48 protein-coding genes and 9 pseudogenes (2 of these 57 cut by a window edge) are annotated in these 57,214 nt (G+C 70.2%); 24 read left to right on the top strand and 33 right to left on the bottom strand.

Translation table 11 applies throughout. The features are described from left to right. The 3 genes from KIV56_RS19280 to KIV56_RS19270 all read right to left on the bottom strand — a co-directional run. Positions 1-47 carry the 5' end (the start) of an ABC transporter permease gene (locus KIV56_RS19280; RefSeq protein ID WP_281534685.1) on the bottom strand. The gene continues 766 nt to the left of window position 1, outside the view, so only the first 47 of its 813 coding nucleotides appear in the window; its start codon is at positions 45-47; its stop codon lies off the left edge, out of view. Next, positions 47-868, bottom strand: coding sequence for an ABC transporter ATP-binding protein (locus KIV56_RS19275; RefSeq protein ID WP_281534684.1), 822 nt, complete (start codon positions 866-868; stop codon positions 47-49). Before KIV56_RS19275 ends, KIV56_RS19280 begins: the two co-directional genes overlap by 1 nt. Before the next feature lie 136 nt (positions 869-1,004). Next, on the bottom strand, positions 1,005-2,108 hold the full coding sequence (locus KIV56_RS19270) for an ABC transporter substrate-binding protein (RefSeq protein WP_281534683.1): 1,104 nt from the start codon (positions 2,106-2,108) through the stop codon (positions 1,005-1,007). 299 nt (positions 2,109-2,407) lie between these two features. Between KIV56_RS19270 and add the strand changes: the two genes are divergently transcribed. The 4 genes and pseudogenes from add to KIV56_RS19250 all read left to right on the top strand — a co-directional run bounded on the left by add (position 2,408) and on the right by KIV56_RS19250 (position 7,490). Beyond that, positions 2,408-3,373 (top strand): adenosine deaminase, encoded by a 966-nt coding sequence (add, locus tag KIV56_RS19265; protein ID WP_281534682.1) that lies wholly within the window; start codon positions 2,408-2,410, stop codon positions 3,371-3,373. A 214-nt stretch (positions 3,374-3,587) separates the two neighbouring features. Continuing rightward, positions 3,588-5,035 (top strand): annotated as a pseudogene (gene allB / locus KIV56_RS19260) (allantoinase AllB). 41 nt (positions 5,036-5,076) lie between these two features. Continuing rightward, positions 5,077-5,982: a factor-independent urate hydroxylase gene (gene pucL, locus KIV56_RS19255; protein WP_281534681.1), complete on the top strand. Its 906-nt coding sequence runs from the start codon at positions 5,077-5,079 to the stop codon at positions 5,980-5,982. Positions 5,983-6,023: 41 nt separating this feature from the next. Further along, positions 6,024-7,490, top strand: a complete 1,467-nt coding sequence (locus tag KIV56_RS19250; RefSeq protein WP_281534680.1) for an amidohydrolase family protein — start codon at positions 6,024-6,026, stop codon at positions 7,488-7,490. Positions 7,491-7,632: 142 nt separating this feature from the next. Here the strand turns inward: KIV56_RS19250 and KIV56_RS19245 are convergent, their stop codons facing one another. Both KIV56_RS19245 and uraD read right to left on the bottom strand, forming a co-directional pair. Continuing rightward, complete coding sequence (locus tag KIV56_RS19245; protein ID WP_281534679.1) at positions 7,633-8,010, bottom strand: hypothetical protein; 378 nt, start codon at positions 8,008-8,010, stop codon at positions 7,633-7,635. Positions 8,011-8,306: 296 nt separating this feature from the next. Further along, positions 8,307-9,302: a 2-oxo-4-hydroxy-4-carboxy-5-ureidoimidazoline decarboxylase gene (uraD, locus tag KIV56_RS20740; RefSeq protein ID WP_432432579.1), complete on the bottom strand. Its 996-nt coding sequence runs from the start codon at positions 9,300-9,302 to the stop codon at positions 8,307-8,309. Positions 9,303-9,366: 64 nt separating this feature from the next. On the opposite strand from uraD, the gene KIV56_RS19230 reads away from it, so the two are divergent. Continuing rightward, positions 9,367-10,014: a nucleotidyltransferase family protein gene (locus KIV56_RS19230; RefSeq protein ID WP_281534678.1), complete on the top strand. Its 648-nt coding sequence runs from the start codon at positions 9,367-9,369 to the stop codon at positions 10,012-10,014. A 90-nt stretch (positions 10,015-10,104) separates the two neighbouring features. Here the strand turns inward: KIV56_RS19230 and KIV56_RS19225 are convergent, their stop codons facing one another. The 4 genes from KIV56_RS19225 to KIV56_RS20040 form a co-directional block, all read right to left on the bottom strand. Continuing rightward, on the bottom strand, positions 10,105-11,430 hold the full coding sequence (locus tag KIV56_RS19225) for an allantoate amidohydrolase (protein WP_281534677.1): 1,326 nt from the start codon (positions 11,428-11,430) through the stop codon (positions 10,105-10,107). Beyond that, a complete protein-coding gene (locus tag KIV56_RS19220) occupies positions 11,427-12,767 on the bottom strand; it encodes a pyridoxal-phosphate-dependent aminotransferase family protein (RefSeq protein ID WP_432432578.1) in 1,341 nt (446 codons plus the stop codon). Before KIV56_RS19220 ends, KIV56_RS19225 begins: the two co-directional genes overlap by 4 nt. Before the next feature lie 77 nt (positions 12,768-12,844). Then, positions 12,845-14,572, bottom strand: coding sequence for an AtzH-like domain-containing protein (locus KIV56_RS19215; protein ID WP_281534676.1), 1,728 nt, complete (start codon positions 14,570-14,572; stop codon positions 12,845-12,847). Continuing rightward, positions 14,565-15,197 carry an acetamidase/formamidase family protein gene (locus KIV56_RS20040; RefSeq protein WP_348648430.1) on the bottom strand — a complete coding sequence of 211 codons (633 nt, stop codon included), beginning with the start codon at positions 15,195-15,197 and terminating at the stop codon, positions 14,565-14,567. The genes KIV56_RS19215 and KIV56_RS20040 overlap by 8 nt, the downstream gene beginning before the upstream one ends. 50 nt (positions 15,198-15,247) lie before the next feature. On the opposite strand from KIV56_RS20040, the gene KIV56_RS20035 reads away from it, so the two are divergent. The 4 genes and pseudogenes from KIV56_RS20035 (at position 15,248) to KIV56_RS19195 (ending at position 17,441) form a co-directional block, all read left to right on the top strand. After that, positions 15,248-15,565, top strand: a complete 318-nt coding sequence (locus KIV56_RS20035; RefSeq protein ID WP_348648429.1) for a hypothetical protein — start codon at positions 15,248-15,250, stop codon at positions 15,563-15,565. 284 nt (positions 15,566-15,849) lie between these two features. After that, complete coding sequence (locus KIV56_RS19205) at positions 15,850-16,557, top strand: YoaK family protein (protein WP_281534675.1); 708 nt, start codon at positions 15,850-15,852, stop codon at positions 16,555-16,557. A gap of 50 nt (positions 16,558-16,607) precedes the next feature. Beyond that, positions 16,608-16,877, top strand: a pseudogene (clpS, locus tag KIV56_RS19200) (ATP-dependent Clp protease adapter ClpS); the annotation flags it as partial. 15 nt (positions 16,878-16,892) lie between these two features. Continuing rightward, positions 16,893-17,441, top strand: a complete 549-nt coding sequence (locus KIV56_RS19195; RefSeq protein ID WP_281536228.1) for a DUF2017 family protein — start codon at positions 16,893-16,895, stop codon at positions 17,439-17,441. 232 nt (positions 17,442-17,673) lie between these two features. Here the strand turns inward: KIV56_RS19195 and KIV56_RS19190 are convergent, their stop codons facing one another. Next, the gene (locus KIV56_RS19190; protein ID WP_281534674.1) at positions 17,674-19,011 is read right to left on the bottom strand and encodes a glycosyltransferase; all 1,338 of its coding nucleotides are present in this window, start codon (positions 19,009-19,011) and stop codon (positions 17,674-17,676) included. Then, entirely contained in the window at positions 19,008-21,398 is a 2,391-nt protein-coding gene (locus KIV56_RS19185; RefSeq protein WP_281534673.1) for a glycosyltransferase, read from the bottom strand. Before KIV56_RS19185 ends, KIV56_RS19190 begins: the two co-directional genes overlap by 4 nt. Before the next feature lie 224 nt (positions 21,399-21,622). Between KIV56_RS19185 and KIV56_RS19180 the strand changes: the two are divergent. After that, positions 21,623-23,939: pseudogene (locus tag KIV56_RS19180) on the top strand (FdhF/YdeP family oxidoreductase). On the opposite strand, the gene KIV56_RS19175 reads toward KIV56_RS19180, so the two are convergent. The 5 genes and pseudogenes from KIV56_RS19175 to fdhA all read right to left on the bottom strand — a co-directional run bounded on the left by KIV56_RS19175 (position 23,936) and on the right by fdhA (position 28,217). Then, positions 23,936-24,400 (bottom strand): MarR family winged helix-turn-helix transcriptional regulator, encoded by a 465-nt coding sequence (locus tag KIV56_RS19175; RefSeq protein WP_281536227.1) that lies wholly within the window; start codon positions 24,398-24,400, stop codon positions 23,936-23,938. The pseudogene KIV56_RS19180 and the gene KIV56_RS19175 overlap by 4 nt on opposite strands. Then, positions 24,400-24,849 (bottom strand): SRPBCC family protein, encoded by a 450-nt coding sequence (locus tag KIV56_RS19170; protein WP_281534672.1) that lies wholly within the window; start codon positions 24,847-24,849, stop codon positions 24,400-24,402. The genes KIV56_RS19175 and KIV56_RS19170 overlap by 1 nt, the downstream gene beginning before the upstream one ends. Positions 24,850-24,907: 58 nt before the next feature. Next, a complete protein-coding gene (gene fdhD / locus KIV56_RS19165) occupies positions 24,908-25,837 on the bottom strand; it encodes a formate dehydrogenase accessory sulfurtransferase FdhD (RefSeq protein WP_281534671.1) in 930 nt (309 codons plus the stop codon). Positions 25,838-25,846: 9 nt separating this feature from the next. After that, positions 25,847-26,893, bottom strand: coding sequence for a GTP 3',8-cyclase MoaA (moaA, locus tag KIV56_RS19160; protein WP_281534670.1), 1,047 nt, complete (start codon positions 26,891-26,893; stop codon positions 25,847-25,849). Positions 26,894-27,002: 109 nt separating this feature from the next. Further along, positions 27,003-28,217: pseudogene (gene fdhA / locus KIV56_RS19155) on the bottom strand (formaldehyde dehydrogenase, glutathione-independent). Positions 28,218-28,397: 180 nt separating this feature from the next. Between fdhA and KIV56_RS20735 the strand changes: the two are divergent. The 7 genes and pseudogenes from KIV56_RS20735 to KIV56_RS19120 all read left to right on the top strand — a co-directional run. Further along, positions 28,398-29,601 (top strand): annotated as a pseudogene (locus KIV56_RS20735) (ThiF family adenylyltransferase); the annotation flags it as partial. Between the two features lie 108 nt (positions 29,602-29,709). Continuing rightward, positions 29,710-31,116 (top strand): molybdopterin molybdotransferase MoeA, encoded by a 1,407-nt coding sequence (locus KIV56_RS20730; protein ID WP_281536226.1) that lies wholly within the window; start codon positions 29,710-29,712, stop codon positions 31,114-31,116. 104 nt (positions 31,117-31,220) lie between these two features. Next, the gene (moaC, locus tag KIV56_RS19140) at positions 31,221-31,730 is read left to right on the top strand and encodes a cyclic pyranopterin monophosphate synthase MoaC (protein ID WP_281536225.1); all 510 of its coding nucleotides are present in this window, start codon (positions 31,221-31,223) and stop codon (positions 31,728-31,730) included. Between the two features lie 152 nt (positions 31,731-31,882). Continuing rightward, positions 31,883-32,734 carry a molybdenum cofactor guanylyltransferase gene (locus tag KIV56_RS19135; protein WP_281534669.1) on the top strand — a complete coding sequence of 284 codons (852 nt, stop codon included), beginning with the start codon at positions 31,883-31,885 and terminating at the stop codon, positions 32,732-32,734. Further along, complete coding sequence (locus KIV56_RS19130) at positions 32,731-33,018, top strand: DUF6457 domain-containing protein (RefSeq protein WP_281534668.1); 288 nt, start codon at positions 32,731-32,733, stop codon at positions 33,016-33,018. The genes KIV56_RS19135 and KIV56_RS19130 overlap by 4 nt, the downstream gene beginning before the upstream one ends. Beyond that, positions 33,018-33,257: a MoaD/ThiS family protein gene (locus tag KIV56_RS19125; protein WP_281534667.1), complete on the top strand. Its 240-nt coding sequence runs from the start codon at positions 33,018-33,020 to the stop codon at positions 33,255-33,257. The genes KIV56_RS19130 and KIV56_RS19125 overlap by 1 nt, the downstream gene beginning before the upstream one ends. A gap of 146 nt (positions 33,258-33,403) precedes the next feature. Next, positions 33,404-35,188 carry an HNH endonuclease signature motif containing protein gene (locus KIV56_RS19120; protein ID WP_281534666.1) on the top strand — a complete coding sequence of 595 codons (1,785 nt, stop codon included), beginning with the start codon at positions 33,404-33,406 and terminating at the stop codon, positions 35,186-35,188. A gap of 210 nt (positions 35,189-35,398) precedes the next feature. Here the strand turns inward: KIV56_RS19120 and KIV56_RS19115 are convergent, their stop codons facing one another. Then, complete coding sequence (locus KIV56_RS19115; protein WP_281534665.1) at positions 35,399-35,839, bottom strand: molybdenum cofactor biosynthesis protein MoaE; 441 nt, start codon at positions 35,837-35,839, stop codon at positions 35,399-35,401. Positions 35,840-36,039: 200 nt separating this feature from the next. On the opposite strand from KIV56_RS19115, the gene KIV56_RS19110 reads away from it, so the two are divergent. Beyond that, on the top strand, positions 36,040-37,548 hold the full coding sequence (locus KIV56_RS19110; RefSeq protein WP_281534664.1) for a leucyl aminopeptidase family protein: 1,509 nt from the start codon (positions 36,040-36,042) through the stop codon (positions 37,546-37,548). 177 nt (positions 37,549-37,725) lie between these two features. Here KIV56_RS19110 and KIV56_RS19105 read toward each other — a convergent pair. From KIV56_RS19105 to KIV56_RS19065, 9 genes and pseudogenes are all read right to left on the bottom strand, one after another. After that, a pseudogene (locus tag KIV56_RS19105) lies at positions 37,726-38,757 on the bottom strand (acetyl-CoA C-acyltransferase); the annotation flags it as partial. A 65-nt stretch (positions 38,758-38,822) separates the two neighbouring features. Further along, positions 38,823-39,500 carry a 3-oxoacid CoA-transferase subunit B gene (locus KIV56_RS19100; protein ID WP_281534663.1) on the bottom strand — a complete coding sequence of 226 codons (678 nt, stop codon included), beginning with the start codon at positions 39,498-39,500 and terminating at the stop codon, positions 38,823-38,825. 1 nt (position 39,501) lies between these two features. Next, complete coding sequence (locus KIV56_RS19095; protein ID WP_281534662.1) at positions 39,502-40,332, bottom strand: CoA transferase subunit A; 831 nt, start codon at positions 40,330-40,332, stop codon at positions 39,502-39,504. 21 nt (positions 40,333-40,353) lie between these two features. Further along, positions 40,354-40,725, bottom strand: coding sequence for a carboxymuconolactone decarboxylase family protein (locus tag KIV56_RS19090; RefSeq protein WP_348648427.1), 372 nt, complete (start codon positions 40,723-40,725; stop codon positions 40,354-40,356). Further along, the gene (locus KIV56_RS19085) at positions 40,649-41,332 is read right to left on the bottom strand and encodes an alpha/beta fold hydrolase (protein WP_281536223.1); all 684 of its coding nucleotides are present in this window, start codon (positions 41,330-41,332) and stop codon (positions 40,649-40,651) included. Before KIV56_RS19085 ends, KIV56_RS19090 begins: the two co-directional genes overlap by 77 nt. Before the next feature lie 369 nt (positions 41,333-41,701). After that, the gene (locus KIV56_RS19080) at positions 41,702-43,216 is read right to left on the bottom strand and encodes a lyase family protein (protein WP_281534661.1); all 1,515 of its coding nucleotides are present in this window, start codon (positions 43,214-43,216) and stop codon (positions 41,702-41,704) included. A gap of 37 nt (positions 43,217-43,253) precedes the next feature. Next, positions 43,254-43,559, bottom strand: a complete 306-nt coding sequence (locus KIV56_RS20025; RefSeq protein WP_348648426.1) for a hypothetical protein — start codon at positions 43,557-43,559, stop codon at positions 43,254-43,256. 270 nt (positions 43,560-43,829) lie between these two features. Further along, positions 43,830-44,610, bottom strand: a pseudogene (gene pcaH / locus KIV56_RS19070) (protocatechuate 3,4-dioxygenase subunit beta). A 28-nt stretch (positions 44,611-44,638) separates the two neighbouring features. Beyond that, positions 44,639-45,821 (bottom strand): annotated as a pseudogene (locus KIV56_RS19065) (4-hydroxybenzoate 3-monooxygenase). A 262-nt stretch (positions 45,822-46,083) separates the two neighbouring features. Between KIV56_RS19065 and KIV56_RS19060 the strand changes: the two are divergent. Both KIV56_RS19060 and KIV56_RS19055 read left to right on the top strand, forming a co-directional pair. Beyond that, positions 46,084-46,491 (top strand): hypothetical protein, encoded by a 408-nt coding sequence (locus KIV56_RS19060; RefSeq protein WP_281534659.1) that lies wholly within the window; start codon positions 46,084-46,086, stop codon positions 46,489-46,491. 125 nt (positions 46,492-46,616) lie between these two features. Further along, on the top strand, positions 46,617-47,165 hold the full coding sequence (locus KIV56_RS19055; RefSeq protein WP_281534658.1) for a hypothetical protein: 549 nt from the start codon (positions 46,617-46,619) through the stop codon (positions 47,163-47,165). 72 nt (positions 47,166-47,237) lie between these two features. On the opposite strand, the gene KIV56_RS19050 is transcribed toward KIV56_RS19055, so the two are convergent. The 4 genes from KIV56_RS19050 to KIV56_RS19035 form a co-directional block, all read right to left on the bottom strand. Further along, the gene (locus tag KIV56_RS19050) at positions 47,238-47,894 is read right to left on the bottom strand and encodes a response regulator transcription factor (RefSeq protein WP_281534657.1); all 657 of its coding nucleotides are present in this window, start codon (positions 47,892-47,894) and stop codon (positions 47,238-47,240) included. Beyond that, positions 47,891-48,805, bottom strand: a complete 915-nt coding sequence (locus KIV56_RS19045; RefSeq protein ID WP_281534656.1) for a sensor histidine kinase — start codon at positions 48,803-48,805, stop codon at positions 47,891-47,893. Before KIV56_RS19045 ends, KIV56_RS19050 begins: the two co-directional genes overlap by 4 nt. Continuing rightward, positions 48,720-49,364, bottom strand: a complete 645-nt coding sequence (locus KIV56_RS19040; RefSeq protein ID WP_281534655.1) for a hypothetical protein — start codon at positions 49,362-49,364, stop codon at positions 48,720-48,722. The genes KIV56_RS19045 and KIV56_RS19040 overlap by 86 nt, the downstream gene beginning before the upstream one ends. 106 nt (positions 49,365-49,470) lie before the next feature. Continuing rightward, positions 49,471-50,280 carry an IclR family transcriptional regulator gene (locus tag KIV56_RS19035; RefSeq protein ID WP_281534654.1) on the bottom strand — a complete coding sequence of 270 codons (810 nt, stop codon included), beginning with the start codon at positions 50,278-50,280 and terminating at the stop codon, positions 49,471-49,473. Between the two features lie 194 nt (positions 50,281-50,474). Between KIV56_RS19035 and KIV56_RS19030 the strand changes: the two genes are divergently transcribed. From KIV56_RS19030 to KIV56_RS19020, 4 genes and pseudogenes are all read left to right on the top strand, one after another. Beyond that, on the top strand, positions 50,475-50,747 hold the full coding sequence (locus KIV56_RS19030; RefSeq protein WP_281534653.1) for a hypothetical protein: 273 nt from the start codon (positions 50,475-50,477) through the stop codon (positions 50,745-50,747). Next, positions 50,744-51,232, top strand: a pseudogene (locus tag KIV56_RS20725) (PHP domain-containing protein); the annotation flags it as partial. The gene KIV56_RS19030 and the pseudogene KIV56_RS20725, both read left to right, overlap by 4 nt. A 313-nt stretch (positions 51,233-51,545) precedes the next feature. Continuing rightward, positions 51,546-53,927 carry a hypothetical protein gene (locus KIV56_RS19025; RefSeq protein WP_281536222.1) on the top strand — a complete coding sequence of 794 codons (2,382 nt, stop codon included), beginning with the start codon at positions 51,546-51,548 and terminating at the stop codon, positions 53,925-53,927. Beyond that, positions 53,887-54,240: a hypothetical protein gene (locus KIV56_RS19020; protein WP_281534652.1), complete on the top strand. Its 354-nt coding sequence runs from the start codon at positions 53,887-53,889 to the stop codon at positions 54,238-54,240. Before KIV56_RS19025 ends, KIV56_RS19020 begins: the two co-directional genes overlap by 41 nt. Before the next feature lie 157 nt (positions 54,241-54,397). Here the strand turns inward: KIV56_RS19020 and KIV56_RS19015 are convergent, their stop codons facing one another. The 3 genes from KIV56_RS19015 to KIV56_RS19005 all read right to left on the bottom strand — a co-directional run. Further along, entirely contained in the window at positions 54,398-54,769 is a 372-nt protein-coding gene (locus KIV56_RS19015) for a hypothetical protein (RefSeq protein WP_281534651.1), read from the bottom strand. Positions 54,770-55,047: 278 nt separating this feature from the next. After that, complete coding sequence (locus KIV56_RS19010) at positions 55,048-55,623, bottom strand: hypothetical protein (protein WP_281534650.1); 576 nt, start codon at positions 55,621-55,623, stop codon at positions 55,048-55,050. A 372-nt stretch (positions 55,624-55,995) separates the two neighbouring features. Beyond that, on the bottom strand, positions 55,996-57,214 hold the 3' portion of the coding sequence (locus tag KIV56_RS19005) for a transglycosylase domain-containing protein (protein ID WP_281534649.1). It continues 992 nt past the right edge of the window; only the last 1,219 of its 2,211 coding nucleotides appear in the window; the start codon falls outside the window, past its right edge; the stop codon is at positions 55,996-55,998.

Raw genomic sequence — 57,214 nt, 5'->3', positions numbered from 1 at the left:
CCGGTCGCCCAGGCCGGGAGCGTGCGGAACGTGGCGAAGCCGCGCATCAGTCCGTCTCCGCCACGGAGAGGGCGTCGGGGCTGAAGAGCAGTTCGGAGGCGCGGTCATGCAGGGCGTGGAATTCGTGGGAGCGCATCATGTCCGGATGCCGCGGGCGGGGCAGGTCGATGTCGATGACCTCCTTGATGCGGCCGGGACGGGGGCTCATCACCGCGACCTGGTCGGAGAGGAAGATCGCCTCCGAGATGCCGTGGGTGACCATCATCGTGGTCGCTGGCTTCTCGGTCCAGATCCTGAGGAGTTCGATGTTGAGGCGCTGGCGGGTCATGTCGTCGAGGGCGCCGAAGGGTTCGTCGAGCAGCAGCACCGAGGGCTTGAGCACGAGGGACCGGGCGATCGAGACGCGCTGGCGCATCCCGCCGGAGAGCTGGGCCGGCTTGGCGTGCTCGAAGGCGGTGAGGCCGACAAGCTTGATCAGTTCGGAGACGTAGTCCTCGTCGACGGGCATCCGTGCGACCTCGAACGGGAGCTTGATGTTGCCGCGCACACTGCGCCACGGGAGCAGGGCCGCGTCCTGGAACGCGATGCCGAGCTCGTGGCCGCTGCGGAGTTCGGCCGGGCTCTTGCCGTCGACCATCGCGGTGCCGCTCGTGGCCTCTTCGAGGCCGGCGAGGATCCGCAGGATCGTGGACTTGCCGCAGCCGGACGGGCCGAGCAGGGACAGGAAGCTGCCCTTGTCGGTGTGCAGGGTGGCGTCTTCGAGCGCGGAGACTTCTTTCCGGCCCACGGTGAAGACCTTGTGGAGCCCGGAAATGTGGAGACCGGTGCCCAGAGCGTTGCTCTGGACACCGGCATCGGTCGTACTCACAGGGTGTATTCCTTTACTGGGCGTCGTCGGCCGCTTTCGGGGCGGCCGCGTTTCGATGTGCCTGCGTACTGCGGGTGCTGCGTACTGCTGGTGATGCGTACTACTGGTGATGCGTTGTGACCGGGAGGGGGAAGACCTACTTGGCGTAGTTGACCAGGTCGGGGTTCTCCGCGTAGACCTCGGACAGCAGGCTCATGTCGAAGAGCTTGTCGGCCGTGATGGTGACACCGGCGGCAGCGAGCGTCTTGATGCTCTCCGACTGCAGCTTATCGCTGATGGTGAACAGGCCGTTCTTGGCGGTGTCGTCGCTGACGATGAGGTCGGTCGACTGGATCGTGGCCTGCTTGGTCTCCTTCGCGATGGTGAGGCCGAGGTCTGCGCCGTACTTGTCGATCGTGAGCTTGGCGGCGGCGGCGGGGTCCTTGATGGCGGCGGCCCAGCCCTTGATCTCGGCGATCAGGAGGCCCTTGAGCTTCGCGCGGTCACCCGAGATCTCCTTGTCGGAGGCCGTGAAGGTCTCCGCGACGAACGGGAGACCGTTGTCGGCGAGCGGCAGGTTGACCGGGCCGAGGCCCTTGAGGTCGGCGTCGATGCCCTCGTTGGTGAGGTAGGAGAACCAGCCGTCGACCTCGCCGTTGAAGAGCGGGGTCGGGTCGTACTCGACCGGGACGGTGGTCAGCGAGGTCGGGTCGATGTTGTTGACCTTGAGGAATGCGTCCCAGAGGCTCTGGTTGCTCGCCTGCACGCCGATCTTCTTGCCCTTGAGGTCGGCGAGCGTCTTGATGTTGCCCACCTTCGCGAGGGAGAGGATGGAGAACGGGTTCTTCTGGTACGTGGCGCCGATGATCTTGATCGGGGCGCCCTCGTTCGCGATGACGGTTCCGGTGGAGATCGCGTTTCCGATGCCGAGGTCGACGGTGCCGGAGATGACGCCCGCTTCAGCGGATGCCGGGCCGGCGATGAGGTCGACGGAATCGAAGCCGGCCTTGGTGAAGTCGCCGTTGGAGTCGGCGAGGAACTCGCCCATGAACTCGGTGTTCTTGATCCAGGACAGCTGGATGCTCGCGGTGCCGAAGGATGCCGGGCCGGCGGAGGCCGAGGAGGCGGGCGTTGAGCTCTCGTCGCGCAGGAAGTCAACGCGATGGTTACGGCCGCGGCGGCGGCGACGCCCCTGCAGGATACGACGGGCGGGACGCCCTGCCGGTGAACGGTGTGCTGTTAAACCTTGGGTCCGGGTCATGAAGCTGTTCCTCTCGATGGTGCTCGTGGGGTGCCGTTGGGGGTGCCGTCAGGGAAAACGGCTGCTGTGATACCGTGCGGCATACGCGCGGGTTCCCTGAATTTAGACCCCGCAGATGACGCTGCGACCTCGACAGTGTTTCCGTCGTGTTGCAGCATTCTGGGTGCCCGTTGCGGGAGGAAAAGTGCATCTGCCGCGTGATACGGTCACGGCGTCCGCCCGAAAAGGAGCCCCGATGCCGTCCGTTACTGAGCCTACTGCCGCGTTTGTGTCCGGATTGCCCAAAGCAGAGCCTGCATGTGCACCTCGAAGGCACCCTCGAACCCGACCTCAAACTCGCCCTCGCCACCCGCAACGGGATCGATATCGGGCAGTCGACGGTCGAGGAGGTGCGCGCGAGTTACGCCTTCGATTCCCTCGCGAGCTTCCTCGCGGTGTACTACCCCGCAATGAACGTGCTGATCACCGAGCAGGACTTCTACGACCTCGCCACTGCGTACTTCCGCCGCGCCTCCGCCGACGGGGTGCGCCACGTCGAGGCGTTCTTCGACCCGCAGGCGCACACGTCCCGCGGTGTGCCCTTCGAAACCGTGATCACGGGGCTGCACCGTGCTGCAGCGGATGCCGCCGGTTACGGCCTCTCGGCCGAGCTGATCCTCTGTTTCCTGCGTGACGCATCCGCTGAGAGCGCCCACGAGACCCTGTCGGCCGCGCTGCCCTACCGGGACCTGATCGTCGGGGTCGGGCTCGACTCCGACGAGCGCGGCAATCCCCCGGCGAAGTTCGCCGAGGTGTTCCAGCTCGCCCGCGAGGCCGGCCTCAGGCTCACGATGCACTGCGACATCGACCAGGTCGGCAGCATCGAGAACATCCGCCAGGTGCTCGGGGAGGTCAGGGTCGACCGGATCGACCACGGCACGAACATCCTCGAAGACCCGGCACTCGTCGCCCTCGTGCGGGAGCGCCGGATCGGCCTGACCTGCTGCCCGGTCTCCAACAGTTTCGTCACGGCGGACATGAAGGCGCGGGAGATCGTCGAGCTGCTCGGCCTCGGCGTGCTCGTCACCCTCAACTCCGACGACCCGGCCTACTTCGGCGCCTACGTCGCAGACACCTACACGGCGTTCGCCCGGCAGGCCGGCGTCGGCAGGGACGAGCTCGTCCAGCTGGCCCGCAATTCCTTCGAGGCGAGCTGGCTGTCCGACGCCGACCGGCAGGGATACCTCTCCGAGATCGACGACTACCTCGCGGCGAACCCGGCCTAGTCGGAGACCGGGCCGGGGCCGGGGTATTCGTCGACCCCGGTCCCGGAACGGCCAGACGCCGGGGCGCCCGCGGGGGTCGTATTACGGGCAACCGACCGGCGTGTGACGATCGCGTTTCGAGAGTCCCGATTGGCGTCCCGAGGCCCTGATTAGGGTGTTTGCTAGACCATCTGGTCGGCCTCACGGCCGTGGATTCCAGCAGGCAGGAGGACCGATGCGCGAACGAGTCGACCGGGTGATCCGGGCGGACGCCGTGCTCACCCCCTGCCGGATTCGCGCCGGGGGCGGTGACGATCACGGGCGGGATCGTCACCGCGATCCTGCCGGTCGACGAACCCGTCGAGACGCGACCGATCGCAGAGTCCGGCCTGCACGACGGCGGGGCCACGGACATCCGTTTGCGGAAGGGCCTGGTTCTTCTGCCCGGCCTCGTCGACACCCACGTGCACGTCAACGAGCCCGGCCGCACGGACTGGGAGGGCTTCGCGAGCGCCACCCGCGCCGCGATGTTCGGCGGGGTCACCACCGTGATCGACATGCCGCTCAACAGCATCCCGCCGACGACGACGGTGCGCGGCCTCGAGCTGAAGCGTGCGGCCGCCGGGCCGCAGTCGAGCGTGAACGTCGGGTTCTGGGGCGGGGCGATCCCCGGCAACCTCGGCACACTGCACGAACTGCACGCGGCCGGCGTGTTCGGGTTCAAGGCCTTCCTTTCCCCTTCCGGCGTCGATGAGTTCCCGGCCCTCTCCTCAGCGGAGCTCCTGGCGGCCGGCGCCGAGATCGCCGCGTTCGGCGGCCTGCTGCTCGTGCACGCCGAAGACCCCGCCGAGCTCGACGCGGCCCCGCCCGCCCACGGGCGCTCATACGCCGGCTTCCTCGCGAGCCGTCCGCCGCAGGCCGAAGCGAGTGCGATCGACCGGGTGATCGACGCCGTGCGCCGTACCGGCGTGCGCGCACACATCCTGCACCTCTCGGCGGCCGCCGCACTGCCGCGACTGCGGGCGGCACGGGCCGAGGGACTCCCGATCACGGTCGAGACCTGTCCGCACTACCTGTCCTTCGCTGCGGAGCAGATCCCCGACGGGGCGACCGCCTTCAAGTGCTGCCCGCCCATCCGGGACGCCGCCAATCGCGAGCCTGCTCTGGGAGGCCCTCCTCGACGGCACGATCGACCTCGTGGCTTCAGACCACTCGCCCGCGACCGGCGAGCTCAAGCTCGGCCACGGCGGCGACTTCGGCCTCGCCTGGGGCGGCATCTCCGGCCTCGAACTGAGCCTGCCCGCGGTCTGGACGGCCGCCCGCGCCTCCGGGATCGGCCTCGAGCGCGTGCTCGGCTGGATGTCCGCCGCGACGGCACGCTTCGCGGGCCTGCCCGGCAAGGGGACGATCCGGCCGGGGGCGGATGCCGACCTCGTCTCCTTCGCGCCGGAGGAGTCGTTCACCGTCGACGTCGGTGCCCTGCAGCACAAGAACCCGGTGAGCGCGTTCGACGGCGCGACGCTCAGGGGCCGGGTGCACAGCACCTGGCTCGCCGGCACGCTCGTGCACGACACCGGGCCGGCAGAGGCCGGAGCATCCGGGGTCACGTCGCCCGCGGCATCCGCCCCACCGGAAGACCCGCCCCGAGGCGCCCTGCTCCGCCGCCCGGCACCGACGCTCTGATTCCCCACCCCTTGCCCACCCTCCAGAAGGAGCACCACCCGATGTCGATCGTTCTCGGACCCAACCGGTATGGCAAAGCGGAAAACCGGGTTGTGCGCATCTACCGCGACTCGCCCCGGCACGAGATCCACGACATCAGCGTGTCGACCGCGCTGCGCGGAGACTTCGCGCGGGCGCACCTCGCGGGCGACCAGCTGAACGTTCTGCCGACGGATACCCAGAAGCAGACCGCATACTCCTTCGCGAAAGAGAAGGGGCTGCTCTCGATCGAGAGCTACGGCCTCGACCTCGCCTCCCACTTCGTCGACACGGTCGAGCCCGTGCACACCGCCCGGGTCGAGATCGAGGAGTTCGCCTGGCAACGGGTGCTCGTCGACGGCAGCGAGCACAACCACACCTGGGTGCGGCGTGGCCAGGAGGTGCGCACCGCGGCGATCACGGTCGAGGGCATGGGCGCGGACCGGCGCACCTGGGTGATCGGCGGGCTCAAGGACCTCGTGATCCTCAAGTCGACGGGCTCCGAGTTCGCCGGTTTCATGCAGGACCCGTACACGCTCCTGCAGCCGACCTCCGACCGGGTGATGGCGACCTCGCTCACCGCCGGCTGGCGTTTTTCGACGACGGATGTCGACTGGGAAGCCACCTACGCCGGCATCAAACAGGTGCTCGTCAGCCAGTTCGCGACCGTGCACTCCCTCGCCCTGCAGCAGACCCTCTACGAGATGGGCCGGGCCGTGCTCGAGGCGTTCCCCGTTGTCGCCGAGGTGCGCCTGTCCGCCCCGAACAAGCATCATTTCCTCTACGACCTCTCCCCCTTCGGCGTGGCCAACAACAACGAGGTCTACCACGCGGCCGACCGCCCGTACGGCCTGATCCAGGCGACCGTGCTGCACGACGACGCCGCGGATGCAGGTACCGCCTGGGACTCCTACACCGGGCTCGTCTAGGTGGTCAGGTTCGTTGCGGGTCCGCCCGTACGATGGCTGTGATGAGCACCTCCGCGCCGGCGTCTGCGGCCACCCCAGCCCCGTCATCCGTTCCCACGCCGACCGTCCACGTCTATCGCGGCCACGTCTTCCACATCGCGGGATCCCCGGTCGTCGCCGACGCCCGGGAGCACCTCGTGTCCCTGCCCGACGGCGCCCTCGTCACCGGTGCGGACGGCAGGATCGCCTGGGTCGGGCCGTTCGCCGAGCTCCCGGCCGGCTTCCGCGACCACCCGGTGACCGACAACCGCGGCGGCTTCATCCTGCCCGGCTTCGTCGACACCCACCTGCACTACCCGCAGACCTACTCGACCGACGCCTACGGCGGCGGGCAGCTGCTCGAGTGGCTCGACAACTGCGTGTTTCCCGCCGAGACCCGGCTGCGGGACCCCGAGTTCGCGGCGCGCATCGCCCGGGACTTCACCCGGCGCCGGGTCGCGGCCGGCACCACGAGCGCCCTCGTTTTCGGGTCAGCCTTCCCGCACGCCCAGGACGCCCTCTTCGCCGAGAGCCAGGCCGCCGGGCTCCGCCTGGTCAGTGGTCGCGGGGTGCAGACCGTCGGGTCGGGCCCTGCCGGCGCTCTCCTGACCGGTGAGGCCGAGGCCCTCGACCTGATCGGGGCCGAGATCGACCGCTGGCACGCCGTCGACACCGGCGACCCCGCGACGGCGCTGCTGCAGGTCGCGGTCGTGCCCCGGTTCAGTCTCTCGGTGACGCCGACGACCCTCGCCGGCCTCGGCGAGCTCTACGACGACGCGCGCGAGCGCGGCGTGTACTTCCACTCGCACCTCAACGAGAACAACCGGCCCGGCACCGGCGAGATCGACGCCGTGAAGGCGGTGTACGGGGTCGACACCTACCTCGACACCTACGACGGGCTGTTTCTGCCGGGGTCGAAGCGGGGCGGGTCGAGCCTGCTCGGGCGGCGCAGCATCCTCGCCCACGCGGTGCACTGCGAGGATGCCGAGCTCGCCCGCCTCGCGGAGTCCGGCACCTCGGTCGCGCACTGCCCGACCTCGCAGCAGTTCCTCGGCTCCGGCACGATGCCGTGGCTGCGGACGACCTCTTTCGGCGTGAACGTCGCAATCGGCTCGGACATCGGCGCCGGCGACGAGTGGCTGATCTCCCGCGTGCTCAACGACTGCTTCAAGGTGCACCTGTCGGAGCCGGGCGACGCCGGGCTCTCGCTCGACCCGGCCGCGCTGCTCTTCACCGGCACGCTCGCGGGCGCCCGCGCCCTCGACATGGAGGCCCGGTTCGGCAACTTCGACGTGGGCAAGGACGCCGACTTCCTGCTCATCGAACCGGACCGCTGGGAACCGCTTGCGACCGTGCTGAACCGAGGCATCCGGGCGGACGACGAGCGGATGGCCACGGACCAGACCCTCTTCGCCCTGCTGCTCGCGCTCCGCCAGCCCGCGATCACGGGAGTGTTCGTGCAAGGCCGCCGCGTGCTCGCCCCCGAGTAGCGCGGCCTCGCCCGCCGGCTCCGTCCCGGCCGCAGGCAACTGTCGCCGTTGCGGACAACTGTTCCCCGTGCGCCGGCAACAGTTGTCCGCATCGGCAACAGTTGATGCCGGCGGTGGCCGGGCCACACGCGGATGCCGTGGGTCAGGGCTCGGGGTGCTCCTTCTCGAGGGCATTCGCGAGCGCGATCGAGAACGCGGCAGCGAGGACTACGAAGCGGAGAGTCAGCGACATGTCTTGGTGGCCGGTCACGAGCATCCCGATCACATCGAAGCCCGAGAGCGTCAGCGCGACCATACCAACGCCGGCGAACGCGCGGCTCGCCAGGCTCCGGTCGTTGGCGTCCCGATACTCGAAATTACTGATCCGCAGCTGTTCGGATGCCCGGGGACTGCGGGCGTACCTGGCCACTCCGACCCAGATCACGGCGAAGCCGAGCAGCACTGCGGCTCCGACCAGATTGCCGAGCACCGCCGCCACGACGGTCGCGATGAGGAATGCCACGCTGATCAGTGAATTCACAGGCGATATTGGCAGGCGATCTCGGATCGTCGACACGAATGGCTCCTCAACGATGGTGCGGGTCGGACGCCCATTGGCGGGCGATGGCGAGAGCGAGCGGCAGAGCTGGGTAACTCACGCAGTATGGCACGCGCTCGGTTGCCGCAGCCGGACAACTGTGGCCGCTCCGGACATCTGTTGCCCGTGTGCCGGCACCAGTTGTCCGCATCGGCCACAGTTCCCGCGCGCGATCGCGTCGGTGACCGTTGCCGGGTGCGTCTGCTGCGCGGGCGGATGCCGCGAGCCGGCCGCCCTGGTCAGCTGCCGCGGTATGTCGAGTAGGCGAAGGGGCTGAGCAACAGCGGCACGTGGTAGTGCGCGGCCGGGTCGGTCAGGTCGATCGTCACCGAGACTTCGGGGTACAGGGTCGGCTGGCCGGTGCCGGCGAAGTAGCGCCCGGTGTCGAAGGTGAGGCGGTACCGGCCCGCGGGGAGATCGGCCGGGCCGAGCGCGGAGACCCGGCCGTCGGCATCCGTGCCGGCGCTCGCGAGCACGTGCCAGCCGGACTCAAGTCGCTGCTCGAGCTCGACGGGAACGTCGGCGGCGGGCCGGCCGGACACGGCGTCGAGCACGTGGGTCGTGATGCGGCTTCGGGGAGTCGCGATCGGGGCGTCTGTCGCGGCGACCGAAACGGCCGCTGGAGTTGTCGTGTTGCCGGCGGCCGCCGTCGCGGCGACGACGTCGGCGACGACGCTCGCGACAAGGCCTTCGGAGTCAGGCGAGTCGGGGGCCCCTGCCCGGGTGGCCCGCTCGGCGGCGAGACGCTCCGCGACGGTTCCGGCGAGTGTGGCCAGCCGGAGCAGGGCGATGTCGCGCAGTTCGGTGCCGACGATCTTCAACTCGGCGGCGTCGTCGAGCGCGAGGCGCCGGTGCAGTTCGGCGAGGATCTCGGTGCGCGACCGGCCGGCGGCGCGGATGAGGAAGACCCGGCCGAAGCGTTCCTCGTACGCCCGGTTGCCTTCGGCAATCGCCGCGGCGAGGGTGGAGTCTGCGGCGTCGGCGGAGGACTGCTCGCTGCGGGAGAACCGCGCGGCCTGCGAGTCTCCCCGCGGGGTCTCGCCGATCCGCGGGTGCGCGGACAGCGCTTCGTCGATCTCGCTACGGCTGAGCGGTGTCGCGGCCGTACGGGCGGCGGCGAGCAGGGCGGCCGCCGACTCGAACGGCGACTGCGAGGCGACCTCATCGACCCAGCGGGGTACGGCCAGGCAGGTCAGGAGCGCCTCGCGAAGCTCAGGTGTCGACATCCTCTTCATGGCAGTTCTCCTCGTCCTGCTCCAGCCTAGAGTGCCCGTGGCGACAGCGCATACGATGGCGGGCATGGTGAATACAGACGCAGCGCGCGACCGGGCGGATGCGGGGAAAGCCCCGGTCGCGGGGCTTGTGCTGGCCGCGGGGGCCGGTTCCCGGTTCGGGCAGCCGAAGGCGCTCGTGCTCGGGGCCGACGGTGTGCCGTGGCTCGTGCGGACGGTCGGCGTGCTCCGCGCGGCTGGTTGCTCACCCGTCATCGTCGTGCTCGGAGCCGAGGGTGCCGCGGCCGCAGCGCTGCTCGCCGAGGCGGGCCCGACCGACCCGACGACGGTCGTCGCGTATGCCGCCGACTGGGCCGAGGGGCTCTCGGCCTCCCTCCGCACGGGGCTCGAGGCGGCGCTCGGCGTCGCCGGTGACCCCGTCGCCGTCGCGGTCGTTCCCGTCGACGTCCCCGACCTCGACGCCGCGACGGTGGCGCGGGTGCTCGACGCTGACGCTGGCGTGACCCCGGACAGCCTGAGGCAGGCCGTTTTCGCCGGCCGGCCGGGGCATCCGGTGCTGATCGGGCGCACGCACTGGGAACCGCTGCGGGCGCAACTCACGGGCGACACCGGGGCGCGTCCCTATCTGCTCGCGCACGGCGTGCTCCCGGTCGAATGCGGCGACCTCACGACGGGCGCCGACGTCGACACCCTCCCCGGCGTGCCCGAGTCATAACTCCTGCAAATTCCGGGCCCGCCGACACGAACGCCCGGAAACACGGGTCACCGCAGGGCCTGTTGCGCGAGCCCTCAGAATGTGAAGGAGTTATGCCGATGAGACGGCCGGGTAGCCTGCGGCGAGGGCTCGGACGGCGGCTTCGAGAGCGTCAACGGCGAGAGCGACGTCGGCCGCGGTCACCGACTCGTCCGGGTGGTGGCTGATCCCGCCGGCACAGCGTACAAAGAGCATGCCGACGTCGGTGATCGCGGCGATCGCCATCGCGTCGTGACCGGCGATCGAGGGCAGCTCGCGCGGGGCCGGCTCGGTCGGTTCCTCCGCGCCGGAGTCCGACCCGACCTCGCCTTGCCGTGCCGCGACCGCTTCGGTCGAGCGGATGCCGGCCGCAATCGCCGCACGCAACCGCGGTGCGCAGGCCACGGCGGCCGCCTCGTGCACCTGGTTGCTGTCGAGGTGGAGGACGCGGGTGGCGCAGATGTCGGTGAGGGCGGCCTCGATCAGGGTCCAGCCCCGATCGCGGTCGGCGTCGTCCGGCGCGCGCAGGTCGAGGCTGAACTCGACCTTCCCTGGGATGACGTTGACGGCGTCCGGAAACACCTTCAGGTGTCCGACGGTCGCGGTGAGGCCCTCGGTGCGGGCGATGCGCTCGATCGTCGTGATGCACTCGGCAGCACCGGCGAGGGCGTCGCGGCGACGGGACCACGGGGTCCCGGAGTGCCCGGCGGCCCCGGTGACCGTCAACAGGAAGCGGCGGGCACCGGCGATTCCAGTGACGACGCCGAGGGCACGGTTCTCCTCCTCGAGCACGGGTCCCTGTTCGATATGGGCCTCGAGGTAGCCGACGAGCTCCTGGGGCGCGCGGGCGGCGTCGCCGACCTTGGCAGGGTCGAGGCCGAAGGCGAGGAATGCCTCGCGCAGGCTCACGCCGCCCTCGTCACGGAGGTCCCACCAGGACTCGAGCCAGGTGCCGGCCACGGCCCGGCTGCCGAGCAGGGTGGTGCCGAAGCGGGTGCCCTCCTCGTCGCCGAATGCCGCGATCTCGAGGGCGAACGGCAGCGGGCGTCCAGAGGCGGCGATCCGCCCGGCGACGGTGATGGCCACGAGCACACCGAGGATGCCGTCGTAGCGTCCCGCCGCGCGCACAGTGTCGAGGTGCGAGCCGAGCAGCAGGGCCGGGAGCCCGCGGGTGCGGCCGGAGAGCCGTGCGCACTGGTTCCCGGCGGCATCCTGCCAGGTGGTGAGACCCGCTGCGGTCATCCAGCCGGCGACCCGGTAGTTGACGGCGGCGTGCTCCGCCGAGAGGTAGGTCCGCTCGATCCCCTCAGTGAGGGACGAGTGCCGGGCGAGCGCGTCGCACCGGGCCAGGATCACGGCCGCGTCGGCATCCGACACGCTCGGCACCGCGGTCGTCATGAGAGCACCACGGCATCGTCGGTCGCGGCAGCGACGCGATCCGCGTCGACAGCGGCAGTCCCGGCAGGCGGCTCGGCAGCGGCGTCACGGTCGGCGTCGGCGTACAGGTCCCAGGCCGCGCCGACTCCCCCGCCGCCGGTGACGGATGCCCCCGCGCGCCGCAGCACCTGTTCGAGCGCCGCGAGGGTGGTCAGCACGGTGTCCTTGCGGGCGTTGTAGCCCATCACGCCGATCCGCCAGACCTTGCCGTGCAGCGGACCGAAGGAGGTGCCGATCTCGATGCCGAAGTCGTCGAGGAGCGTGCCGCGCACCGCGTCGCCGTTGACGCCGTCGGGAATCAAGACCGCGACGACGTTGTTCATCCGGTGGGCCGGGTCGCCGAAGACGGAGAGTCCCAGCCCGTGCACTCCCGCGAGCATCGCCGAGCCGTGCAGCCGGTGCCGGGCGACGGCGTTCTCCATGCCCTCGTCGACGAGGAGGCGCGCGCACTCCCTGGCGCCGTACAGGGCGGTCGTGGCCTCGGTGTGGTGGTTGAGCCTGCGGGGACCCCAGTAGTCGAAGAGCATCGCGAGGTCGAAATAGTTCGAGCGGATCCGGTTGGACAGCACCGCGTCCCCGGGCTCGCGGATGCCAGCCTCGATGCTCCGGCGGGATTCGATCACCTCGACGGCGCGGGCCGAGAAGGTGGCCGGCGCGGAACCGGACGGCCCGGCGAGGCACTTCTGCAGGCCGGCGGTCACGGCGTCGAGACCCCAGGCATCCGCTTCGAAGGTGTTGCCGGCGAGCGAGGCTGTCACGTCGGTGTAGAAGAGCACGCCGTGCCGGGCGCAGATGTCGCCGAGCTCGTCGAGCGGCTGGGCGAGGGTCGTCGAGGTGTCGCCGTGGACGATCGCAAGCAGCGTCGGCCGGGTCTCGATGATCGCCTGTTCGATCGCGGCCGGTGTGAAGACGGTGCCCCACGGCACCTCTCGAACGTGGACCTCTGCGCCGACCCGTTCGGCGATCTCGCGGAGCAGGTGCCCGAAACGCCCGAAGATGGGCACGAGCACCCGGTCGCCCGGCTGGATCAGCGAGACGAGGGCGGCTTCGATCCCGGCGCGCGCGGTGCCGTCGATCACGAGGGTCTGTTGATTGCCGGTGCGGAATACGTCGCGGTACAGGCCCATCGTTTCGGTCATATACCCGGTCATCGCCGGATCGTACTGGCCGACGAGTTGGGCGGACATGGCGCGCAGCACCCGTGGGTCCGCGTTGATCGGCCCCGGCCCCATCAGCAGGCGCTGCGGCGGGTTGATCGGAAGGCTCGGAACGGTTGTCGACTGCAGCGGATACGTCACACGACCAGCTTAGGCACGCAGCGTTTCGGTGGTGTTACTCCTGCCCCATCCACGAGTTAGTCAGGGATTCCGTTGGCTCAGCCCTCGAGCCCCTCCGCGAGCCCTGCGGCCAGGTCGAGGAGGGCGAGGTCGGAGTAACGCGGTCCGACGAGGCTGAGCCCCAGCGGCGCGCCGCCGACGACGAGTCCGGGCATGGACACCGACGGGTAGCCGCCGATTCCGGCCAGGCAGGTCATCGAGAGCGTCGCGGCACGGACCCGTTCGATCTGGGCGCCCGATGCGCTCCTCGCGGGCGCGGTCGACGAAGCCGCGGGGAGCAACAGGATCCGGCCGTCGAGCGCGGCGTCGAGCCGGTCCCTGGCCTCGGCGAGATCGCCCCGGTGACCGGCCTCCTCGTCAGCGTCGATGAGTGAGGCGAAGGCGAACCGGGACCGCACATCGGGGCCGAGTGTGCCCGGATGGGCGTCGACCCAGTCCCCGTGGCTGCGCCAGGCCTCGGCGGCCTGCACGGTGCGGAAGGTCTCGAAGAGGTCGGCGAGGGGGTCGATCGTGATGATGTCGACCGGTTCCGGCAGGTATCCGCCGCGCTCGAGGCGGTCGATCGCCTCGACGAAAGCGGCCTGCACGTCCTCTTCCGCCGCGAACACCAGCTGCCCGCAGACGACGAACCGCGCGGCAACGGGCAGTTGCCGCTCAGGGTCGAGCGAGGTGGCCGCCGCCGACACGAGCAGTCCCGACGTCCTGGCGAGCCAGCCGACGGTGTCGAACGAGGGCGCGAGCGGGAGAACACCCCCGAGGCTCACCGACCCGTGGCTCGTCCTCAGCCCCCAGAGGCCCTGGTAGGAGGCGGGAACCCGGATCGACCCTGCGGTGTCGGTCGCGAGGCCGAGGTCCGCCTGCCCGAGGGCGACCGCTGCGGCAGGGCCGCTCGACGAGCCGCCCGGCAGCCCGCCGGGGACCCGCGGATTCGGCGGGGTCCCCGAGTGCACGTTGGTCCCGGCGATGCTGTACGCGAATTCGTCGGTCTGGGCGATGCCGATCACGCTCGCACCGGCCCCGAGGAGTGCCGTCACCGCCGGGGCGCTCTCGGTCGCAGCGGTGCCGCTTCGCAGATAGTCGGGGTTGCCGGCTCCGACTGCGAATCCGGCCACCTCGAAGAGGTCCTTGACCGCGACCCGCACGCCCGAGAGTGCTCCACCGCTCGCGCCGGCGAGCAGCGGCGTTCCGACGACCCGCCAGATGCTCGGGTCGACCGCGGGTGCGGATGCCGCGACCTGCGCGGCCTCGATCTGCCAGCCGGCCGCGGTTCGGCTCCAGAGTTGCGTCACGACTCCGGCCCCGCCGGCCACGGGCGCGTTCTCCGCGACGATCAGGGCGTGCTCTGTCCCGATGGCCCGCACGTGCAGCGAGCGGATGCCGCGGCGCACGACCCCGGGGCGGGAGGCGCGGAATCCGGCGATCGCCTCGCTCCCGACGAGCAGCCCGGTCGCATCGCCGCGGAGCGTGTGCGGCCCGGGCACGAAGAACCCGGCGAGCGCCTCGTGGTCATTGGCAGCGAGCGCGTCCTCGTAGGCCTCGAAGGCGGCGAGCAGTCCGTCCGGAAGCTCCCCCGTGATGGAGGTGGGCCGAAGCGGCGGCGCGGCAGCCGGGAGCGCGGTGTCTGCAAGCGCTACGGCCGGAAATGCGGCGTCCGCGGGCGTCACGGCCGGGAGTGCGGCGTCCGCAGGCGTGGCTGCGGGGACAGCGGCCGGGACGAGCGAACCAGTCTCCGGGGCGGTGAGCGGCCGGGTCGTCTGCTCAGGCACCGAAGTCCGCCGTCCGGATGCGGGCGTGCACGCCCGTGACCCTGTCGACGACCTGGGAGATGTTGAAGTCGGTCGCCGCACTCAGGTAGGCGTACGCGAGGGTCGGGTCCATGCCGTATCGCGCCCCGAGCAGGGCGATCGCGGCGCGCACACAGGCGCGCATCGCTTCGTCGAGGTCGGGGTCGAGCCCGGTCGGCACGAGGAACTCGCCCGTCTCGGCGAGCGGACCGGTCAGGTCGCCGAAGAGCGCCGCCGCCTCGTCCGCCGGAATGACGTCGAAGCGGATGCGCACCCGCAGGCTGGCCTCGAGTGCGGTCAGCGCCACCTCGCCGTCGCCCTGCGCGAAGTGCGGATCGCCCACGTAGGCGAGCGCGCCCGGCACCTGGACGGGCAGGTACAGCGCGCTGCCGACGGTGAGCAGGCTGATGTCGAGGTTGCCGCCGTGCGCGCCGGGCGGGACGGAGTGCGGCCGGGTGTCCCCCGCGACGCCGACGCCCATGATGCCGAGGAACGGGTCGAGCGGGAAGCGCACGACCCGGTCGCCGCCGGGAACCAGCGGGAGGGTGCCGAAGAGCGCCCCGGCAGCCGTCCCGAAGTCGGGATCGGTGTCGACCTCGGTGAACACGGAGACCGTTCCCGGTCCGACGGGGTACTCGCCGGGCCGGGCCCCCGGCCGTGGCGACTCGAGATGACGCCGTAGGGCACCCGGGGAGTCGCCTCGAGCAGGGTCATCCGGAGCAGGTCGCCCGGGAGAGCCCCACGCACCTCGATCGGTCCGGTCACGACGTGTGGGCCGTCCGCCTCAGCATCCCGCGGGTAGTCGCTCGCGGCGAGCGCGACGGCGTCCGTCAGGACATCGCCCGCTGCGACGCCGTGGCCGCCGAAGAAGGCGAGCGGGTCCCTGCCCTGGTCCTCGAGCAGTCCCTCGTGGCTGAGAGTGTCGATCGTGACGACGTCACCCGATCCGATCGAGAGCACCGCGGTATCCGCTGAACAGGGCAGGCGCCCCCAGAGCACGGTCTCCGGGGTGGCCGGCAGGTAGTGCCCGGGCGCGATGCTCCCCATGCCGGGCTGTAGTACGACGTACGACATGGGAGCCTTCCAGGTGCGCGGAAACAAGACGTGGTGCTTCACACTATTGGTGCCTCGCGCTCGAGGCTATCTCCCGTTTGCGTGCCATTCGGCCAGCCGGTACGTTTCAGGTCACTGTTGACACGATCGACATGAGTTTTACCTCCAGGAAACATACGCAGCAGTCACCGTCCCGAAGGATCACCGTGCTCGAGAAGCTCCGCCGCCATCCCGCGAACCTGCACCTCGGCCTCATGCTCGCGCTGACGTTCTCGACCGGTCTGGCGGATGCCGTCGGGTACCTCGGCCTCGACAAGGTGTTCACCGGCAACATGACGGGAAACGTCGTCATCCTCGGAATGGCCCTCGCCGGCGCGAGCAACCTGCCCGTGCTCGGCCCGCTGCTCGCCCTGTTCACCTTCATGCTCGGCGCCGCCATCGGCGGACGGGTGCTGCGGCCCGTCGCGATCGGCTGGACGACCCACGCGACGGTGCTGTTCGCGGTGCAGGGTGCGATCATGGCCGGACTGGCGGTGGCCCTGTTCCTCGGCGGCGGGCATCCGCCGCAGCCCTTCGACCTGGCGATCACGAGCCTCCTCGCGGCGATGATGGGACTCCAGGCCGGCGTCGCCCGGCACATCGGGGTCAAGGACGTCACGACGGTGGTCGTGACCTCGACGATCACGGGACTGGCCGCCGACTCGCGGCTCGGCGGCGGCAAGGGCCAGCCGTGGTTCCGCCGGGTGGCCGCGATCCTGCTGATCTGCGCGGGCGCCTTCGTGGGAGCCCTCCTTCTCACGGTGCACATCGGCTGGGGCGTCGCCCTGTCTGCCGTGATCACGCTCGTCGTCGCGGCGCTCGGGCACGCGGCCGGGCGCCCGCACCACGCGCTCGAAAACAGACCGGGTGTATGAGTTTCCGGCCACGGTGGCGGGAAGGACCCCCGGCATGTCAGGCTTAACCGGTGCCGAAGACTTTTGAAAAATCGGACCTGCGTGAAGCCGTCTCCCTCGACCGCCCCTGGGTCACCATTGTGTGGGACGACCCGGTCAACCTGATGTCCTATGTGTCCTACGTGTTCCGCAGCTACTTCGGGGTCGCCGCAGAGGAAGCCGAACGCCTGATGCTGCGGGTGCACAACTCCGGCAAGGCGGTCGTCGCAACCGGGAACCGCGAGTCGATGGAACGCCACGTCGAGGCGATGCACGACTTCGGGCTCTGGGCCACCCTCTCCCCGCGGGGACTCCTGATGCTCTTCACCCGGGACCCGGCCGGAACGGTGTCCGCGAGCTTCGAATCCGTCGAGCTCGGGCTGCTCAGGCTCGCCGCGAGCCAGCTGATCGAGCTCCTGCTCGCCGCGGAGACACACGCCCTCGGGACCAGCGCCGACCCGGCCCTCCGCCGCCTGCTTCCCGACGCCTACCCTGACGACGCCGAGGCGTCCGCCGAATTCCGCCGTTTCACCTCGGGAGACCTCCTCGACCGCAAACTGGGCAACGCCCGCGTGGTGCTCGCGACGCTCGGCGAGGAGCCGCTCGACGAGATCGCCGACGAGCCCCTCGAACCCCTCCTGGACGACCGCTTCGAGGTCGCGCCGACGCCGATCGCGCTCGACGCCGTCGGCGTGCAGTCGTGGCTGCGCACGCTCACCGACCTGAGGCTCACCCTCGCCGAGCGCCTCCAGATGTCCCCGGACGGCGAACAGCACCTCGACGCCGACGAGGCTCCGCTACTCAGCAGCATCTACGAGTGGCTCGGCATGGTGCAGGAGTCCCTCGTCTACGCCATCGACCGCTGAGCCCCAGCCGCAGACCCGGGCGCTGAGTCCCGGGGGCAGCATCCCGGGGGCAGCATCCGCACTCTCGCGCAAAGTCGGAGATTTTCGCGACACGCTGGTGTCCAGCCAGCGGATGCGGCGAGTCGCGAAATTCTCCGACGTTACGCGCGTCACCAGTCGCCTGTCGCCCCGAAGCCGCGAGCACAGGGGCGGGAGCACAGGGGCGGGAGTCCGACGTGCGAAAGCGGCGCGATCAGCCCGCTGCCGGGATCGCCGCGAGCGCCGTCAGCGCCTCGTAGGCCCGGCGCGGGCCTGCACCGCCCCGCAGCGAGGTGCTGAGCGCGTCGAGCCGCGCCCGGTCTGCTGCCGCGAGCGCGAGCACCGACCGGAGCGCGTCGAGGAGTTCCGCCGCCGACGCCGTGTTGGGTGCGAGCGAGAGCCCGAACCCGGCCGCCTCGACGGCTTCTGCCCCGGCGAACTGGTCGGTCGAGAACGGGAGCACGAGCAGCGGCACCCCGGCGGTCATCGCCTCGGTCACGCTGTTGTTGCCGCCGTGCGTCACGGCGACCGCCGCGGCATCGAGCAGGGCCACCTGCGGCAGGAAGCCGCGCACGAGCCAGGAGTCCGGGATCTCCCCCAGGTCAGCGGGATCGGTCGACCCCGTCGCGAGGGCGACCCTGACGGAGAGCCCGCGGAGGGCATCCGTGACGCGGGCGAGCACGTCGCCGCGCACCGACAGGAAGCTCCCGAAGCTCACGTAGACGAGCGGGCGGTCGTCGGAGGCCGCGCGTGACGCGGCGAGCCAGGCCTCGACCTCGGGATCGCGGGCCTCGGCGCGCACCGCCGACCCGAGGAACACGTGCTCCTGAAGCAGCGCCGTCCGGGCGGGCGCGTGCAGTTCGGCCGGATAGTTGAGCATCAGCACGTCGCCGGATTCGGTGAAGGCGTCGCGGCTCGGCTCGGCCGCCGGGTCGAGTTCGAGGAGGGCGGCGTTCCACTGGGCGGTGAAGGTGTCGCGCACCGCCTCGCAGGTGCTGAGCAGCCCGGCGAGGTCGTCGGGCTCCGGCGAGAACGCGTCGGGCCAGGCGGACGGGAAGCCGTAGACCTCCTCGCCGACCGGCAGGGCGGTCGGGTGCCCGAGCACGACGTCGGCGTGGCGGATGCCGGCGCTCACCAAGGCGAGGCGGGCGCTGAAGGCGAGGTGGTCGACGATGATCTGGTCCGGGCGCACCTCGGCGACGATGCGCTGCACCTCGCGGGCGATCTCGACCGGGTTCCAGAGCAGGTCGTTGCTGCGTGCCTCGGCCTGGAACTGCAGGGTCTGCACGAGTCCGAGCCTCGTCGCGGCGAAGAAACCCCGGAGGGCGTCGTCCTCACCGCTCGGCTGCTGTTCCGCCCGGATCGTTCCGGGGTTCGAGCCTCGGCCGAGCTGCAGGTTCACCCGCTCGAAGCCGAACTCGGCGACGATTCCGGCCGTCGCGGGGCCGCTCGCGACGACGACCCGTTCCCCGGCGGCCTGCCAGGCCGTGCCGAGGGTCGCGAGCGGGAACAGGTGCGAGGCGTAGTCGGGGCTGATGATGAGCAGGGTCATGAGGCGCTCAGCGTCCAGGTCGAGGCGAGTCCCCGGCCGTAGCCGTTCGCCGCCTCCGCCCGGAGGCGCTCGTGCGCTTCGGCGACGTCGCGGTAGACCCCGGAGAGGGTCGTGGCCATCGCCTGGATCGTGAAGGATCCGGAGACCATGGCCATGGCGCGCTCGGCGAACTCGGGGCCGAAGGGCCCGGCTGCGAGCTCGAGGGCCTCACGCACTCCCCCGGCGAGATCGGCCGGATTCCCGGTGTCGACCAGGAACCCGGTCACGCCCTGCTCGACGTAGGTGGCCGGTCCCCCGCCGTTCGGAGCGACCACGGTGAGGCCCGCGGCCATCGCCTCGAGGAGCGCGATGCCGAACTCCTCCTTCATGCTCGCGCAGACGTACACGCCATTGGCCGCGGCGAGGCCGGTGCGGCCGAGGCGAGTGGCGGCGAGCCAGCGGGCGACGGTGTCGTTCGAGCGGTGGCCGGCAATCAGGAGACCGGCGTGGGCGGCCTCGCCGAGCGGGACAGCGGCGTGGATCCTTCCGAGCTGTTCGGCCTCGTCGGGAGTGGGGTTCGCGAGGTCGCCTCCGACGATCAGGAGGTTGCAGGCGGCACGGAGCGCAGGGTCGGCCGCCCAGGCTTCGACGAGGGTCGCCATGCCCTTGACACGATGCAGCCGCCCGACCGTGATCGCGAGCGGCAGTGCGCGGCGCTCGGGCGGGAGGGTTGCGAGGAGATCGTCGAGCTGGCCGAGGGCGACGGCGCCCTCGACGCTCATCTGCGCGGGGGCCACGGACGCGGGCACGGCGGCGGCGTCGGGCAGGGGTTCGGCATACGCCGCGGCCACGGCGGCCTCCGCCGGAGTGCCGTCGCTCGCCCTGGCGTCGACGAGCGACGCCTCGATCACGGCGATGTCGATGCCCTCTGCCACGATCGAGTGCCGTTCCGGGTGCTGCGTCACGTCGATGCCGACGAGCTCACGCAGGTCACGCTCGAGGTCGGGACGGGGGAAGAGAACCGTGTGGGCGGCATCCGCTGCGAGGCGCTGCACGAGCCGGACCCGGAACCAGAAGTGTTCGCCCGCATCGACCGTGCCGAACGTGGCGCGGGTGAGGGCGCCGGCGGACTCGAGCGAGCGGATGAGGCTGTGCGGGTCTGGCGCGACGGTGAACACGACCGGGATGTCGAGTTCCCTCGCGACCGTCGACGCGGCGAGGGTGCCGACGTCCGCCATCCGCAGGTGGATCGCGTCGACCGGGCCCGCGGCGCGGAGCACCCGGCGGATGCCGCGCTGGGTCGCGATCCGGCGCGACCAGGCGTCTGCGGAGGCGACGGGCTCGCCGAGGAACGGGACCGTCGCGAAGGCGTGGCCGGACAGTGTCGACGCCACCTCGGGCAGGCAGTCGAGTGCGGAGGCGAAGCCGCCGCGGGAGAGGGTGAGTACCCGGCCGACATCGCCGGCAGCACTGTCGGCATCGCTGGCGGCGTGGCCAGCGACGAGTGCGTCCCCGAGCCGGACGAGAAGGGTCGCGATGCCGCCGTTGTCGCCGGAGCCGACCCGGGTCAGCGCTCCGTCGATGTCGGCGTGCAGGAACAGCTGGGCGACGGTCGTTCCGCTGCTCCACGGTGCCCGCGGGTAGCTCGGCACGGTCAGGTCGATCACGGCGAGCCTGGCGACCTCGGCGAGGACCCCGCTTCCGGCGGCCAGGCCGGTGACGATCCGGAGGCCGGTGTCCCCGGAACCGACCCCGGAGCCGATCCCTGTTCCGATTCCCGTGCCGGCGCCCGAGAGGGAGCCGGGGGCGGCATCGGCGAGGCCCCGGTCGCCGATCGCGGCGATCGCCGCAGCCCGCACCTCGGTCGCCTCGGCCGGGTCGACGGCGATCTGGAAGAGCATGCGTTCCGGGATGCGCCCCGAGATCTGGCCGATGGTTTCGACCAGTCGGGAACGGGCGCCCGGCTCGGTGACTCCGAGCAGAGCGCCCTCGACAGCGAGGGCGACGGGACCCGCGACGGCCGCGCTCCATTGTTCGAGGGTGCGCTGGGCGATCATCCCGGCGAAACCGCCGTCGATGACCATCCCGAGGAGAGGCGCGACCGCGTCGAAGCGCGGCAGGCGGGCGCTGAAGGCCCAGGCGGCGTGCTCGCGGAGGAAAAGCTGCTCATGCCCGAGGAGGGAGACGAGGACCTCGTCGGCGGTCTCGTCGAAGACCTGGGCGAGGGCGTGCACGGCGGCGATCGCGGTGACCTGGTCTGCGGGATCGACGGCGGCGTCGGCGAGCAGGCGAACGGCTCGGCTGCCGCCGTCCCGGCTCGCGGCGACCGTGAGGTCGTCGGCGGCCATGATCGTGGCGAGGATCGAGTCCGCGTTCCGGAGTGAATCCAGTGTGCTCTGTGTTCCCATGGTCGAACTCCCTGTCTGCCGGGGATGCCGCGGCTGGTGTCGGCCGATGGGCCGAGAATGACCCGGTGGGTCGGGACAAAAGCCCCGTCATGATTCAACGCCACTTTTCTGGTTGCCGCGCCCGTCAGGGCTGGGAATCACCCGAGAGGACGCCGCATGGTTCACAGACCCTCCGGCGGCGGCCGTTGTGCCGGTGCGCAGTCAAAAGGAGCATCATGGATTTCATGACACGTCACGCCCCGATCCAGGACATCAACGAAGACTCCCTCGTCGTGAAGAAGCCGAAGACCAGCGCGGCGGGCCTCGAAGCCGTCGTCGTCGCGCTCGAGCGCGGCGTCGCCCAGGCCGGGATCGGCCGCACCACCCGGGCCCTGCTCCGACTCAACCAGCGCGACGGGACCGACTGCCCCGGTTGCGCCTGGCCGGAATCGCAGGGTCACCGCAAGACCGCCGAATTCTGCGAGAACGGCGCGAAGGCCGTCGCGGAGGAGAGCACCGTACGCCAGGTGACGCCCGCATTCTGGGCGGAGCACTCCATCGCCGAACTCGCGACCAAGACCGAGTACTGGCTCGGCAACCAGGGCCGCATCACGCACCCCGTCGTCATCCGCCCCGGCGACACGCACTACTCGCAGATCTCCTGGAACGACGCGTTCGAGCTGATCGGCGAGCAGATCCGCGCGACGACCCCCGACCGCACCGTCTTCTACACGTCTGGCCGCACCGCGAACGAGTCCGCGTTCCTCTACCAGCTGTTCGCCCGCTCGATCGGCACGAACAACCTGCCGGACTGCTCGAACATGTGCCACGAGTCCTCCGGCTCGGCGATGAACGCGACGATCGGCATCGGCAAAGGCACCGTCTCCCTCGAGGACATCCACCACGCCGAACTCATCCTCGTCGTCGGCCAGAACCCCGGCACCAACCACCCCAGGATGCTGTCCGCACTCAAGGAGTGCAAGGACAACGGCGGGAAGGTGGTCGCGGTCAACCCCCTGCCCGAGGCCGGGCTGTTCAACTTCAGGGACCCGCAGTCCGTCTCCGGCCTGATCGGTGACGGCACCGCGCTCGCCGACGAATACCTGCAGATCAAGGTCGGCGGGGACCTCGCCCTGTTCCAGGCCCTCGGCCACCTGCTCCTCGAGGAGGAGAAGCGGGTGCCCGGCTCCGTCGTCGACCAGGCCTTCGTCGACGCCAACACGCAGGGACTGGAGGAGTACCGGGCAGCGCGCGGCGAGATCGACTGGGAGGAAACCGAGAAGGCGACCGGGCTCTCCCGGCTGCAGATCGCCGTCGTCGCGAGCATGCTCGTGGCGTCGAAGGCCACGATCATCTGCTGGGCGCTCGGACTGACCCAGCAGCCGCACTCGGTCAACACGCTCAAGGAGATCATCAACCTGCTCCTGCTGCAGGGCAACTTCGGCAAGCCGGGCGCCGGCGCCTGCCCGGTACGCGGGCACTCGAATGTTCAGGGCGACCGCACGATGGGCGTCTGGGAGAAGCCGAAGGAGGCCTTCCTCGCAGCGGTCGACACCGAGTTCGGCATCGTGTCGCCCCGCGAGCACGGCCTCGACTCCGTGGCGACGGTCGAGGCCTTCGAGAACGAGGACGTCGACGTGTTCGTGTCTCTCGGCGGCAACTTCGCCCTCGCCTGCTCGGACACCGCCAAGCTCGAGGCCGCGATGCAGCGGGTCGGGCTCACGGTGCACATCTCCACGAAGCCGAACCGCTCGCACGTGATGCACGGACGCACCTCGCTGATCCTGCCGACCCTCGGTCGCACCGACACCGACGACAAGCACCCCGGCGGCCGCCAGGTGCTGTCCGTCGAGGACTCGATGTCGGTCGTGCGCACGACGCAGGGTCGCCTCGACCCGGTGTCGGAGCATCTGCTCGCCGAACCGGTCATCGTCGCCCGGATGGCGAGCGCGACCCTCGGCGCCGACCACCCGGTCGACTGGAAGGCGATGAGCGAGGACTACGACCTCATCCGCGACCACATCTCCCGCGTCGTGCCCGGGTTCACCGACTTCAACCGGAGGCTGAAGACGAAGAACGGGTTCGTACTGCCGAACCCGCCCCGCGACACCCGCAGCTTCGCGACCGACATCGGCCGCGCGCGGTTCACGGTCAGCCCCCTCGAGTACCTGACCCCGCCGGCCGGGCACCTCATCCTGCAGACCATCCGCAGCCACGACCAGTACAACACCACGTTCTACGGCCTCGACGACCGCTACCGCGGCATCTCGAACGGGCGCAGGGTCATCCTGATCAACAAGGACGACGTCGTCGAGCTCGGCTTCCACGACCGCGACCTCGTCGACGTCATCAGCACCTTCCCGCGGTGAGGAACGCCGCGCGGATGAGTTCCGGCTCGTGGTCTACCCGACCCCGCGCGGCTGCGCAGCTGCGTACTTCCCCGAGGCGAACGCGCTCATGCACCGCGAACTCGTCGCCCGCGAGTCGAACACCCCCGGCTACAAGGCCATGGCCGTGCGTTTCACCGCCCACGAGCCCGCCCCGGTCCCGACGAAAGGTTAGGACGCGGGGCCGAGCACCACGCGGAGCATGCCGGTGAAGGCCGCTCGCTCGGCGCCGAGCGGGGCGAAGAAGCGTCGGTCGACCGCTTCGACGGCCGCGTTCGCGCGGGCGGCAAGCTCGGCTCCCGCCGGTGTCGCCCGGAGGGCCTTTGCCCGGGCATCCGTCGGGTGACCCCGCCGTTCCACGAGGTTCTTCCGTTCCAGGGTGCGCAACACCTGGGACGTCATCATCGGGTCCGTGCCGGCGTGGCGCGAGAGCTCGCGCTGGGTGGTCGGCCCGTCGGCGTCGAGCCACGCGAGCGAGGCGAGCAAGACGAACTGCACGTGTGTCAGGTCGAACGGCCGGAGTGCGGCCCGCTGGGCCGCCTGCCAGGCGTTGGTGACGCGCCACAGCATCAGTCCGGTGCTGTCCTCCGCGGACGCGAACTCGCTTTCGAGCCCGTTCTCCTCGGCGTCCGGCATCAACGCGCAGGGTCTGCAGGGTCTGCAGGCTCCGCGGATGCCTCGGCGAGCGCGAACAGCCCGGCCATCGCCTCAGGGAAGTCCGCACTGATCTCCGGGCCGAGCCCCGGCCCGATCTCGTCAGCGTCCTGCCCGGTGATGACGAGTTCGTGGGTGACCCGCGTGCCGCCGTCGCGGGGTGTGAACGAGTGCCGGAACGTCAGCACGACGTCGCCGAATGTGGTCTCGTCGGCATACCGTTCGTTCGGGGCCAGTTCGATGATGCGGGATCGGAACGTGTCCTGCCCGACCGGAGTCACGCTCAACTCCGTGCCGACGGTGAACGCCCCGTCCATCTCGAAGACGTCCCCGCCCGCGGCCGCGGCGACCCCGGTGTGGATGTCCCGGAACGCCGCCCAGACCGCGGCCGGTGTGGCGCTGGTGTCTGCCGTGTACTCAGTTCTCCACATGAGGTGACCTCTCGTTCGCAGCTGCCCCGCGAATCGAAGCAGTTAGTATGCGCACATACTAATTCGGCGCTACGGAACCGGCAAGGGCCGCTGGGGCAGAACTCGCAGGACTCGCAGCACCCTCGGCACCGGCGACATCGTCCGCTGCGCGCCCGCCACCGCCGGTGATCCGTTCGGCGCCCGCGTAGATCACCATGGAGTCGCCGCGCAGGAAGCCGACGAGGGTCATGCCCACGTCCGTTGCGAGTTCCGCTGCGAGCGAGGACGGCGCGGAGACCGCGGCCAGCATCGGGATGCCGGCCATCGCGGCCTTCTGGACGAGTTCGAAACTCGCCCGGCCGGAGACCTGGAGAACGGTTCCACGCAGCGGCAGCCGGTTCTCCTTGACCGCCCAGCCGATCACCTTGTCGACGGCGTTGTGGCGCCCGACGTCCTCGCGCAGCACAAGCAGTTCCCCCGTGACGGCGTCGAAGAGCCCGGCCGCATGCAGGCCGCCGGTCTTCTCGAAGACGGTCTGGCCGGCCCGGAGCACGTCCGGGAATGTGGTGAGGAGTTCGGCGTCGAGGAGGACGGGGTCGTCTGAGACGGTGAAGGCCGACCGGGTGCGCACGGCGTCGATATTCGCCTTCCCGCAGAGACCGCACGCGCTCGTGGTGAGGAAATTCCGTTCCAGGCTCGGGTCGGGGGCGGCGACGCCGGGCGCAAGGCTCACGTCGAGAACGTTGTAGGTGTTCTCACCGTCAACGGTGGCGCCGGCGCAGTAGCGCGCCGCGAAGAAATGCTCGCCGCGGCTGATCACGCCCTCGGAGACCAGGAAGCCCGCGGCCAGGTCATAGTCGTTGCCGGGTGTGCGCATCGTCACCGCGAGCGACGTGCCGTTCACGCGGATCTCGAGCGGCTCCTCGACGGCGAGCACGTCTTCCCTGGTGGTCCTGCGGCCGCCGACGGTGAGCCGGACAACCTTTCGTCGTGCCGTGATTCGTGTCATTGTTGCTGGTCACCCTCCGATGTACGACATCTCGATCTTCTTCTTGCCGGATGCCCGCAGCTCGCTCGTCTTCGCGCTCCGCAGGTCCGAGTACCGGTCGGTCCGCTCTCGCCAGATCGACGCCATGGCCGCGGACAGCTCGTCGTCCGTGGCGCCGCCGCGGAGGAGCGCACGCAGGTCGTGTCCCTCCGTCGCGAACAGGCACGTGAAGAGCTTGCCGTCTGTCGACACCCGGGCGCGCGAACAGGTCGAGCAGAACGACTGCGTCACGCTCGAGATCACTCCGATCTCCCCGCTGCCGTCGCGGTAGCGCCAGCGCGCTGAGGTCTCCCCGGTGTAGTTCGGGGCGACCTCCTCGAGGGGCAGTTCGGCGCCGATCCGGGCGATGACCTCGCTGGAGGGCACGACGGCACCCATCTCCCAGCCGTTGCTCGACCCGACGTCCATGAATTCGATGAAGCGGAGGATGACCGGGGTGCCCTGGAAGTGCCGCGCCATCGCGACGATGTCCCCGTCGTTCTGGCCGCGCTTGACGACCATGTTGACCTTGACCGGGCCGAGCCCGACGTTCGAGGCGACCTCGATGCCGTGCAGGACCTTCGCGACCGGGAAGTTCACGTCGTTCATGGCCCGGAAGGTCGCGTCGTCGAGGGAGTCGAGGGACACCGTGACCCGGCGGAGCCCCGCGTCCTTCAGTGCCTGCGCCTTGACCGCGAGTGCTGAGCCGTTGGTGGTCAGGGCGATGTCGATGGGCCGGCCGTCCGGGGTGCGGAGCGCCGAGAGCTGGGCGACGAGGTCTTCGAGGCCGCGACGCAGCAGCGGCTCCCCGCCGGTCAGCCGGATCTTGCCGACCCCGTGCGCGACGCTCACCCGGGCGAGCCGGGTGATCTCCTCGAAGGTGAGCAATTCGTCCCGCTCCATGAAGGCGAAGTCACGGCCGAAGACCTCCTTCGGCATGCAGTACACACAGCGGAAGTTGCACCGGTCCGTGACCGAGATCCGCAGGTCGTGCAGCGGCCGGCCACGGGTGTCCGTGAGTGTCGGGTTTCCGGTCATACGCTCCACCCTAATCTTCGCTCACCCTGGCCCAGCGACACGGATGCCCGGCCAGGGCGGCCCTGGCCGGGCATCCGCTCGACACGGTTGCGGTTACGTCACTGATTCACTACTTGACGTAACCGTTCGGGTTGAGCACATATTTCACGGACTTGCCGGCGTCGAACTCGGCGTAGCCGCGCGGCGCGTCCTCGAGGCTGATCGCCTGGGCGTTGACGGCCTTGGCGATCTGCACCTTGTCGTTGAGGATCGCCATCATGAGCTGGCGGTTGTACTTCATCACCGGGCACTGGCCCGTCGTGAAGGACAACGACTTCGCCCAGCCGAGGCCGAGCCGGATCGAGAGCGACCCGACCTTCGCGGCCTCGTCGACCCCGCCCGGGTCACCCGTGACGTACAGCCCGGGGATGCCGAGCGCACCACCGGCCGCCGTGATCGTCATGAGCGAGTTGAGCACCGTCGCCGGACGCTCCTCCCCCGCGGCCTGGCCGTGCCCGCGGGCCTCGAAGCCGACCGCGTCGACGGCGCAGTCGACCTCTGGCACACCGAGGATCTGCTCGATCTGGTCCTGCGGGTCGCCCTAGCGCAGGTCGACCGTCTCGCAGCCGAAGCTGCGGGCCTGGGCGAGCCGCTCCTCGTTGAGGTCGCCGACGATGACGGCGGCCGCTCCGAGCAGGTGCGCGGAGGCCGCAGCCGCAAGGCCGACGGGTCCGGCACCGGCGACGTAGACCGTCGACCCGACGCCGACATTGGCGCTCACCGCCCCGTGGAACCCGGTGGGGAAGATGTCCGAGAGCATGGTCAGGTCCATGATCTTCGCGAGCGCCTGGTCACGGTCCGGGAACTTCAGGAGGTTCCAGTCCGCATACGGCACGAGAACGTACTCGGCCTGGCCGCCGACCCAACCGCCCATGTCGACATAGCCGTATGCGCTGCCGGGGCGGTCGGGGTTGACGTTCAGGCAGATCCCGGTCTTGCGCTCCTTGCAGTTGCGACAGCGACCGCAGGAGATATTGAACGGGACCGACACGATGTCGCCGACCTTGATGAACTCGACATCGGGCCCGGTTTCGACGACCTCTCCGGTGATCTCGTGCCCGAGCACGAGGTCGGCGGGGGCGGTCGTGCGCCCGCGGACCATGTGCTGGTCCGAGCCGCAGATGTTGGTGCTGACCGTGCGGAGTATGACCCCGTGCGGTACCTTCCGGCCGACATTGGCCGGGTTGACGCCGGGCCCGTCCTTCAGTTCGAAGGTGGGGTAGTCGATGTCGATGACCTCGACGTGCCCCGGGCTCTTGTAGGCAACTGCTCTGTTCCCTGTCATTACATACCTTCCTAGGTTCTGCCTTGTTCCTCTGGACACGACCACTTCGGTCGTGCGAGATTGCAGTCTTGCTAGTTGGTGCGCTGTGGGGGTGGTACGGCACACTCTGGTGCCGTCTTCGACGAAACACCCATCGGCGGGGGATATCAAGGGGGTGGCGAAGACTCTGGGCGGATGCGGATGCGCGGGCCGCCGGGAGCGCCTAGCGTAAGGGGCATGGCCCTTCCTCCCCTTGTCGAACCCGTCGCCCGGCTCACCCCGACCGAATCCGTGCGCACCGCCCGCCAACGCCGCCTGCCGCAGGCTCGACGAGCTCGGCCAGCGTCGCCTCGCGAACGCGAAGGTGCTCGTGCTCGGCGCGGGCGGCCTCGGCTCCCCCGCCCTGCTCTACCTGGCGGCGGCCGGGATCGGCACGATCGGCATCGTCGACGGCGACGACGTCGAGCCGAGCAACCTGCAGCGCCAGATCGTGCACGGGCAGGCGGATGTCGGCAGACCGAAAGTCGTGAGCGCCGCGGAGTCCATCGCGGCCATCGCTCCCGCCACCATCGTCGTTCAGCATTCCGAGCGACTCGACCACGGCAACGCCCGCGCGCTCATCTCCGGGTACGACCTCGTGATCGACGGCACAGACAACTTCCCGACCCGGTTCCTCGTGAACGACGTCAGCGCCGAACTGGGGAAGCCGCTCGTCTGGGCATCCGTGCTGCGCTTCGACGCCCAGCTCTCGGTGTTCTGGGCCACCCCGCCCGCAGGGAGCGGCGTTGCGGGCGTGCAGCTGCGGGACCTGTTCCCGAATCCGCCGGCAGAGGGCGAAGTGCCCAGTTGCGCGGAGGCCGGTGTGCTCGGCGCCCTGTGCGGGCAGGTCGGTTCGCTGATGGCGACAGAGGCCATCAAGCTCATCGCCGGCATCGGCGCACCGTTGATCGGGCGGGTACTCGTGATCGACGCCCTCTCCGGGCGGTTCACCGAAGTACCCCTCGTCGGCGGAGATCCCGAAGGACACGCACGCGCCGCCCGGGAGGCCACTGCCTCGGCACTGACTGCCGCCGGGGCCGGAACCGAGCCGGCTCCCGTCAGTGCCTGGCCGACGCTGTCCGCGGGCGAACTCGTCTCCCGTCTGGCCGCGCGCGCACACGGCGCGGACGACTTCATCGTCCTCGACGTGCGCGAGCCGGGAGAGCACGCCGAGAGCGCCGTCCCCGGCTCGCTGCTGCTCCCCCTCGACCAGCTGCGCAGCCCGGAGGGCCTCGCGTCGATCCCCCGGGACGTGCCTCTCGTGCTGCACTGCGCACAGGGGCCGCGCGCCCGGAGCGCCGCTGCCGCGCTCGCCGCCGATGGCTTCACCGACCTGACCCTGCTCGAGGGCGGGATCATCGCGTGGGACGCCGCCGTCGCCGAGGGCTCGGCGCCCGGGTCAGGAGAGAAGTGGTCCACCCAGTGGTCGGGGACCTGGTCTCCGGAGTGGTCCCTCGAAGCGCGGAGCCTGACCGTGGTCGGACCGGAGGACGGCCAGGCCCGGCCCCGTGACCACGCGAGGCACGGCGGGCACGCCGACGCGGCATCCGCCCGCCCGGTCGCCGAGCATCTCGACTGGATTCTCGCGCAGCTGCCCATTCTCGAGCCCGTCCGGGTGCCGCTCGACCATGCGCTCGGGCTCGCCCTCACCGAGCCGGTCACGAGCGCGACGGACACCCCACCGTTCGACAACTCGGCGATGGACGGGTACGCCGTGCGGCGCGCCGACCTGCTCGCCGCAGGCCCCGGGAGCCCGATCGTGCTGCCCGTGGTCGCCGATCTCGCCGCCGGCACCGCGCAGAACCCGCGCATCGACGCCGGGCAGGTCGCCCGCATCATGACCGGGGCGCCGATCCCCGACGGGGCGGATGCCGTCGTGCCGATCGAGGACACCGACCGGGGCATCGACCGGGTCGGCATTCTCCGGGCCCCGGAGCCGGCCGCCCACATCCGCAGGGCCGGCAGCGATGCGGCGGCCGGTGACACCGTGCTGCGGGCAGGCACGACGCTCTGGCCGACCCGGATCGCCGCGGCCGCGAGCGCCGGCCGGGCGGAGCTGCTCGTGCACCCGGCGCCCCGCGTCGCCGTGATCTCGACCGGCGACGAACTCATCGTGCCGGGAACCCCCGCGCGGCGCGGCCAGATCCCCGACTCCAACTCGTACCTGCTCGCCGCCGCAGTGGCCCAGGCCGGCGGCGTCGTGCACCGGATCGGGGCGGTGCGTGACAACGAAGAGTCGCTGCGCACCGTGCTCGACTCCCTGATCGGCACGGTCGACGCGATCATCCTCTCCGGAGGCGTCAGCGTCGGGGCGTACGACGTCGTCAAGGCCGTGCTCGCACCGCTCGGCATCTGGTTCGGCCCCGTGCGGATGCAACCGGGCAAGCCGCAAGGCTTCGGCCGTTTGCCTGCAGCCGGCACCGGCAGCAGTACAGGCACCGCCAGCACCAACGCCGGCGCCGGCGCCAACGACAGCAGGATCGGCAACCGCAGCGCGACCGGGGACACGGTCGCAGCCGGAAGCGAAGCACCCGGTCCGATCGTGTTCGCCCTGCCCGGCAACCCGGTCAGCGCATTCGTCTCCTTCGAGGCCTTCGTGCGCCCGGCGCTCCTGTTCATGGGCGGCCACGGCACCATCACCCGTCCGATGGTCACGGGGACCGTCGCCCGCGGCTGGAGCTCACCCGCTGGACGGCAGCAATACATGCCCGTCGTCTGCGAACGCCGTGGCCACGAGACCCTCGTCTGGCCCGCCACCTCCGGCGGTTCCGGCTCGCATCTCGTCGCCGGGCTCGGCCAGGCCGAGGGCCTCGCCATCGTCACGGAGGACTGCGACACCGTGGCGGAGGGCGACCTGCTCCCTGTCATGCTGGTGATATGAGTCATGCTGGTGGTATGACTTCCGCCCGAGACGAAACAGCCGCCGCCCGAACCGACGGGCAGGCTGCACCCGGTGTGCAGGCCGTCCAGGCAGGGCAATCTCCTCTGACAGGACAGACCGCTCAGGCAGGACAGGCCGACCAGCCGTTCACCCATCTCAATACGGCCGGCCAGGCCCGGATGGTCGACGTGACCGAGAAGCAGCCGACCGTGCGCAGCGCAACCGCCGCCGGATTCGTGTTCTGCGGGCCCCTCGTGGTCGCCGCGCTTCGCGACGGCACGACGCCCAAGGGCGACGTTCTCGCCGTCGCACGCATCGCAGGCATCCAGGGCGCGAAGAAGTGCGCGGACCTGCTCCCCCTCGCCCACGTGATCGGGGTGCACGGCGCAGCGGTCGACCTCACGATCGAGGACACCGGTGTGCGGGTGGCTGCGACCATTCGCACAGCCGACCGCACCGGGGTCGAGATGGAGGCGCTCACGGCGGTGTCGATCGCTGCGCTGGCGGTCGTCGACATGGTCAAGGGGCTGGACAAGTCTGTCAGCGTCGGGGACATCCGCCTGATCAGCAAGACCGGCGGCAAGTCCGGCGACTGGCTGCGCCCATCGAAGTAGGACCCGCCACCATGCCTGGACCCCTCGCCCCGAACCAATTCGACGGAGTTTTGGGGAAAAATGCACCTGGGAAGTCCGAAAACGCGTATTTTGCGCAAAATCTCCGTCGAATTGGTTCGGGGCCGGCCGCTACGGGGCCGATCGACCTGATCGTGCTCGCCGGCGGCCGCGGCAGCCGACTCGGCGGCGCCGTCAAGCCCGCCGTCGAGGTCGCCGGCCGAACGCTACTGTCCCGGGTGCTCGATGCGCGCACGCTCGCCCGTCGAGTCGTCATCGTAGGGCCAGCGTCAGCACGTTCCGCTGCCGGTCCTGAGGCGACCGGAGCGCTCTGGGCGCTCGAGGACCCACCGTTCGGCGGCCCCGTCGCGGGCATCGCCGCCGGCCTCGCCGCGCTCGCCCGGCCGGTACCGGCACCCGTATCCGCATCCGCATCCGCATCCACACCGGGAGCCACGTCCGTCGCACGCGAGACCGAACCGATACCCGATGCCGATGCCGAGGCCGGACGCGGACTCGGAGTCGGAGTCGGAGTCGGGCCCGAGACTGCGCCCTCACCCGAAGCTGGACCCGCACCCGCAAGCACGGCACCCGTCCCGGCGGAGTGGCTGCTCGTGCTCGCGTGCGACCTGCCCTGGGCCGCGGCTGCCGCCGGCACCCTCGTCGCAGCCCTCGCTGACCAGGCCGTCGCTGATCGTGCGGGCACGAATACCTCCGGCACGGACGCCATCGACGGTCTGCACCTGTCGGATCCGGACGGTCACCCGCAGTGGCTCGCCGGCCTTTACCGGGCGAGCGCCCTGAGGAACGCCGCCGCGCGTCTGGGCCCCCGGGCAGGCGGGGCGAGCATGCGCGCCCTCCTGGCCGGGCTGCGTCTCGTCGGAGTCGCCGACGAGACCGGCAGCGGCCGCGACGTGGACACGTGGGAGGATGTTGAGTGGAGCACCGCGCTCCTGTCGGCACCCAGCCCGATCAGCACCACCCCTCCGAGGAGCGAAACCGAATGAGCACCTCCACCCCCTTGCCTCCCGAGGCCCTCGATGACTGGCTTGCCGTCCTCGCCGCCGGACTCGACCTCGATCCGGCCGACGTTCCGGTCGGCGTGCTCCTGGACGTCGCCCGCGACGTCGCCCACGGCGTCGCCCGTCCCGCCGCCCCGCTCAGCACGTTCCTCGTCGGTTTCGCCGCTGCCCGCAACGGCGGCACTGCGGCAGACGTCGAGCAGGCAAGCGCGACCGCTACCCGGCTCGCCCTCGACTGGTCGTCGACGCACCCCACCGAGCCGCGCTAGTGGCCGGCATCCGTTTCTTCGCGGCCGCGGCGGAGGCCGCAGGCAGCGAGACCACGACCGTCGACGTTGCGAGCATCGGCGATCTTCGAATGATTCTGTCCGACCGGCACGGCGCCGAGTTCGCCAAAATCCTGTCGCGTTGTTCCCTGCTGGTCAACGGCATCCGGGCAGCGGATGACGCGGTGCCACTTGCCGGAACCGACACCGTCGACGTGTTGCCCCCCTTCGCCGGAGGCTGAGCCTCACTCGGCTCTCCCCGGGTCCCGACCGGGTCTGCAGACCGCAAAAATGACGGACTCTCCTCACCAGGTGCCTGATCAGGAGGGGTTTCCACAGACCTGAGTCTTGCTCAGAGAGTGTCGGTGGTCGGTCGTAACGTGGGGGCATGACCACCCTCCCGGAGTCGCCCGCTTCACCCGATCAGCCGCACGCCGACCGGGTGTTCCGTGAGCCGGTGCAGGGCGGCGTGCTCGCCGGGTTGCGGTCGCTGGCGGATGTCGTCACCGGGCTTGGCGGCTCGTCGGCCGTTGTGGACGCACTCACCGACGAGGCCGTGTTGGAGGGGCAGGTGTTGATCGCCGGTGCCCGGCGGGCGCTCGACACTCAGGCGGCATGGTTCGCGGCGACCCTGGCCCGCCGGTCGCGGCCTGAACTCGGCGGGAAGGGCCTCGCGGCCCGGAAAGGTTATCGCTCCCCGGAAGACCTGCTGCAGGCCATCTCCGGGTCGAGCAAGGGCGACGCGGCCAAGCTGCTCGCGGTCGGCCGCCTCCTCGCGGAGGCCGACGCCGCCGAGAAGGCCGCCCGGGAAGCCGCCGAGGCGCAGACGCTGTTCGACGAGACTCCGCCCCTCGACGGGAACGACGGACCGCCGCCCCTCGACGGGACGGCCCCGCACCTTCCGCCGGTTCCGCCGACCGCGGTGCCGCCGTGGCACGCCCCAATCGGCCGGGCCCTCGCCGAGGGCTGGCTGAGCGTGGAGAAGGCCGATGCGCTCCGCAAGGGTCTGGGTGACCTGGACCGGGCGATCACACCGGAGAAACTCGCGTCCGCCCTCGGCCGGCTCCTCGCGGAGGCACGAACCCTGAACGCGGACCAGTTGTTCAAGCGGGCCCGCCGGGTGCGGGACGTGCTCGATGAGGCCGGCATCGCCGCCCGCGAGAAAGCCGCCTACGACGACCGGTCCCTGCGGTTCTACCGGCTCCACACGGGGCAGGTACGCCTGGTCGGCCTGTTCGCCCCGGAAGACGGCGAATACCTGATGCAGACCTACGACGCCATCACGAGCCCGCGCCGCGGCGGGGTGAGGTTCGTCGACAAGGAGCAGGCCGCGTGGGCGAAGCGGGTGCAAGACGACCCGCGCACGACCGAACAACTCACCGCGGACGCGTTCCTCGCTCTGATCAAACTCGGTGTGATGGCCGACCCGAAGCGCATCGCCGGGGGTCGCAGCCCCGCCGTGCGCATGGTCACCATCCGCCCCAGGAGCACCGCCCCGACCGGCGCTGCCCCGACCGGGGTCGTGTCGACCGGTAAGCCACCCACCGGGCTAACGTCAACCAGAGCCGCACAGACCGGGACCGCACCCACCGGCGCCTCACAATCCGGGACCACGTCTATCGTGGCCGCAGCCGGTGGAACGGAACCGGGCGGCTCGACTCCCACCGCCCGGGATGAGCTCGCATCCGACGTCGGGTCGGGCCCCGGAACCGAGACGCCCGCACTCGAGCCCGGCGTCATCGAGGGCACTGCGGTCACGGTCTCGGCCGAAACCGTCGAACGCAACCTCTGCGACAGCGGACTCCTCAACGTCACCTTCGACGACCACGGCCACGGTGTCGACCTCGGCCGCGAACAACGCACCTTCTCCCCGCCCCAACGGGCCGCCCTCGCCCTTCGGGACGGCGGCTGCATGTGGCCCGGCTGCGACCGACCACCCTCCTGGACCGAAACGCATCACATCGAGCACTGGAAAGACGACGAAGGCCCCACCAACCTCGACCAAGGCATCCTGCTCTGCCGGGCCGACCACCTCAGACTCCACAACGAACACTGGCGCATCACCCGAGACGACACCGGCCGATACTGGCTCACCCCACCACCCGCACTCGACCCCGAACAGAGACCCACCCTCCTCACCAGCAAAAGCCAGATTCTCCGCGGCACCGACTGAGTCGGCGAAGGATCGGCGCAGCAAACGCGACAGCGGGGACAGGCTCGACGGGCCCGACTCGTCGGGCCCGATGCGCTCGACAGGCTCGTACGCCAGGGAGGACCGAGCGCCGGGTCCGCTACGGAACCGCTGTGCAGCAGACGCCGGGTCGATTGGGAGCGACGCCCCTTACGCGAACGGAAGCCAGAGATGCCAGAGTCGCCGGAGGCGCTAGAGACCCAGGCCGACCCAGGCGTGGGTGCCGTCGACTTCGTACTGCTTCTTCCAGATCGGCACCTCGGCTTTGACCGCCTCGACGAGTCGCTCGCAGACCTGGAAGGCGTCGGCACGGTGCGCACTCGCGACGGCGGCGACGAGGGCGAGGTCGCCCACCTCGAGGTGGCCGATCCGGTGACTCACCACGAGCTCGACCGCGGGGTTCCCGGTCCGAAACCGGGCGGCGATCTCCGAGAGGATGCGCCCGGCATCCGGATGGGCGCTGTAGTCGAGGCCCGTCACGGTGCCCGCGGCATCGGGATCATGGTCGCGCACCTGGCCGACGAAAGTCACCACGGCGCCCGCCGACCGCGAGGACACCGCGAGGACATGCGCGGTGACATCGAGAGTCTGGTCGGTCACGAGGGACAGCGGCGGTATGCGTTCGGATTCCACAGCCCCAGAGTACCCGCGGTCGCCGGGATGCGCAGACGATATCCGCACCGTGCCCCTGGGCACTACTGTGCCGGCGAGCACCCGCACAGACTCGACGACAACCTCCCCGGACGACCTCCCTGAGCGGCATTGTGCGGCAATATACTGGCGCCGGCGGAAACCATTCACCGTCGAATCGACAGCCGGAACGAGGTTCACTGATGCCGCACCAACCCCACAGACTGATCCCCGCGAGTTTCACTCCCGGACCCTCGCTCGCGCTGCGCACGCGCGTCGAGATCACGCCAGACTTCGGTCCGGGCGCCACGATCGCCGGCTATGCAGTCTCGAGTGACGGGCCCGTTCCCGCGGCTATCGGGCTCGACCGTGCTGCGCTCACGGAGGCCGGGTTCACGGGGGCTGTCGGCCAAACGCTCGTGCTGCCCCAGGCATCCGCCCCGACCCTCGTCGCCGTCGGCGTCGGCGAGCAGGGGCGCCTCACGACCGCGACCCTGCGGGATGCCGCCGCCGCGTTCGCCAGGGCCGGGCGGCACGGACGCCATCTCGCGACGGACCTCGTGGAGGCCGCGAGCGGGCTCGAATCGGTCGCTGCCAGTGCCGCTGTCGTCGAGGGCGCCCTGCTCGCCCGCTATCGCTACCTCGAACTCAAGACGGCGACAACACACATTCCCCTCGAGGCGCTCGACCTCGTCGGGAGCACCGCACACGCGGTCGGTGTCTCCCGCGGCCTCGCCCTCGCCCGGGCGACGGCCCTCGCGCGCGACCTCGCGGCCGCGCCGCCCTCCCACCTCACGGCGACGATCTTTGGCGACTTCGCAGAGGCCCTCGCGCCGCAATACGGGCTCGAGGTGAGCGTCTTCGACAAGGCGGAACTCATCGAACTCGGCTGCGGCGGCCTCCTCGGCGTCAATGCCGGAAGCATCGAAGAGCCCCGGATGATCGAGGTCCGGTATCGCCCGTCCGGGCAGCCGACCGGGCATCTCGCCTTCGTCGGCAAGGGCATCATGTACGACTCGGGCGGGATCGCGCTCAAGCCGGGCGACGTCACCCACCTCGCGATGAAGATGGACATGTCCGGGGCCGGCGCGATCTTCGCGACGATGACGGCGCTGGCCGAACTCGGCTGCGAGAACGCCGTGACCGGATACCTGATGTGCACGGACAACATGCCCTCGGGTTCGGCGACGGCGATGGGCGACGTCCTCACTATCCGCGGCGGCACGACCGTCGAGGTCAAGAACACCGACGCGGAGGGGCGGCTCGTGATGGCGGACGGGCTCGTCCTGGCCACCGAAGAGGGTGTCGACGCCATCGTCGACCTTGCGACCCTCACCGGAGCGGCGCTCGTCTCCCTCGGCCCGATGATGGCGGCGCTGTTCGGCAACGACCAGGGCATCATCGACCAGGTGCGCGCCGCATCCGACCTCACCGACGAGACCGTCTGGCAGTTGCCGCTCGACCGCCGCTACCGCAACCAGCTCAATTCGGATGTCGCGGACATGTCGAACCTCGGCGGGCCATACGCCGGCGCGACGACCGCCGCCCTGTTCCTCGCTGACTTCGTCGGCGACACCCCCTGGGCGCACGTCGACATGTGCGGCCCGATGCAGTCGGACTCCGACGACTCCTGGCGCACCACGGGACCCACCGGTTTCGGCGCCCGCCTGCTCGCCGAGCTCGCGATCGGATTCCGGCCCCCGGCCGCCTGAGCACGACCGTCGGCAGCGGAACCAACCGGCCCGCCCGGACAGCGATCGCCTCCCACTACACCCGTTCGAAAACGGCGGCGAGGCCCTGGCCACCTCCGATGCACATGGTCTCGAGCAGATACCGCCCCCGGTACGATGCAGGTGCCTGCTCGCCGTCGCCAGGATGCGGGCGCCGGTCGCGCCGACGGGATGGCCCAGGGAGATGCCGGAGCCGTTCACGTTGGTGCGTTCCCAGTCGGCGTCGGTGAATTTCCACTCCCGGGTGACCGCGAGCACCTGGGCGGCGAATGCCTCGTTGAGCTCGATCAGGTCGATGTCCGCGAGGGTGAGCCCTGCGCGTTCGAGGGCCTTCTTCGTTGCGGGCACCGGTCCGATGCCCATCCGGGACGGCTCGACGCCGGCCCTGGCCCAGGTCACGAGGCGAACGAGCGGGGTGAGCCCGAGCTCCGCGGCGCGCTCCGGAGTCGTTACGAGGCACGCGGCGGCGGCGTCGTTCTGTCCGCTCGCGTTTCCGGCGGTTACCGTCGCGTCGGCATCCGTGCCCAGCAGGATGGGACGCAGCCCGGAGAGTCCGGCCAGGGTCGTGTCCGGCCGCGGGGTTTCGTCGTGGGAGACGACGACGGCGCCCTTCCGCCCCTGAATCGTGACCGGAACGATTTCGGCGTCGAAGCGGCCCTCGTCGACGGCCGTTGCGGCACGCTGCTGCGACCGCACGGCGAGCTCGTCCTGTTCGGCACGACCGATGCCGTACTCCCGGCGCAGGTTCTCCGCGGTCTCGAGCATGCCGCCGGGAACCGGAAAGTTGCGGCCGCCCGCGGTCTCCCGGCCACGACTGAGCGCGTCGCGGAGAAGCAGGCCCGGCCCTGCCGTGATTCCAAAACGGGAATCGACGGTGTAGAACGGCGCCTGGCTCATCGAGTCGACCCCGCCGGCCACGACGACGTCGCTGATGCCGGTCTGCACCTGCATCGCCGCGTCGAGCACGGCCTGCAGGCCGGAGCCGCACCGCCGGTCGAGTTGGAGCCCGCCGACGGTCACCGGCAGGCCGGCGTTGAGGGCGGCGACGCGGGCGACGGATGCCGCCTCCGCGGTCGGGTAGGCCTGCCCGAGGATCACGTCGTCGATCACGCCCCCGTCGATGCCGGTACGTTCCAGCAGGGCCGCGATCACAGCGGCGGCAAGGTCGGCCGGTGCGACAGTGGCGAACATCCCGCCGAAGCGCCCGATCGGGGTGCGCACCGGTTCGCAGATGACGACATCGCGCATCCGCTCGTTCATGCGCGGACCCCCGACAGCAGGGTGCGGATGACGCCCGGTTCCGCGGGCACGAGGAGCCGCGCACCTGTCGCGGCCTGGACCTCCGCGACGGTGAGACCCGGAGCGATCTCCCGTAGCACGAGCCCCTCCCCGGTGACGTCGATCACCGCGAGGTCGGTGATGATCCGGGTGACCACGCGCTTGCCGGTCAGGGGCAGGGAGCACTCCGCCACGATCTTGTGCTCGCCTGCACGCGTGACATGCTCCATCACGACGATCACCGTATCGGCGCCGTGCACCAGGTCCATCGCCCCGCCCATTCCCTTGATCATCTTGCCCGGCACGGCCCAGTTTGCGATGTCTCCTGTCTCCGAGACCTGCATTGCGCCGAGCACGGCCACGTCGATGACCCCGGCACGGATCATGCCGAAGCTCTGCGCGGAGTCGAAGTACGCGGCTCCGGGATTGACGGTGATGGTCTCCTTGCCGGCGTTGATCAGCTTCGGGTCCTCCTCACCCTCCCACGGGTACGCACCGACGCCGAGCACCCCGTTCTCCGAGTGCAGGATGACGTGCACCCCCTCGGGCAGGCAGTTCGGGATGAGGGTCGGCAGGCCGATCCCGAGGTTGACGTAGCTGTCGGGGGCGAGTTCCTGCGCGGCGCGGGCCGCCATCTCGTTGCGGGTCAGGGGCATGTCAGCCTTCCGTTCTGCCGGTGTGGGCGGATGCCGCGGCCGCTGCGGCGGGGGCGGCTCCCGGCCGCGGCCGGGTCGTGACCTTCTCGATCGGAAGGTCATGCGCATCCGCGTGGTTCAGCTGCACGATCCGTTGTACGTAGATGCCGGCGAGGTGCACGTCGTCCGGGTCGATCTCGCCCGGTTCGACGAGCTCGTCGACCTCGGCGATGGTGATCCGGCCGGCCATGGCTGCCGGCGGGTTGAAGTTGCGGGCCGACTTCTCGAAGACCAGGTTGCCGTGCCGGTCGCCGCGAGCGGCGCGCACCAGGGCGAAGTCGGTGACGATCGCCTCCTCGAGCACGTATTCCTGCGTCTTGCCGAGCGAGGAGAACACCCGGGTCTCCTTCGGCGGCGAGGACACCAGCACTTCCCCGTCCGGCCCGTAACGCCAGGGCAGGCCGCCGTCGGCGACCAGGGTTCCGACGCCGCTCGCGGTGAAAAATGCCGGAATGCCGCTTCCACCCGCACGGAGCCGCTCGGCGAGGGTGCCCTGCGGAGTGAGCTCGACCTCGAGTTCTCCGCCGAGGTAGCGCCGGGCGAAGTCCTTGTTCTCGCCGATGTATGACGCGATGACCCGGCTGATCCTGCCCTCCCTCAGCAGCTCGCCGAGTCCCCAGCCGTCGACGCCGCAGTTGTTGGAGACGACCCGGAGGTCGGTCGTGCCCCGATCGAGCAGGGCACGGATCAGCACGATCGGCACGCCGACGAGGCCGAAGCCGCCGACGGCGAGGGAGGCGCCGTCTGGGATGTCCGCGACGGCGGCTGCCGCTGAGGTGAACGTCTTATCCATGGAGCAGTCCTTCGGTCCGGTTCAGGGAAGTGTCGGGGTCGGTGGCGAGTCAGTGCCGGGCTCCGCGGCCACGGCTTGCTCAGCGTCCAGGGTGGCGAACGTGCTGCGCGCGATCGAGAGCGCCGAGTTCGCGGCAGGCACACCGGCGTAGATCGCGGTGTGCAGCATCGCCTCGCTGATCTCGGCGCGGCTGAGCCCGTTGGTGAGCGCGGCGCGCACGTGCATCGCGAGCTCGTTCTCGTGGCCGCCGGTGATCAGGCAGGCCAGGGTGAGGAAGCTGCGGGTGCGCCGGTCGAGGCCGGGCCTGGTCCAGATCTCACCCCAGGCGTACCGGGTGATGAAGTCCTGGAAGTCGGCGGTCTCCGGGGTGATCGCGGCGGTCGCGGCGTCCACGTGCGTGTCGCCGAGCACGGCCCGGCGCACGGCCAGGCCCGCGGCGTACACCTCGGCCGCAGTTCGTGCGGACGGATCCTGGGCCACGGCCTTTCCGTGCGACTGCTCCGCAGACGTTGCCGGGGGTATCCCCGGGGGCGTCGCCGCGAGCCTGCTCCCGAAGCAGCTCGGCGAGGTCCCGGGGCCGCTCGAGGGAGGGCAGGTGGGCTGCTCCCGCGATCTCGGCGAACCGGGCGCCGGGAATGGCCGCCGCGAGTTCGGCGACGAGGGCACTCGGCGTGGCCAGGTCGAGTTCCCCGGCCACGCAGAGCGTCTGCACGGCGATGCCGGCAACCGCCTCGCGCGCGTCGAAGCCGGCAAGCGCCTCGCAACAGAGCGCGTAGGACTCGTCGTCGATGTCGAGCAGCCGGTTCAACGCACCGGCGCCCGCCGCGGGATCGCGCTCGAGGAATCCGGGAGCGAACCAGCGCTCGGCGCTGCCGATCACCATCGAGGGCGTTCCGCTCGCGCGGATCTGCGCGGCGCGCTCGTGCCAGCCCTTCGCAGTGCCGATCCGCGCGGCCGAACAGACCACGCTGAGGCTCAGCAGTCGCCCCGGGTGGCGGATACCGAGCTCGAGCCCGACCGCTCCGCCGAGCGAGATGCCGGCGTAGTGGAAGGACTCCGGTGGGGCGTCCGGAACCGAAGGCGGCGGCCGTCGCGGAATCGACGAGGGCGATCACCGCGTCGGCGAGTTCGGCGACCGTGAACGGTTCCCGTGCGACCGGACTGATCCCGTGTCCGGGCAGGTCGAAGCTGAGCACCCGCAGGTCCGATCGAGGCGGGTCGCCGAAGGCGCCGAGTACGTCGACGACCGTATCCCAGAGCGACGTCGTGGTGCCGAGGGAGGGTCCGAGGACGAGCAGCGGAGCCCGGCCGGTCGGCCCAGGCGCATCGGAAGGCTCAGCGCGAATCGTGCCACGAAGGAGGGGCTGGGTCATGATTCAACCTTCCGTGATCGGTGGGCAGGCACTGCCGGTTCTCCAGGCACCGCCGGTTCACGAGGCGCGTCTGCCTCGAGGTGGGCGCGGTACCGGGCGAGCACCCGGCCGATCGCGGCCGGCCCCTGGCCGAGTCCCGAGTCAGCGTCGAACGCGGCCCAGGCCCTGGCCCGTAGCGCGTCGGTGATTCCCCCGACGGCGCCCTCTGCGGCCAGCAGTCCGCCCAGCGTCACCCGCAGCGGTCGCCGGGTCTCGTGGGACTCCGCGGCAGCACGCTGCACGAGCCCGAAGGCCCGCGTCTTGCCGAGAGCCTCGGCGAGCAGGGTGGTCACGCGTTCGCTGAAGACGAGACCGTCCGTGAAATCGAGGTTGACCCGCATCCGCCCGGGGTGGACGTCGAGGCGCCCGGCGAGGTCTGCCGCGCCGCTGACCGCGGAAACCGCGAGCCGCTCGAGGTCACGCAGGGTCTGCCACTCGGCGTGCCAGGCGCCGCCCGGGCGCTGGTCCTCCGCGAGCAGGCTGCCGTAGAGCGACCCCAGCAGAGCAGGGGTCTGGCGCGCTGCGGCGGTGACGAGCACGGCCGTCACCGGGTTGCGCTTGTGCGGCATGGCACTGGAGCCGCCCTGGCCTGCGCCGAGTCGCTCGCTCACCTCGGCGATCTCGGTGCGCGACAGCACGGACACGTCGAGGGCGAACGCCCCGGCGACCCCGGTCACCGCGGCGAGCGCGGACCCGAGCTCCACGACCGGCAGGCGATCGGTGTGCCAGCTGAGCAGGGGCCGACGCAGGCCGAGCCGGGCGGCGAACCGGTCCGTGACGACGTCGACGGCCGGAGCGCCCGACGTGGCTGCCGTCGGCCCGGCGACCCCGGAGCGGGCGTTCGCGATGGCGGTGAGCACGGCGAGGTTGCCGACGGCGCCGCCGAGCTGCGCGGGCAGCCCGGCGCGCACCCGGGCGAGGGCGGTCGCGGCCGTGAGCACGGCATCGAGCCAGCCGGCCGCCACGAGCCCGAAGCTCGTGGGCGACGCCTGCTGGCCGAGGGTGCGACCGGCCATGATCGTGTCCCGGTGCTGCCCCGCGAGTACGGCGAGCGCGGCGGCGAATTCCCGGAGCCGGTCGGCGAGCTCACGGCAAACCCGGTCGGCGACGAGCATCGCCGCCGTGTCGAGGATGTCCTGGCTCGTGGCGCCGACATGGATGTGGTCGGAGGCCCCGGCGCGCACGCGTTCCGCGGCGAGGCCGAGGTGCTTCACGAGCGGGATCACGGGGTTGCCGCCGTCGCGCCCCTCCCGGGCGATTGCACCGAGGTCGAGCGCGCCGGCGTCGACGAGGGTGTCGCAGACGCCGAGCATCCACTCGGGGGCGAGCGCGGCGTCGACGAGCGCCCGGGTCAGGGCGAGTTCGGCGTCGACCATCGCCTGCAGCCACGCGGCATCGCTCGTGAGCGCCTTGGCCCGGCTGCCGTGGTCGAGCGGGGCCAGCAGCCCCGCGTCGTCGGTGAGCTCAGGCATCGCGGACTCGGGCATCGCCGACTCAGGCATTGACGACTCAGGCATCGAAATCCAGGAACACGGTCTCGTCGTCGCCCTGCAGATGGATGTCGAACCGGTACGAGGCCGCGCCCGTCGGCCCGGTCCCTTCCGGCACGCAGACGAGGGTGTGCCGCCGGTCCGCCGGGACCGCGGCGAGCACGGCATCCGCGGCATTCTGCTCCGCATGCCCGGGGAAGTAGGCCCGGGTGAAGAGGTGGTGGATGAGCCCCCTGGCGAACACGGTGACGAGCACGTATGGCGCACCGCCCGCGACCGGTCCGGGCTCGACCGTCGTGAAGGTGTAGTGACCGCCGAAGTCCACGGCGGCCCTGCCGAAACCCGTGAAGCCGAAACCGTCGCGGGCAAGGGATCCCCGTTCCGGCTGAGGGCGCCGGTCTCGTCGGCCTGCCAGATTTCCAGGATGGCGTCGGGCACGGGGTCACCTGCGCCGTCGAAGACGGTGCCGTGCAGCCGGATCGCATGCGGGTGGTGGCCGGGCACGAGCTCGGCTCCCCCGTCGTACGGCAACGCGAACCCGTAGAACGGTCCCACCGTCTGCGCGGGGGTCTGCACGTACCGAGCGGCAGGCGATTCAGTCATGGGCTTCCTCACTTTCCATCCAGGTGGACTTCGGACCGGTGAGCACGATGTCCCACCGGTAGCCGAGCGAGAACTCGGGCACGCTCAGGTCGTGGTCGTACACGCCGATCAGCCGGGCGCGCGCCGCGGGGTCGGTGATCGACTGGTAGATCGGGTCGAGCGCGAAGAGCGGGTCGCCCGGGAAATACATCTGGGTGATCAGGCGCTGGGTGAACGCGGTGCCGAAGAGGGAGAAGTGGATGTGCGCCGGGCGCCAAGCGTTCAGGTGGTTGCGCCACGGGTACGGGCCTGGCTTGATCGTCGTGAACGAGTACTCGCCGTTGTCCCCGGTGATGACCCGGCCGACGCCGGTGAAGTTGGGGTCGAGCGGAGCCGGATGCTGGTCGCGCTTGTGTACGTAGCGTCCGCCGGCGTTGGCCTGCCAGACCTCGACGAGCTGGTGCCGCACCGGACGCCCCTCGCCGTCGAGCACCCGCCCGGACACCGTCATCCGCTCGCCGAGCGGTTCGCCGTTGTGCTGGATGGTCAGGTCGCTCTCGAGCGGGCTCACGTCGCTGTGCCCGAAGGCGGGTGAGTGCCGTTCGATCTCCTCGGGGTCCGCCCGCACGAGCTCGTGGGTGGGGTGCCGCAGGATCGAGCTGCGATACGGCGGGTAGTCGCGGCGCGGGTGCAGGCTCCGGGGCGTTGCCCTCCGCGACGCGGGCACGGGCATCCGCCTCGATGGCCTGCATCTCCGCGGAGATCTCGTGTTGTGACGCTGCAGTGGTGGTCATGGCGATGATTCCTCTCGGGAGTGGGGGGCTAGAACGGGAGGCCGGAGTACTGTTCGGCGAGCTCGCGCTGGGCGTGCGCCGAGCCCGTGACGTAATCGAGACGGCCGAGCTGGCTCTGGTAGTCGAACTCCATCGTCTGCAGGTCGGTCCGGTTACGGTGCAGCAGGTCGGTCATCCACTGCGAGAACTGCTGTACGCGCCACTGGCGGCGGAGCGCCGCCTCCCCGTAACCGGAGAGGAGGGCGTCGTCGTCCGCATAGTGAGCAGCGAGGCCCGCGGCGAGCATGGTGACGTCGGCGATGGCGGAGTTGAGGCCCTTCGCCCCGGTCGGCGGCACGATGTGTCCGGCGTCCCCCGCGAGGAAGAGGCTCCCGTACGCGAGACGGGAGGCCACGAAGCTGCGCATCGGCGTGATCGACTTGTCGGTGATCTCGCCCTCCTGGAGGGTCCAGCCCGGCACGCCGAGGCGAGCGTGCAGGTTCTCCCAGATCCGTTCGTCGGGCCACTGCTCGAGCGAGTCTGCGGTGTCGACCTGCAGGTAGAGCCGGGAGACGTGCGGCGAACGCATCGAGTGCATCGCGAACCCGTCTTCGTGCAGCGCATAGATGAGTTCGTCGGTCGACGGAGCCACGTTCGCGAGGATCCCGAGCCAGGCGTACGGGTAGCTCCGGTCGTAGAGCGTGATGGCTTCGCGGGGGATGCTGGCGCGACAGACGCCGTGGAAGCCGTCGGCTCCGACGACGAAGTCCGCCGTGATCGTGTGCTGCTCCCCCGCGTGGGCGAACGTCACCCGGGGTGCGCTCGACTCGAGGTCGTGCACCGCGACATCCGCCGCCTCGTAGTAGATCGTGGACCCGGCGGCGTTGTGCGCCGCGATGAGGTCCTTGACGACTTCCTGCTGGCCGTAGACCGTGACGCTGCGGCCGATCAGCCTCCTGGAAGTCGACGTGGTGGCGCTCGCCCCGGAATTGCAGGTAGATGCCGTCGTGTTCGAGGCCCTCGGTCCTGATGCGCTCGCCGAGCCCCAGTCGGGTGAGGGTTTCGACGGCGCTCTGCTCGAGGACACCGGCCCGGATCCGGGCGAGCACGTAGTCCTGCGAGCGGTTCTCGACCACGATCGAGTCGATGCCGGCGTCCCGCAGCGCCCAGCTGAGGAGAAGACCGGCGGGGCCTGCGCCGATGATGGCGACACGGGTGTTTTCTGGGGACACGGGTTCTCCTAGCGACGATGACAGGTGATCGCACTATCTTGCGGAGTCCGCGGCAGCCCGAGGTGGTGGTTTCCACTGAGTGAAAGACCACGGTCCGGACTCATGGCGAGCAGGGTTTTCTAAGAAAGCTCTCATCGGGGTCTCGCGTCCGCCTCATCGACGACGAGGACAGTGTCGGACAGGACAGTGTCGGATGACGGCCCCGACGCCCGATGACGGCACACTGGCTGTGGAGCCTCCCCGGCTGAACAGGAGCAGACCAATGCATGAGCCCATTCCAGCACCCGACAGCCGGCGACCGCGGACCCGTGCCGTCTTCGCCGGGGCCGCGATCGCCGTCGTCGCCACGGCCGGCCTTGTCGCAGCCATGATGAGCTCGCTCGCGCTCGCGGACCAGCCAGGGACGCCCCTCACCGTCCCCGGGGTCACCGTCGCAACCCCCTCACCCGCCCTGAACGACTCTCCGGTCGCAGTGCCGAACGCGGACCCCACTGGAGCGCCGTCCGTCGGCACGGTGCCGTCCACGACACCGGCCACCCCGGGGACCACCCCATCGACCACCGCGCCCGCACCCGAGCTGGTGCCGGCCCCGACCCCCGTGGTCGTGGATGACCACGGCGGCAACCGATCGGGAGGAAGCGGCAGCAGCGGTGGCAGCGGCAAGGACTGAACCGCTTGAACACTAAGAGGGCTCTCACTGACCTCTCCTTCCGGGCTTAGAACAACACCGCAGAGTGGGACCACACAGTGACATCCGCTGTAGCGCCGGTCCCGGCGCCTTCGAAAGGACACCTCATGGCCCACCTGACAAAGAAGAGTTCCCTCGTTTTCGCCACCATCGGCCTCGCCGGGCTTCTGTCTGCGGGTATCGCCACCGCACAGGCAGACACGGGCAGGCACGGCGACGACATCCCGGCGCCGGTCAGCAGTTCCAGCACGACCTCACCAGGAACCGTCGTCGGCACAGACGACCCGGCCACCCACGAACTCGGCGACGATCACGCGACCGACCCCGCCACGCCAACGCCGACTGCTCCCGCCGAAACGACCGACGACCACGATGCAGATTCCCTCGCCGACGACAACGGAGTCGACGACCCGGCCACCCACGACGTCGGTGACGACCACGCCGCCGCCCCGGCGGTGCCCGCCACGCCGGCAACACCCGCCCACGAGGTCGGCGACGACCACGGCATCGACAACCCGGCCACCCACGACGTCGGCGACGACCACGGCACGGACGACCACGGAACGGTCACGTCCGGCTCAGGCAACTCCGGCTCGGATAACTCCGGGCACGGCAACTCCGGACACGACAGCACCGAGCACGGCAACAACGGCTAGAGCTCGACAGACACCGACATCCGCCCGGACCCGTCACCGGGATGGGACCGATGGGCTGCCGGCCCGACGCGATCAGCGCAGCCGGTAGCCCATTCCCCTGACCGTCTCGATGCGCAGGGCTCCGAACTTGGCCCGGAGATAACCGACGTAGACGTCGACCACGTTCGAACCGGGATCGAAGTCGTAGCCCCACACCCGGCTGAGCAGCTGTTCCCGGCTGAGCACCTGGTCGGGGTTGCGCAGGAATTCTTCGGCGAGAGCGAATTCCCTGGCCGACAGGTCGACCTGGCGATCACCGACGATCGCCCGGCGGCTGCGCAGGTCGAGCTGCAGCCCGGGAACGCCCAGGACGGGTTCGAGGACGCGGGACGCGTCCGCCAGACGCAGGCGCACGCGGGCGAGCAGCTCGTCGAACCGGAACGGCTTGGCCATGTAGTCGTTGGCACCGCCCTGAAGGCTCGCCAGCGTGTCCTCGGCGGAGTCCCGCGCCGTGAGGACGATCACCGGGAGGGCAGAATCCTCCGCGCGCAGTCTGCGGAGCACCTCGTAGCCGTCGATTCCCGGCAGGCCGATGTCGAGCACCATCAGGTCGAATCCGCCCGTGAGGGCGAAGTCGAGTGCGTCAGGTCCGGTGCGCACGACCGTTGTCGCATACCCGGCCGCCGACAGCCCCTTGTCGACGAATGTCGCGATCCGCGCTTCGTCCTCTGCAATCAGGATGCGGCTCATGGGGTGACCTCCGTGGTCTCGCGCGCTTCGACGCTTCGGGGTGGGATCGGGATGTCGAGGGTGAACGTGGCGCCCTGGCCCGGCTGCGAGGTCACGAGGACCGAACCGCCGTGGGCATCGGCGATGGCCGCGACGATCGCGAGGCCGAGTCCGGAACCAGTCTCGCCTCGTCCGACCGCCCCCCGCGTGAAGCGTTCGAAGATATGCTCCTGCGCCTCGGTACTGATGCCCGGCCCGTCGTCCCTGACCCAGAGCCGCAGCCGGGATGAGCCGTCTGCCGCACGGTCGATGGCGCTGCCGATGTCGACCGTGCCTCGTGGCGAACCGTGGCTGACGGCGTTCGCGGCGAGCTGGAGCAGGGCCTGGGTGAGTTTTTCGGCGTCGACGTCGGCCGTGACGGAGGCGCTCCGGCTCGACACCCAGTGGTGGTCGGAGAGCGCGGCCGCCTTGGCGCGTACGAGTTCGGTGAGAGCCGCGATATCGGCAGGCGCCCGGTTCAGGCTCACCGGCCGGTTCACCTCTGCGAGTGCGGAGATGTCCCTGACCAGGCCGTTCATCCGGTCGAGTTCGTCGATCGCGAGCGCCCTCGTCGCCGCGACGTCGGCCGGGTCGGATTCGTCCATGAGCTCCAGGTGTCCGCGCACGATCGTGATCGGCGTCTTGAGCTCGTGGCCGATGTCGTCGAGCAGGCGACGCTGGCTGGAGATCGAGTGGTCGAGCCTGTCGAGCATGTCGTTGACGGTTTCGGTCAGGAGGGAGACGTCGTCCCGGCCATAGGCCGGGATGCGCTCGCTCATGTCGGAGGCGGTGATCCGCGCTGCCGCCTCACGGAGGGCGCGGATGGGACGCAGCAGGCGTCCGGAGACCAGCCAGCCGACGAGGCCGAGCAGGACCAGGGTCAGCGCTGCCACTCCCAGATAGGTGCGGAAGGCATCCGTGACGGGACGCAGGCTCGGCGTCGAGATCGAAGGCAGCGCTGAACACCCCGACGGCGGACTCTGTGCCGACGGTGACCGGTGTCGCGACATATCTCAGGGCCCGTCCGTTCCCGACGGCGGTGCCGAGCACGACGGCTCCGTGTGACGTCTCGGCCGTGATCCGCGTGACGAACCCGGCATCGTCTTCGAGGCGGAAGGCGACGTCCCCGGCGGGGGCGAAGGCGGCGGCACCGTTGATGACGGCGAGAGTCGACTCATTCGTTCCCGGCCGCACCCGCTGCACGACGGCGCCGAGCACGCCGGCCAGTGTGGTCTGCCCGGAGTCGCCTGCGATGAAGCGGGCGTCCTCGACCGTCACGTTCAGCGAGGCGTCGAGAGCATCCAGGGTGCGTTCGCGCTGCACCAGATACGCGGTCGTACCTGCCGTGACCATGCCGATCGCTGCAACGGAAAGGATGGCGGCCAGGATGCGCACCCGAACCGACAGCAGGGGTCGCCGGCGACCACGGGGAACGACCTCCTCAACGGGCATTCCCCCATTATCGACTGCTGCGACCATCGAGTGAGGATCCCCGTCCGATCGGTCCGCGATGAGGCCGCAATCAGCCAGTAGCGATCAGTCCGTGGCCGATCCGCGTTCAGCCCGTGGCGCGGCGGTACCCGAGCGCCCTGCCCACCCCGTGGGCCGCGACCCGCACGGCCTGTTCCTGCTCCGGGCTCGGCCGCGGTGTGGTGCGGGTGACGATCGACACGGCCGCAACCACCTGGCCCGTGCGGTCCCTGATCGGCGCCGCGATCGAACTCGACCCGGCCGTCATCTCCTCAGACATGCGGGCGATGCCCTGGCTGCGGATGCCGGCCAGGCGCCGCCGCAATTCCTCAGGGTCGGTCACTGTCTGCGGCAGGAACCGCGGCAACGGCCCGGCCAGGTACTCCTGGATCACCTCGTTCGGCGCGAACGCCAGCAGGACGAGCCCGACGCCGGTGGCGTGCAGCGGCAGTCGGCCCCCCACGCGCGAAATCACCCGTACGGCCTGGTGCCCGGACAGCTTCTCGAGGTAGAGGGCGTCGTTTCCGTCGAGAATCGCGAGGTGCACGTGCTCATGGGTCGACTCGTACAGGTCTTCCAGGTACGGCAGGGCGATCGTACGGAGGTTCCGCGCCGTGGGCGTCTGCACGCCGACCTCCCAGAGTCGCATCCCCAGCGCATAGCGGCCGTCCTCCTGTCGGGCGAGGCCTCCCCAGCTCGTCCACTCGCCGACGAGACGGTGCACCGTCGTCAGCGGAATCCCGGTGCGCTGCGAGATCGCGGTGAGGGTGAGCGAACTCGCCGGCGGCGCGGTGAACGCGTCGAGGATCGCGAAGAGCCGCGCGGCAACGCCGCGGTCATCGACCGGGAACGCCGCAGCGTCCTCGGTTCCCCTCGACTGTGCGGGCTTCCCTGACATCAGCACCACGCTACTCGCCCGCGGACCGGCAGGGATCATATTGGGGCCCATGGCGAATTCCCGCTCCGGCGACTCGCTGCTGTCCCGGCTCGTGACGAGCCTGGCCGACGACGGTCGACGCTGGCCAGTGTCGGCGGGGTGACGTACACTCCCAATATCGAACATTTGTTCGATCATGAGCGAGGAGCCACCGAATGCCCCAGATCATCGACACCCGCGTCGACGTCGAGCTATCGGCCGATGGCGACCCCCGGGCATTCACCTGGGACCGCTTCGAACACACCATCATCGGGCAGCCGCAGGCGGTGTTCACCCGCACCCGCTGGTGGGAGGACGACGGGGTACCCACCCGGATCGACACCGAGCTGTGGCGGGTCGACGCGGCCCGCGGGGGCGAGGAGCAACACCGGTACGACCTGCGACGCGATGTCGACGGGTCGTGGGTGCTCGCCCTCGACTGGGGATGAACGGGCCGGGCAGGTGCGGGGCGGGGGGCGGTTTCCCGCACCTGCACGTCGCGAGCGCATACTCGACCCACTTCGGGGTGACGCTCCCCGAGGCGCTTGCCGGCCAGGCGAACGCCCAGGGGGCCTCCTTTCTCGCCCTCACCGACCGCGACGGACTCTATGGGGCCGTCAAGCACCTCCGGGCGTGTGTGGCGGAGGACATCCGCGCGGGCCTCGGGGCCGACCTCGCGGTGCACGACGATGACCGCGTGCCGATCGGCCGCGTCGTCGTGCTCGCGCACGGCGGCACCAGCGGCCGCGGGTATGCGGCCCTGTGCCGCGCCGTGTCCGCGGCCCACGAGACCGTGTCGACCGGAGCAGGGCCCGAGCCGAGCATCGGCCGGACAGAGCTCGCCGAACTGGCCGGGCTCCGGGCATTGACCGTGCTGCTCGGCCCGGCCTCCGACGTCGGTGAGGCGATCGGCCGCCGCGCAACGAAGGAGGCCGGCGCCCGATTGACCGCCTGGCAGCGGTCGATGCCTGCCGAGTCGGTATGCCTGGAAATCGTCTGCCACCTCGCCGAGCCCGGCAGCCGGGGCAGTGTCACTCCGGCGACCCGCATGCTCGCCCTCGCCGAACAGAGCGGCCTGCCCGCCGTTCTCACGAATGCGGTGCGCTACGGCGAGCCCGAGGAGGCGGTCACCGCAGACCTTGCCGACGCCGCCCGCACCCTGACCCCGCTCGCCGAGGCTCGAGCAGCTCCAGACGAACGGACAAGCCTGGCTCAAACCGGCCGGGGCGATGCGGCAGGTGGCCCGAATGGTCGTCGACGCCGGCCTGCACGACGCCGGCGCGCTCGCGCGCCTGCTGCGCGACACCGAGCTGCTCGCCGACCGCTGCACCCTCGATCCGCAGTCCGACATCGGCCTCGGCACCCCGCGAATGCCGGAGGCGCGCGTGATCGGGGTCACCGGCGACCCGCTCGCCGAACTCTGGAAGCGCGGACGATCCGGCGTCGAGGACCGCTACGCGGCATCCGGTCGGCCGGCCGTCGAGACAGCGCACGCCCGCCTCGAGTACGAGATGGCCACGGTCGAGCACCTCGGCTTCGCGAGCTATTTCCTCACGGTCGCCCGGGTCGCCGACATCGTCAGGGGCATGGGCGTGCGCATCCAGGCCCGTGGCTCGGGCGTCGGCTCTGTGCTCAACTATGCCCTGCACACCTCCTCGGTCGAGCCGATCTCGAACGGCCTGCTCTGGGAGAGGTTCCTCTCCCCCGAACGCCAGACCCTGCCCGACATCGACCTCGACGTGGAGTCGGCCCGCCGCCACGATATCTACCGCACCCTCTTCCAGACCTTCGGCAGCGACCGGGTCTCACTGATGTCGATGACCAACGCCTACCGTGGTCGCGGCGCCGTCCGGGACGCGGGGCTCGCACTCGGCATGGACGCCGGGCAGGTGTCGGCAATCGCGAAGCAGATGTGGCGATTCAATGCCCGCGACTTCCGCCGCGCCCTCGAGGAGAAACCCGAGCTCGAACCGCTCGCCGCTGAAGTCCGCGCGTCACAACAGCTCGACCAGCTCGTCGACCTCACGGCGCGGCTCGATCGGCTTCCGCGGCACATCTCGGTGCACCCGTGCGGCGTGATCCTCTCGGACGCGAGCCTGCTCGACCGCACGCCGGTGCAGGCCTCGGGTATGGGCCTGCCGATGTCCCAGTTCGACAAGCACGACATGGACCCGATGGGCCTGATCAAGCTCGACATCCTCGGCGTGCGGATGCAGTCAGCGATGGCACATGCCGTCGAGGAGCACCGACGCCTGACCGGAGAGAGCATCGACCTCGACCGGATCCCCCTCGACGACGAGCCGACCTACGAACTCATCCGCTCGACGCGCACCCTCGGCATCTTCCAGCTCGAGTCTCCCGGCCAGATGGAACTCGTCGGCAAGTTGCAGCCCGAGGTCTTCAATGACCTCACCGTGGAGATCTCCCTGTTCCGCCCTGGCCCGATGAAGAACAACATGCCCCTGCTCTACTTGCAGGCCAGGCACGGCGAGGTCATGCCCGACTACATCCATCCGCGATTCGAGCCGATCCTGCGGGAGACCCGCGGTGTCGTCATCTTCCACGAGCAGGTGATGCGCCTCTTCGACGAACTGACCGGCTGCGGCCTGGGCAAGGCGGATGTCTTCCGCAGGCACCTGGGGAAACCCGAGCAGCTGCCCCTCATCGAGGCGTACGTCCGTGAACAGGCTCTGACGCGCGGGTTCCCTCCCGCTGTGATCGACCGGATCTGGACCGTGCTCGCCGGCTTCGGCAGCTTCGGCTTCGCCAAGGCCCACGGCGCCGCGTTCGCCCTGCCCACCTACCAGTCGGCGTGGCTGAAGACCCATCACCCTGCGGTGTTCCTTGCCGGCCTCCTCACCCACGACCCGGGAATGTGGCCGAAGGACCTGCTCGTGGCGGAGGCCAGGGTGCTCGGGGTTCCCGTGCTGCCGCTCGACGTGCAGCACAGCGTGCTCGACTACCGGGTCGAGGACCTTCCTCCTGGCTACGCCGCGCCTGGCCGTGCAGTACCGGAGCCGACCGAACCGGAGCCGACCGAACCGGAACCGGCCGGGCCGGCCGCGCCGCGCCGCGGCATCCGCCTGGCGCTGCCGGAGCTCTCGGGCAGCACCGTCGCAGAGCGGGCCCGGATCGTGCGGCACCAACCGTTCTCATCGCTGCAGGATTTCCGGGACCGGGTGCGGCCGCGCCGGTCGAGCTTCGAGGCGCTCGCGCGGGTCGGTGCCCTCGACAGCTTCATCGGCTACGACCGTGAGCGACGGCACGAGTTGCTCGCGCACATCCAGTCGCTCCGCGGCACGGCCCTTGCCGTGCACGACGACCAGCTCGCCTTCGAGGTCGACCTGCCGGTCCCTCGATACTCCGGCGACCGGTTCACCGCGGTCACCTCCCTCGAACTGCGCGGTCGCACCCAGACCGAACTCGAGCCTGCGCGACCTGAGCCTCGCCGTGTCCGGGCATCAGCTCGCCCGCTTCTATCCGCTCTTCGCCGAGCTCGGCGTCACCCCGGCTTCGGCCCTCGGCGACCTGCCCGGCGGGACCGAGGTGCTCCTCGCTGGGGTGCGTCGGGCGACGAACACCCCGCCGATGCGCGGCGGGCGCCGGGTCGTGTTCGTCAGCCTCGATGACGGCACCGGGCCGGTCGCGAACGTCGTGTTCTTCCACGACGCCCAGGAACGCATCGGCGGCCCGGTCTTCCAGACCCGGCACCTGCTCGTCCGCGGCCGCACCCGGCGCTCGGGTGCGAAGGGGGTATCCGTGACGGGAGAGATGCTCTGGGACCTCGCCGATGCCGCCCGACTGGTCAAACAGCGGCACAGCGCCGAGCGCGCGGCCGAGAACGCTGCGGGCGACGAAGCACGGGCTGAGGCTCTGGCGGCCGAACTCGCCGCGGTCTCGCCCGCCAACGTGCGCCACCTCTGGTCAGCTCGCTCCGCGTGACCTGCCTGATCCGACGGGTGGACCCGAGCCGGTGCAGGGCCAATCCTCGCCCGGACAGGCGGATGCCCGGTGCCGCAGACGCGGCACCGGGCATCCGGTGGATCCTTATATGGGCCGTCCGGCGGTAGATCCGGACGGCCTCCCGACTATGCGGCGACTACTGGTTCACCTGGCTGGTCGTCTCGACGGTCAGCCATGGGCCGGCCGGAACTGCCGACCGGTCCACGAAACGCCAGCTGACGTGGTCGTTGTCACCATCGAGGTCCGAGAAGCCGAGGCATCCGTTGAGTGCCGGTGACACGTCGGTGCCTGCACCCTGGCTCGGGTCGCCGCTGAACTGCTTGTTCACCGGACGGGCGTTGTTACTTCCGAACACGTAGGCCGCGTCGTGGTACAGCGAACCACTCGAGGGGCCCGCGTCCTCAACCTGGCCGTAGCACGTCTGGCCGTTCGGGCCGGTGAGCTGGACCCAGTGGTTCTTCATGTACGAGTAGTTCGAGTCACCGTGGTGAGCGCTGTACGGGGCCACGTTCGCCCACGGTACGACGGTGTCACGGTTAGCGAACGCCGACGCGTCGTTGATGTCGTCGTAAGGAAGATCCAGATAGGAACGGGTTCTCGAGCGGCTTGGGCTGGCTGGTCGGGAAGTAGCCGTTGGCAGCGGTGCGCTTCTCTGTCGTGCAGGTGAAGGTCGCAGCGGTCGCGCCGCTGGACGGGCCATCGCATCCTCCGACGGGTGAGCCGCCGCAGCCCGTGTCCGTGGAGGACCCGAGCTGAACGCCGGTGTGGTGAAGCGCCCATTTGCTGTCATAGGTGCTGCAGACCTGGCTGCCGTCGCTGAGGTTCGCGTTGAAGATCTCGCCGACCCAGAAGGTCGTCGACACGATGTTGGTGTGCAGCGGGGACGTTCCGATGGCGACGGGCGGCGGCGTCGGAGTAGGCGTCGGGGTTGGTGTCGGCGTCGGGGTAGGCGTCGGCGTCGGCGTCGGGGTAGGCGTCGGAGTCGGAGTCGGAGTCGGAGTCGGAGTAGGCGTAGGCGTAGGCGTAGGCGTGGGCTTCGGCGTCGGCGTCGGCGTCGGCGTAGGCGTAGGCGTGGGCTTCGGCGTAGGCGTCGGAGTAGGCGTCGGCGTAGGCGTCGGCGTAGGCGTAGGCGTCGGAGTCGGAGTCGGCGTCGGCGTAGGAGTCGGCGTCGGCGTAGGCGTAGGCGTCGGCGTAGGTGTCGGCGTAGGTGTCGGCGTAGGTGTCGGCGTAGGTGTCGGCGTAGGCTGGTGGTGGTTCTTGCGGTGCGACCAGACCCCGGTGACGGCGAGCCAGCCTGACTGTGCGCTTACGGACGACGAACCGGAGGATGCCGGCGAATGGTCCCCGGACGCGAACGCGCACGAGGCTGTTGTGCCGACGACGATGCACGGGGCCGCCGTTGCGGCGACGACGCCGCCTGCGAGTTTGCGACGCGCGGTTGTGCTACGCGGCGAGAACTTCTCGGCGCGACGAAAGAGCTGTTGCATGGAGTTTTTTGCCTTTCAGATGACCGGAACGCGCCGATCACAAATCCATCCACAGAACCTACGACACGCATTTTCGATGGGTTGACTGTAACCCATTCGGGGTACAGGACTCGGGAAAGTACCCCCAGTTTCAAAGCTGCGCTAGGGGCTTGACAAATTAAAATACTGAGAGAACGCCGTGATTACGGGGAATTCAGAACAAATTCCGAGGTGAGAATCTCTCAGGAACTCTCAGGAAGAAAAACGGTCAGCGCGGCGTTGACGAGGGCGTCGGCGTCGGTGCCGTGCGTGGTGCCGCCGGTTTCGGCGTCGGCGTCGGTGACGGATTGGCCTCGATGAAGGCGTCCCCACCGTACTTCGCATTCGCCACCGACATCACCGCAGGCCACATCCGGTGCCGGGCGGTCGCGGCCTGGCCGCTGTCGAAGTAGGTCGTCCGTTGGTTCGCGTCACCCGTGAGGCTGACTACCGCGACGACCGTTGCGACCTTCGTGCTCGCTCCGGTCATCCAGGTGTCCTTGTTGCCATCCGTCGTGCCGGTCTTGCCGATCACGGGTACCTGCGGCACCATGCCCCGGTTCGACTGCTGCCCGGTCCCGTTCGTCATCACTTTGCGCATGGCATAGGCCATGCCCGCAGCGACCGTGGGGTCGACGGAGGCGGCGCACTCGCTGCTCGGGACGGGAACGTCCTGACCGGTCGGGCCGACGATCCGGTCGATCACGATGGGGCTGCAGGTCACTCCCTTGTTCGCGATTCCCGCGAATGCGACGGCCATGCTCAACGGCGCGATCTCGTTCGTGCCGATCACCGAGGATGCGCTCTCCAGGAGTGGAGTCTCATCGGCACGGTGCATCCGGAACGCCTCCGCGGTCTTGCGGATTCCGCACAGGTCCAGCTTCTTGGCCATCCCGATGTACCCCGTGTTGATCGAGCCCACGGTCGCCTCGAGGGCGCTGTAGTGGGCACCGCTCTCGTTCGCGTCGTTCTTCGGGTTCCACTTCTCTTTGTCGTAGTTCTGGGGGCCGAGGCAGCTGTCCTGAAAGGTCCCCCAATTGGCCTTGCGGCGGGAGTCCACACGTTCATAGAGGGCGTGGCCTTCCTTGAGCCATTCGGCGAGGGTGAACACCTTGTACCCGGATCCGGGCTGGAAGCCGCTCGAACCGCCGTCGGCATAGTCGGTGTTGAAGTTGATGCTCGTGTAGTTCGCGCCGGTGGCTTCAACGACGGGATCCTGGCTGTAGTCCTTGTTCTGCACCATCGCGAGCACCCGACCGGTGCCGACCTGCACGCTGGAGATGACGGCGCCGACATCCCAGCCGGGGAAGGTCATCGGCACATTCTGCTTCATCGTGGTCTCCGCGGCGATCTGGAGGTCCAGGTCGATGGTCGTGTAGACGTTGTAGCCGCCCCGCCGGAAGTTGAGTAGCCGGGTGTCGGCATCCGCCCCGAACGCTGGGTCATTC

Source organism: Cryobacterium breve (genome assembly GCF_027594785.1).
Lineage (GTDB): Bacteria > Actinomycetota > Actinomycetes > Actinomycetales > Microbacteriaceae > Cryobacterium > Cryobacterium breve_A.
This window is presented reverse-complemented; position numbering and strand designations above follow the sequence as displayed.

Coding starts and splice junctions, on each gene's coding strand:
- KIV56_RS19270 (WP_281534683.1), bottom strand. CDS start 2,108: ATGACCCGGACCCAAGGTTTAACAGCACACCGTTCACCGGCAGGGCGT.
- pucL (WP_281534681.1), top strand. CDS start 5,077: ATGTCGATCGTTCTCGGACCCAACCGGTATGGCAAAGCGGAAAACCGG.
- KIV56_RS19250 (WP_281534680.1), top strand. CDS start 6,024: ATGAGCACCTCCGCGCCGGCGTCTGCGGCCACCCCAGCCCCGTCATCC.
- uraD (WP_432432579.1), bottom strand. CDS start 9,302: ATGAAGAGGATGTCGACACCTGAGCTTCGCGAGGCGCTCCTGACCTGC.
- KIV56_RS19230 (WP_281534678.1), top strand. CDS start 9,367: ATGGTGAATACAGACGCAGCGCGCGACCGGGCGGATGCGGGGAAAGCC.
- KIV56_RS19225 (WP_281534677.1), bottom strand. CDS start 11,430: ATGACGACCGCGGTGCCGAGCGTGTCGGATGCCGACGCGGCCGTGATC.
- KIV56_RS19195 (WP_281536228.1), top strand. CDS start 16,893: ATGCTCTTCACCCGGGACCCGGCCGGAACGGTGTCCGCGAGCTTCGAA.
- KIV56_RS19190 (WP_281534674.1), bottom strand. CDS start 19,011: ATGACCCTGCTCATCATCAGCCCCGACTACGCCTCGCACCTGTTCCCG.
- KIV56_RS19185 (WP_281534673.1), bottom strand. CDS start 21,398: ATGGGAACACAGAGCACACTGGATTCACTCCGGAACGCGGACTCGATC.
- KIV56_RS19175 (WP_281536227.1), bottom strand. CDS start 24,400: ATGCCGGACGCCGAGGAGAACGGGCTCGAAAGCGAGTTCGCGTCCGCG.
- KIV56_RS19170 (WP_281534672.1), bottom strand. CDS start 24,849: ATGTGGAGAACTGAGTACACGGCAGACACCAGCGCCACACCGGCCGCG.
- fdhD (WP_281534671.1), bottom strand. CDS start 25,837: ATGACACGAATCACGGCACGACGAAAGGTTGTCCGGCTCACCGTCGGC.
- moaA (WP_281534670.1), bottom strand. CDS start 26,893: ATGACCGGAAACCCGACACTCACGGACACCCGTGGCCGGCCGCTGCAC.
- KIV56_RS19130 (WP_281534668.1), top strand. CDS start 32,731: ATGAGCACCTCCACCCCCTTGCCTCCCGAGGCCCTCGATGACTGGCTT.
- KIV56_RS19120 (WP_281534666.1), top strand. CDS start 33,404: ATGACCACCCTCCCGGAGTCGCCCGCTTCACCCGATCAGCCGCACGCC.
- KIV56_RS19110 (WP_281534664.1), top strand. CDS start 36,040: ATGCCGCACCAACCCCACAGACTGATCCCCGCGAGTTTCACTCCCGGA.
- KIV56_RS19100 (WP_281534663.1), bottom strand. CDS start 39,500: ATGCCCCTGACCCGCAACGAGATGGCGGCCCGCGCCGCGCAGGAACTC.
- KIV56_RS19095 (WP_281534662.1), bottom strand. CDS start 40,332: ATGGATAAGACGTTCACCTCAGCGGCAGCCGCCGTCGCGGACATCCCA.
- KIV56_RS19080 (WP_281534661.1), bottom strand. CDS start 43,216: ATGCCTGAGCTCACCGACGACGCGGGGCTGCTGGCCCCGCTCGACCAC.
- KIV56_RS19060 (WP_281534659.1), top strand. CDS start 46,084: ATGCATGAGCCCATTCCAGCACCCGACAGCCGGCGACCGCGGACCCGT.
- KIV56_RS19055 (WP_281534658.1), top strand. CDS start 46,617: ATGGCCCACCTGACAAAGAAGAGTTCCCTCGTTTTCGCCACCATCGGC.
- KIV56_RS19050 (WP_281534657.1), bottom strand. CDS start 47,894: ATGAGCCGCATCCTGATTGCAGAGGACGAAGCGCGGATCGCGACATTC.
- KIV56_RS19040 (WP_281534655.1), bottom strand. CDS start 49,364: ATGCCCGTTGAGGAGGTCGTTCCCCGTGGTCGCCGGCGACCCCTGCTG.
- KIV56_RS19035 (WP_281534654.1), bottom strand. CDS start 50,280: ATGTCAGGGAAGCCCGCACAGTCGAGGGGAACCGAGGACGCTGCGGCG.
- KIV56_RS19030 (WP_281534653.1), top strand. CDS start 50,475: ATGCCCCAGATCATCGACACCCGCGTCGACGTCGAGCTATCGGCCGAT.
- KIV56_RS19025 (WP_281536222.1), top strand. CDS start 51,546: ATGGTCGTCGACGCCGGCCTGCACGACGCCGGCGCGCTCGCGCGCCTG.
- KIV56_RS19020 (WP_281534652.1), top strand. CDS start 53,887: ATGCGCGGCGGGCGCCGGGTCGTGTTCGTCAGCCTCGATGACGGCACC.